The organism is Paraburkholderia haematera (assembly GCF_905220975.1).
Taxonomy (GTDB): Bacteria; Pseudomonadota; Gammaproteobacteria; order Burkholderiales; family Burkholderiaceae; genus Paraburkholderia; species Paraburkholderia haematera.
Genome location: NZ_CAJNBK010000040.1, coordinates 1 through 42,617, shown reverse-complemented (window position 1 = coordinate 42,617; position 42,617 = coordinate 1). Strand labels below are relative to the sequence as shown.

The following is a 42,617-nucleotide window of genomic DNA, read 5'->3' as shown; positions in this document are numbered from 1 at the left end:
AGCTCAGGATCGGGTTTCACTCGTTTGTTGCGTTTCGCTACGGTCATCGTCGCTCCTGTTACTGGCAGTCTCCTGCCAAATGACCGTTTACACAAAACTAATTACACCCTCCCCGCGCAGCCACGGTAGTGGTGCATCTGGAATCCGTGTTCTCGCACATTCGGCGCGAGTGACACAGCAGTCATACCTCCGGCGGCGCTGCGCGCGCCGTGGCGGTCTTCCCCAAAATCGATCTTGTTTGTCGCTCGAGCGCGACTCCGTCGCGCTCGATGCTCATGGTGTTACTCGCCCGTCTTTGCCGCGATGAAGTCCTTCACGCGCTGGACGTCCGCCGGCAGCACTTCAAATCGCTGCGGTAGCGACTCCAGTCCCGCAAACGCGGCTGGGCGCTCCGGTTCGCGCAGCAGCGCTTCTCGGATCGTCTCGCCGAACTTGATCGGCTGCGCCGTCTCCAGCACGATCATCGGGATGCCCGCCTGCAAATGCTCGCGCGCTACCTTCAGGCCGTCAGCCGTGTGCGTGTCGATCATCGTGTCGTAACGCTCGAAAACGTCGCGGATCGCGTCCACGCGGTCCTCGTGGCTGCTGCGCCCCGACACGAAACCGAATTCCGCCACGCGCGCAAAATCGCCGCTCGCGGCAAGGTCGAATCCGCCCTTCTCTTCAACGTCGCGGAATAGTTGCAGCACGCGCGCCGGGTCGCGGCCCAGCAGGTCGAACACGAACCGCTCGAAGTTCGAAGCCTTCGAAATGTCCATGCTCGGGCTGCTCGTGTGGTACGTCTCAGCCGCCTTGCGCACACGGTAAATGCCCGTGCGGAAGAACTCGTCGAGCACGTCGTTTTCGTTCGTGGCAACCACCAGCTTCTCGATCGGCAAACCCATCATGCGCGCGATGTGACCCGCGCACACATTGCCGAAATTGCCCGACGGCACCGTGAACGAGACGCGCTCGTCATTCGACTTTGTCGCGGCGAAGTAGCCCTTGAAGTAGTACACGACCTGGGCCACGACGCGCGCCCAATTGATCGAGTTGACCGTGCCGATCTTGTACTTCGCCTTGAACGCGTGGTCGTTCGAAACCGCCTTCACAATGTCCTGAGCATCGTCGAACACACCTTCGACCGCGATGTTGAAAATGTTCGGGTCCTGCAGGCTGTACATCTGCGCAGTCTGGAACGCGCTCATCTTCTTGTGCGGCGAGAGCATGAACACGCTAATGCCCTGCTTGCCACGCATCGCATATTCCGCAGCGCTACCCGTGTCGCCCGACGTCGCGCCGAGAATGTTCAGCGTCTCGCCATGCCGCGCCAGCGCGTATTCGAACAGGTTGCCGATCAACTGCATCGCCATGTCCTTGAACGCGAGCGTCGGTCCGTTCGACAGTTCCAGCAACGACAACGGCGCGCCATTCTCGACGCCCAGCGTCTTCAAGGGTGTGATCTGCGCAGCGCTTTCGTCGTCGCGCACGTTGCAATATGTCTCAGCCGTGTAGGTCTTACGCGTCAGTGCGCGCAGGTCCTCGGCGGGGATGTCGTCGCTGAATTTCGACAGGATCTCAAAGGCAAGGTCCGCGTACGGCAGCGTGCGCCAACGCGTCAGTTCGTCAGCCGTGACGCGCGGATATTGCGCCGGCAGGTACAGGCCGCCGTCTTTCGCCAGACCGCCCAGCAGAATCTCGGAAAAGGTATGGCGCTCGCCGGCTCCGGCGCCGCGCGTAGAGAGGTAGTTCATAGTTCGGCCTAGTTCAGCGCTTCCATGCGCAGCTTCGTGACTTGCGAGACAACGGTCTTCAACGCTTCAATCGTTTTGATCGCCGCGTTGACGTTCTTTTCAACCGTCTCGTGCGTAATCAGGATGATGTCGGTTTCGCCCTTGCCGTTCGCGTCGACCTGCTCCGACTCCTTCTGCAGCAACGCGTCGATCGAGATGCCGGTATCCGCCAGAATGCGCGTGATGTCGGCCAGCACGCCCGTCACGTCCGCCACGCGCAGACGCAGGTAGTAGCCGCTCGTCACCTCTTCGATCGGCAGGATCGGCGTGCTCGACAGGCTGTCCGGCTGGAATGCCAGATGCGGCACGCGATGCTCCGGGTCCGCGGTATGCAGACGCGTCACGTCGACGAGGTCGGCCACCACGGCGGATGCCGTCGGCTCCGCGCCCGCGCCCTTGCCGTAGTACAGCGTCGAGCCAACCGCGTCGCCGTGCACCACGACCGCGTTCATCGCGCCTTCAACGTTCGCCAGCAGGCGCTTTTCCGGAATCAGCGTGGGATGCACGCGCAGTTCGATGCCCTTGTCCGTACGGCGCGAAATGCCGAGCAACTTGATGCGATAGCCGAGCTCTTCGGCGTATTTGATGTCGATCGCCGCCAGCTTGCTGATGCCTTCGACGTACGCCTTATCGAACTGCACCGGCACGCCGAACGCAATCGCGCTCATGATCGTCGCCTTGTGGGCGGCGTCCACGCCTTCGATGTCGAAGGTCGGATCGGCTTCGGCGTAACCCAGTTCCTGCGCCGCTTTCAAGGCGGTCGCGAAGTCGAGCCCGCGGTCGCGCATCTCCGAGAGGATGTAGTTCGTCGTGCCGTTAATGATGCCGGCAATGTACTGGATGCGATTGGCCGTGAGCCCTTCGCGCAGCGCCTTGATGATCGGAATGCCGCCCGCCACCGCGGCCTCGAACGCCACCATCACGCCGTTGGCGCGCGCCGCTTCGAAAATCTCCGTACCGTGCACGGCGAGCAGCGCCTTGTTGGCGGTGACCACATGCTTGCGGTTTTTGATCGCGCGCAGGACGAGGTCGCGGGCCACGCCCGTGCCGCCGATCATTTCCGCGATGATATCGATCGACGGATCGTCGACCACCGCGTTGAAGTCATCGGTCAGCGCCACTGTGCCGGCTTCACTGCCGAGCGCGGCGGTCGCCTTGGCGGGATTGCGCACGGCAATGCGCACAATCTCGATGCCACGGCCCGCGCGGCGTTTGATTTCTTCCTGATTGCGGCGCAGTACCGTGAAGGTGCCGCTGCCTACCGTGCCGAAGCCCAGCAGTCCAACTTTGATCGGTTCCATGCAGCGTGTGTTTTCGAGTAAGTGATTAAAAGGAAACTGCGGAATCTGGGGCTGGCAGCGGCGCGCACCGGGCGCGCCGCCTATCTCAAGCCGTGTGGCGTTTGCGGTAGCCGTCGAGGAAGCGCGCGATCCGGTTGATCGAATCCGCGAGGTCGTCCACGTTCGGCAGGAACACGACGCGGAAGTGATCCGGCGTTTTCCAGTTGAAACCGGTGCCTTGAACCAGCAGCACGCGCTCTTCCAGCAGAAGATCAAGGATGAACTGCTGGTCGTCCTGAATCGGGTAAATCTTCGGATCGAGGCGCGGGAACATGTACAGCGCCGCCTCGGGCTTCACGCAGCTCACGCCGGGGATGGCCGTCAGCATGTCATACGCGAGTTCGCGCTGTTTGTACAGGCGCCCGCTCGGCACGATCAGGTCGTTAATGCTTTGGTAGCCGCCCAGCGCCGTCTGGATCGCGTACTGGCCGGGCACGTTCGGGCACAGGCGCATCGAGGCCAGAATGCCGAGCCCTTCGAAATAGTCTTTGCCATTACGGCGGTTCTCGCCGGTCAGGCCCGAGATGAACATCCAGCCGGCGCGGTAGCCGCACGAACGGTAGCTCTTCGAGAGGCTGTTGAACGTGACGGTGAGCACGTCTTCGGAGAGCGCGGCCATCGACGTGTGCTTCTTGCCGTCATAGACGATCTTGTCGTAGACCTCGTCGGCGAAGATCACGAGGCCGTGCTGGCGGGCGATCTCGATCAGGCCGAGCAGCAGTTCGTCCGAGTACAGCGCGCCGGTCGGATTGTTCGGGTTGATGACGACGAGCGCACGCGTATTCGGCGTGATTTTCGCGCGAATGTCGTCCAGATCGGGCATCCAGCTGTTCGATTCGTCGCAGATGTAATGCACGGGCGTGCCGCCCGACAGGCTGACGCCGGCGGTCCACAGCGGGTAGTCCGGCGCGGGCAGCAAGACTTCGTCGCCGTCGTTCAGGAGGCCTTGCAGCGCCATCACGATCAGCTCGGAGGCGCCATTGCCGATGTAGATGTCGTCCAGTTCGACGCCATGCACGCCCTTTTGCTGCGTGTAATGCATGATCGCCTTGCGCGCGGCGAACACGCCCTTGGAATCCGAGTAGCCGGACGAGCCCGGCAGATTCAGGATCATGTCCTGGATGATTTCATCCGGCGCGTCGAAGCCGAACGGCGCGAGATTGCCGATGTTCAGCTTGATGATGCGGTGGCCCTCTTCTTCGAGCCGCTTCGCATGTTCGAGGACAGGCCCGCGAATGTCGTAGCAGACATTCAACAACTTGTTGGATTTGAGAATCGGTTTCACGGCGGGCACTTCATCCTGTTGATGGGCTTGGCAAACAAGCGGGAGCGAATATACCGGGACCCAAGCAAGTCCGCCGATACGGGGAATTATGACGTGGCACGCCCGCCAGACACGGAGCGGGCTGCCAGGCGCGAATTGGGCCAGCTTGCCGGGCTGCTCAGGCGCGCGTCCGGCGGATTGCGCCGGCGCAGCAGCCAAACAGATCCAAAACAGACCCAAAACGGACAAAAAGCAGACCCAAAGCAGGTAAAAACAGTCGAAAAACCGACAAAACGCGGGCAGAACCAAGGCAGGTAGCCGGGGACCGCGCCAGTGCCCTCAGCGCGGCTTATGACAGCACATGAGGCGACACTTGAGCGAGGGGCGCCGCAAGGCGGCTAAAAAGTTATAATTTAGCGGATTTTGGCCGACTTCCGCAATGCACCAACTGCAACGGCAGGCCTTTTCGGCCGCTTCTGTGCCATTCGCGTGTCCCACTCGCGTCAAACCGCCCTGCTTCCGTTCTGCCCGGTCAGGCCGCCAACACGCATGATGTCTCGCGACGACTTCGGAAAACGAATTTGAAATTACATCAGGATTCCAGCGGCGCCCTCAACACCGTCACCGGCTACGGCGCCGGCTATGTCGAAATCAATCTGGTGCGCCACGCCGGCAGTATTCTCCTGCTGCCGGATGCGCCCGTCATCGCCTGGCCCGTCTCCGCTTTCGACCAGTTGAGCGCCGAACACTTCGCCATGCTGGTGGACGCCGCGCCCGAAGTGGTCGTGTTCGGCGGTGGCGAACGGTTGCGCTTCCCCCATCCGAGCCTGACCGCCGCACTTACCGCCAAACGCATCGGCGTCGAAACGATGGACTTCAAGGCCGCCTGCCGCACCTACAACATTCTGATGGCCGAGGGCCGCAAGGTCGCAGCCGCGTTGCTGATCGAAGCATAGTGGCGCCGCGTCGGCGCCACGAAGTTGTCGTGTGACCGGCGTGCAGGCGCAGGAGGCCATGCACGGCATGCACGGCATGCGCGGCCTCCGGAGCGGCTCCGCCTCTCGCCGCATCACGGCTGATAACGTACACTGCGCGCCATTGGCGCCACGCCGGCGATCGTCCTTCCCAAATAACACCGCCCCGCCGCCTACGCGGCGTCGCTAAAAAGGTTGAAACCATGAACGATACGCCGACGAGGCTACCGCTCAATCGCACCACGATCCTGCTGCTGGTGCTGGCCCTCGCCGTGATCTGGTTCGTGCCGCTCGGCTGGCGCCATCTGCTGCCGAGCGACGAAGGCCGCTACGCCGAAATGGCGCGCGAAATGTTCGTCACCGGCGACTGGATCACGCCGCGCTATAACGGCTACAAGTATTTCGAAAAGCCACCGCTGCAGACCTGGGCGAACGCGCTGACGTTCGCGTGGTTCGGTGTCGGCGAATGGCAGGCGCGGCTCTACACCGCGCTGACGGGCTTTGCCGGCGTGCTGCTGATCGGCTTCACCGGCGCGCGCGTGTTCAATGCGGCGACCGGCGTATTCACGGCGATCGTGCTGGCCACATCCCCGTACTGGAACCTGATGGGCCACTTCAACACACTCGACATGGGCCTGTCGTTCTGGATGGAGTTGACGCTCTGCGCGCTGCTGCTGGCGCAGCGCCCCAACCTGCCGACCGCCAGCGTGCGGGCGTGGATGTGGGTGTGCTGGGGAGCGATGGCGCTGGCGGTACTGTCCAAGGGTCTCGTCGGCCTGATTCTGCCGGGTGCGGTGCTGGTGCTGTACACCCTGGCCGCACGCGACTGGGCCGTGTGGAAGCGTCTGCATCTGATCGGCGGCCTGATCGTGTTTTTCGCGATCGTCACGCCGTGGTTTGTACTGGTGCAGCAGCGCAACCCGGAATTCCTGAACTTTTTCTTCATCGTTCAACAGTTCAAGCGCTATCTGACGCCGGAACAGAACCGTCCGGGGCCGTTCTATTACTTCGTGCCGGTGCTGCTGGTCGGCTTCCTGCCGTGGTTGTCCGTGACCTTCCAGAGCGTGCGGCACGCGTGGCGCCTGCCGCGCCAGCCGAACGGCTTTGCGCCGATCACGCTGATGCTGGTGTGGACCGCGTTCATCTTCCTGTTCTTCAGCGCGTCCCACTCGAAGCTCCTGTCCTACACGCTGCCGATCGCCCCGCCGATCGCCCTGATCATCGGCATGTACCTGCCGCTCGTCACGCGCGACCAGCTGCGCCGCCATCTGGCGGGCTATGCGCTGTTTCTCGTCGTGGCCGCGTTTGCCGCGCTGTTCATGTCGCGCTTCGGCAACGCGCGCAACCCGACCGAGCTCTATGTGGAATACCGCACCTGGGTGCTGGCGGCACTCGGCGTCGCCTTCGTGTTCACACTCGTCGCGCTGTGGCTGAACCGCCGCAGCCGCGCCGGCGTGCTCGCCGCCGTCGCGAGCTTTGGCGCGGCGTGGCTGCTGCTCGGCACGATTGCCGGCACGGGTCACGACGTGTTCGGCCGCCTGAGCTCCGGCGCGCCGCTCGCGCCCGCGATCAAGGCCGAGATCGCGAAGTTGCCGGCCGATACGCCGTTCTACTCGGTCGGCGTGCTCGACCACACGTTGCCGTTCTATGTCGACCATACGATGATCATGGTCGAACATCCCGACGAGCTGGCATTCGGCGTGTCCGTCGAGCCGCAGAAATGGGTGCCGTCGATCGACGCGTGGATCGAGCGCTGGAAGGCCGAGCGCTACGCGCTCGCGCTGATTCCGCCGCCGACTTACGACAGGCTGGTCAAAGAGGGGCTGCCGATGCAGGTGATCGCGCGCGACCCGCGCCGGGTGGTGGTCATGAAGCCCCTGGCGGCACCCGCGCCCGCATCCGACGCGGCAGCACCGGGCGCACCGGCGCAAGACGGACCCGCGCCGGCAGTAGAAAAACCACAGCAATGACCCCATATCAAGATCTGACCAGTCGATGAACCCGATTTCCCTCTTTTGTATCCTCGCCGGCGTTACGTTGAACGCCGGCGCGCAGTTGCTGCTCAAAGCCGGAACGAATGCCGTTGGACACTTCGAATTCACCCGTGCGAACATCCTGCCCATCGCCTTTCGCCTCGCGACGCAGCCGCCGATCATCGGCGGGCTGGCCTGTTACGTGATTAGCGTGGGCGTGTGGGTGGTCGGACTCTCGCGGGTGGACGTGTCGATCGCCTATCCGATGTTGTCGCTCGGATACGTCGTCAACGCGTTCGCGGCGTGGTATCTATTCGGCGAAGTGATGTCGGTGCAGAAGCTTGTGGGGATCGGCGTCATCCTGATCGGCGTCGTGGTCCTGGCGCGCAGCTAGGCTGTCATACTCCCGGCCGCGCTTTGCCGGGCACGATTTATTACCGTTTATTGCCAGCGCCGGTGCGAGCGCTGCGAAAATGCCGGCAGCAAAGATGCGGTAAAGGTGCGGTAAGCCGGACACCGCCGGTGGCTAAGTAAAACGTAAGGTTGGCCGCGGTAAGCTTGGCGGTTGCGCCCTTTTTTAGTCGTGGCCTTGGGTTTGCGGGTAGTTTGTGATCTACTTCGCGCCCTTCGGGTTGCACCCCTTTCAATCGAGCGAAGCATTCATGAGCCAGTCAACAGTCCCGTTTTTGCCGTTTGTCAAACCTGAGATCGATGAAGAAACGATTCAGGGTGTCGCCGACGTGCTCCGCTCCGGTTGGATCACCACCGGCCCGCAGAACCAGAAGTTCGAAGCGGCGTTGTCCGAGTTCTGCGGCGGCCGTCCGGTGCGCACGTTCAATTCCGGCACTGCAACGCTCGAAATCGGCCTGCGTATCGCCGGTGTGGGCGAAGGCGACGAAGTCATCACCACCCCCGCTTCATGGGTCGCGACCAGCAATGTGGTCTACGAAGTCGGCGCGACGCCGGTGTTCGCCGACATCGATCCGGTGACCCGCAACATTGACCTCGACCTGCTGGAAAAGGCCATCACGCCGCGCACCAAGGCCATCATTCCGGTGTACCTGTCGGGCCTGCCGGTCGACATGGACCGGTTGTACGCAATCGCCCGCGCCCACAAGCTGCGCGTGATCGAAGACGCCGCGCAGGCCTTCGGCTCGACGTGGAAAGGCGAGCGCATCGGCCGACTCGGCGACATGGTTTCGTTCAGCTTTCACGCGAACAAGAATCTGACTTCGATCGAAGGCGGCGCGCTGGTGCTGAACAACGAGGAAGAAGCGATCCTCGCGCAGAAGTACCGCCTGCAAGGCATTACCCGCACCGGCTTCGACGGCATGGACTGCGATGTGCTGGGCGGCAAGTACAACCTGACGGACGTCGCCGCGCGCGTCGGCCTCGGTCAACTGCCGCACCTGGAGCGTTTCCTCGCGCAGCGCAAAAAACTCGTGCGCGCCTATTTCGCAGGGCTCGAAGGCGGCGCGGCGGTCAAGCTGGGCATCGGCCTGCCGTTTGCGGACTTCGAAAACAGCAACTGGCACATGTTCCAGATCACGCTGCCGCTCGAAAAACTGTCGATCGACCGCGCCGGCTTCATGGGCGCGCTGAAAGAGCGTGGCATCGGCTCGGGCGTGCACTATCCTGCGATTCACCTGTTCTCGCTGTACCGTGCGCGCGGCTTCAAGGAAGGGATGTTTCCGCACGCGGAGCGCTTCGGCGCTACCAACGTCACGCTGCCGCTGTTCACGCTGATGAACGAGGGCGACGTGGAGCGGGTCTGCCGCGCGGTCAATGAAATTTGCGAACAATACGGAAAATAAGCGGAAATGAGTTATTCGGAACATCGCGCCGTCGCACCGGAAGTGTCGATCATCATTCCGGTGTACAACGAGGAAGCCGGGCTGGCCGAGCTGTTCACGCGCCTTTACCCGGCGCTTGACGCGCTCGGCACCGGTTATGAAGTGATCTTCATCAACGACGGCAGCCGCGACAAATCCGCCGCCCTGCTCGCCGAGCAGTTCCGCGCGCGGCCCGACACGACCCGCGTGATCCTGCTGAACGGCAACTACGGCCAGCACATGGCGATTCTGGCGGGCTTCGAGCAATCGCGCGGTGAGATCGTCATCACGCTCGACGCCGACCTGCAGAATCCGCCGGAAGAAATCGGCAAGCTGGTCAACAAGATGCGCGAAGGTTTCGACTACGTCGGCACGATCCGTCTGCAACGCCAGGACAGCTTGTGGCGCCGCAAGGCCTCGCGCGCGATGAACCGTCTGCGCGAGCGCATCACGCGCATCAAGATGACCGACCAGGGCTGCATGCTGCGCGCCTACAGCCGGCACATCATCGACACGATCAATCGCTGCGGCGAGATCAACACCTTCATTCCGGCGCTCGCATATACCTTCGCGCAGAATCCGGTCGAGATCGAAGTCGCGCACGAAGAGCGTTTTGCCGGCGAATCGAAGTACTCGCTGTATTCGCTGATCCGCTTGAATTTCGACCTGGTCACCGGCTTCTCGGTGGTGCCGCTGCAATGGCTGTCGTTCATCGGCGTGATCCTGTCGCTCGGGTCCGCGGCGCTGTTCGTGCTGCTGCTGATTCGCCGCTTCATCATCGGCGCGGAAGTGCAAGGTGTGTTCACGCTGTTCGCAATCACCTTCTTCCTGCTCGGCGTGATCATCTTCGCGCTGGGCCTGCTGGGTGAATACATCGGCCGGATTTACCAGCAGGTGCGCGCGCGTCCGCGTTATCTGGTGCAGACGATTCTCGAGCAGCGCGACGGCACCACCGTGAGCGAAGCGCCGCGTCAGACGGTCGTGCAGGCGGTGCAAGCGGCGCCGCTGGTCGATCAGGGCCCGAATCCATGAAGCCGCGCGCCGTCGTATTCGCGTATCACAACGTCGGCGTGCGCTGCCTGCAGGTGCTGCTCGCACGCGGTGTCGACGTGGCGCTGGTCGTCACGCACGAGGACAGCCCGAGCGAAAACATCTGGTTCGGCAGCGTCGCCTCGGTTGCGGCCGAGCACGGCATTCCGGTCGTCACGCCGGCCGATCCGAAAAGTCCGGAATTGCGCGCCGCGGTGAGCGCCGCGCGCCCGGACTTCATCTTCTCGTTCTATTACCGTCACATGTTGCCGGTCGACCTGCTGGCACTCGCCGCACGGGGCGCTTACAACATGCACGGCTCGCTCCTGCCGAAGTACCGAGGCCGCGTGCCGACCAACTGGGCGGTGATCCACGGCGAAACCGAAACCGGCGCGACGCTGCACGAAATGGCCGCCAAGCCCGACGCGGGTGCGATCATCGCGCAAACGCCGGTGCCGATCCTGCCCGACGACACCGCCGCGCAAGTGTTCGACAAGGTCACGGTGGCCGCCGAGCAAACCCTCTGGCGCGTGCTCCCGGCGCTGCTCGCGGGCGAAGCACCGCATCTGCCGAACGATCTGACGCACGGCAGCTACTACGGCGGGCGCAAGCCTGAAGACGGCCGGATCGACTGGACGCAACCCGCGCAGCAGGTCTACAACCTGATCCGCGCGGTCGCGCCACCCTATCCCGGCGCGTTTACGGATATCGAAGGCCACCGTTTCATCATCGCCCGTGCGCGGCTGGCTGCGCCCGGCGCGCTTCGCTCGGATTTGCCGCCAGGCCTGCACGTAAGCGATAATGCCGTTTTTGCGATATGCGGCGACGGTCGCTCGATCGCCATCCACGAATTGCGGCATCAGCATGACGGCAACGAAACCGTTGTCGCCCCGGCCGAATTCGCCCGGCTCATCCAAACTCCCCTCGAAACTCCCCGTTACTCATGAAAAAAGTCCTGATTCTGGGTGTGAACGGCTTCATCGGCCATCACCTGTCCAAACGCATTCTCGAAACGACCGATTGGGAAGTCTTCGGGATGGACATGCAGACCGAACGTCTGGGTGACCTGATCAACCATGAGCGGATGCACTTCTTCGAAGGCGACATCACGATCAACAAGGAGTGGGTCGAGTATCACATCAAGAAGTGCGATGTGATCCTGCCGCTGGTCGCGATCGCCACGCCCGCCACGTACGTGAAGCAGCCGTTGCGCGTGTTCGAGCTGGATTTCGAAGCGAACCTGCCGATCGTGCGTTCGGCCGTCAAGTACGGCAAGCACCTCGTGTTTCCGTCGACCTCCGAGGTCTACGGCATGTGCACGGACGAGCAGTTCGATCCGGAAGAGTCGCAACTGTCGTACGGCCCGATCAACAAGCCGCGCTGGATCTACGCGTGCTCCAAGCAACTGATGGACCGCGTGATCTGGGGTTACGGCATGGAAGGCCTGAACTTCACGCTGTTCCGTCCGTTCAACTGGATCGGCCCGGGTCTCGATTCGATCTACACGCCGAAGGAAGGCAGCTCGCGCGTGGTCACGCAGTTCCTCGGCCACATTGTGCGTGGCGAGAACATCTCCCTCGTGGACGGCGGCGCCCAAAAGCGCGCGTTCACGGATATCGACGACGGCATCGGCGCGCTGATGAAGATCATCGAGAACAAGGACGGCGTCGCCACGGGCAAGATCTACAACATCGGCAACCCGACCAACAACTTCTCGGTGCGCGAGCTCGCGCACAAAATGCTGACGCTGGCCGCCGAATTCCCGGAATACGCCGACCTCGCGAAGCAGGTGCAGCTGGTCGAAACGTCCTCGGGCGCGTATTACGGTGCGGGCTACCAGGACGTGCAGAACCGCGTGCCGAAGATCGACAACACGATGCAGGAACTCGGCTGGGCGCCGAAGTCGACCTTCGACGAAGCGCTGCGCAAGATTTTCGAAGCGTATCGTGGTCACGTCGCCGAAGCTCGCGCCCTCGTCGAACAACAATAATAAGGCCTGATCCTTGGCTCGTATCGTCCTGAAGATCGACGTCGACACGCTGCGCGGCACCCGCGAAGGCGTGCCGAATCTCGCTCGCATCTTCGACCGTTTCAAGGCGCGCGCCACTTTCCTCTTCAGCCTCGGACCCGACCATACTGGTTGGGCGATGCGCCGCGTGTTGCGGCCAGGCTTTCTGAAGAAGGTGTCGCGCACGTCGGTGGTCGAGCATTACGGCATCAAGCAATTGATGTATGGCGTGCTGCTGCCCGGACCGGACATCGGCGTGAAGACCGCCGCCGAAATGCGCGCGATTCATGAAGCCGGTTTCGAATGTGGCATCCACACATGGGACCACGTTTACTGGCAGGACAACGTGCGTTCGCAAGATCGCGAGTGGACCGGGAAGCAGATGCAGAAAAGCTTCAACCGCTTTGTCGCGATCTTCGGCGCGCCGCCTGTCACGCACGGTGCGGCGGGCTGGCAGATGAACGGCCATGCGTTCGAGCAGATCGACGCATGGGGCATGCACTACGCTTCCGACGGGCGCGGCCACTCGCCGTATCTGCCAGTGGTCGGCGGTAAGCAACTGTCGCACGTGCAGATGCCCACCACGCTGCCCACGCTCGACGAAGTGCTCGGCGTGGATGGCGTCGACGAGCACAACGTCGCCGCATGGATGTTGAAGCACACCGAGAACAATCCGCACGATCAGGTGTTCACGCTGCACGCGGAACTCGAAGGACAAAAGCTCGCGCCGATTTTCGAACAGCTGCTGGAAGGCTGGCGCGCGCAAGGCCATACCTTCGCGACCATGGGTGATTACTACGCCACGCTAGACCGCAGGACGCTGCCATCGTACCCTGTTACGTGGGGCGAAATTCCAGGCCGCTCCGGCGAGTTGATTGTCCAGCCCTGACTGGCCAAGCTGCAGCCGGCCCCGGCGACCCGAGCACCGCGCGAGCGATCACCACGCGCCATTCGCCCTCCCCAAAGCCTCGATGCCAGGCCGACGCCACAGTAGTTGCAAAAGCAAATGCAAATACTGCGGCGTCGGCCATCACAACCGGAGAACCTCGTGCCCATCGCAGTCGACCAACCCCTCCCCGACTTTACCGCTCCCGCTACCGGTGGCGATATCACGCTGTCCAAGCTGCGGGGCAAGAAGGTGGTGCTGTATTTCTACCCGAAGGACAACACGCCGGGCTGCACGACCGAAGGTCTGCAATTCCGCGACCTGTATCCGAAGTTCAGGAAAGCCGGTGCGGAAATTCTTGGCGTGTCGCGCGACAGCCTGCGCTCTCATGACAATTTCAAGGCAAAGCTCGAACTGCCGTTTCCGTTGATCTCGGATCCCGAGGAAACCTTGTGCGCGCTCTTCGGCGTCATGAAATTGAAGAAAATGTATGGCAAAGAAGTACGTGGGATCGAACGCTCCACGTTCCTGATCGACGCCGAAGGCGTGCTGCGCCAGGAGTGGCGTGGCGTGAAAGTGCCAGGGCACGTCGACGACATTCTGGAGGCTGTACAAGCGCTTTGAGGCGCGTTATATTGGGTTCCAATGAGTGCCTGTCCACCCCACACTTTTCGCAACTGCGCCAGACTTGACGGCCGTTTTGTCGGTGCCGTCGGAGTCGTGAGGCGCAACGCGATGACCGAAGGCGAGCCGCTTGTCCCGTACGCCGGGGCGGCGGCTTTTTTAATTGCGCGCAGCCGTTCGTTCACTCGGCTACGCGCTTCCGTTAAGGAGCCGATCGAAGACCAGGCGAACCGGCATCTCTAGACCGAATGCGCGCCTCCGGGCGCAAACTGCGTGCGCACTCACTGGCACCGGCAGAATGCGACAGGCGGCGCACGAAATGCGACCCGATTAATTCGAGGGAAACCATGCCTTTGCCTACCCCCCCCAGCAAGCTCGGCAATCTCCTGCCGCCTGACGAATACAAGGCCAAAGCCGCCACGCCGGCGCGCTCCGCCGCGAAGAAACAGGCAGTCGGAGGGGAATCAGCAGAGTCGGCCGATTACGGCCGCGCGAACGTCGCCACGCCGATGGCGCACGCCGCCAATGCCGCGACCACTTTGCGGCCCGTACCGGCATCGCCGGCTTCCTCCGTTGCGTCCGCATCCGCCGAGCAAGCCGCACCGGCGCGTGGACGCAAATCGAAGCAGACCGCCGCCTTGCTGCAACCGGTTCCCGCTACCCGTGCGCAAGCCGAGCCGGCTGCTGTTCCCACGCCCGCTGCCAGATCGCAGCCGGTCGTCGCGCGCGCGCCAAGCGCGAAAGACCCGGCCGCAAGCACGCCTGCAGCCGTAGCACCCAGCACGCGCGGCACCAGCAAGAAGCGCGGCGCGTCCACCGACCCGCTCGAAATGCAGAAGCTTTTCGTGCTCGACACGAACGTGCTGATGCACGATCCAAGCTGCCTGTTCCGTTTCGAGGAACACGACGTCTATCTGCCAATGATGACGTTGGAAGAACTGGACAACCACAAGAAGGGCATGTCCGAAGTCGCGCGTAACGCTCGCCAGGTGAGCCGCACGCTGGACGCGTTGGTGGCGAACGCCGGCAACATCTCGGACGGCATTTCGCTTGCGCGTCTCGGCAGTCGCGAGGCGTCCGGGCGCCTGTATTTCCAGACCAAGCTCAACGCCATCGAGCCGGTCGAAGGTCTGCCGGAAGGCAAGGCCGACAACCAGATTCTCGGCGTAGTGCGTGCACTGCAGCGCGACCGGATGGATCGCCAGGTCGTGCTGGTGTCGAAAGACATCAACATGCGTATCAAGGCGCATGCGCTCGGTCTGCCCGCGGAAGATTACTTCAACGACCAGGTGCTCGAAGACAGCGATCTGCTGTACTCGGGCATCCGTGCGCTGCCGCAGGATTTCTGGACCAAGCACGCGAAGGGCATGGAGAGCTGGCAGGACACCAAAACCGGCACCACGTATTACCGTGTGACGGGTCCGCTGTGCGCCTCGATGCTGGTGAACGAGTTTGTCTATCTGGAGCCGCAGAACGGCGAGCCGGTGTTTCATGCGCTGGTGCGCGAGCTGAACGGCAAGACGGCGTTGCTGCAAACCTTGCGTGACTACGGCCACCACAAGAACAACGTGTGGGGCATCACGGCGCGCAATCGCGAGCAGAACTTCGCGCTGAACCTGTTGATGAATCCGGAGATCGACTTTGTCACGCTGCTGGGTCAGGCCGGTACCGGCAAGACCCTGGTCGCGCTCGCGGCCGGCTTGGCTCAGGTGCTCGACGACAAGCGCTACAACGAGATCATCGTCACGCGCGCAACGGTGCCCGTCGGTGAAGACATCGGCTTCCTGCCGGGTACGGAAGAGGAAAAAATGCAACCGTGGATGGGTGCATTCGACGACAACCTCGAAGTCCTGCAGAAAACCGACGACGCTGCCGGAGAATGGGGCCGCGCCGCGACGCAGGAGCTGATCCGCTCGCGCCTGAAGGTCAAGAGCATGAACTTCATGCGCGGCCGCACGTTCGTCGACAAGTATCTGATCATCGACGAGGCGCAGAACCTGACGCCGAAGCAGATGAAGACGCTGGTCACGCGTGCCGGTCCGGGCACGAAGATCATCTGCCTCGGCAACATCGCGCAGATCGATACGCCTTACCTGACGGAAGGCAGCTCGGGTCTCACGTACGTGGTCGACCGCTTCAAGGGCTGGGCGCACAGCGGGCACGTGACGCTCGCGCGCGGCGAGCGCTCGCGCCTCGCGGATTACGCGTCGGAAATTCTTTAAGTTTCAACGCTTTAGCTTCAACCAGAAGCCGCGCCCGGGTCAACCCGGACGCGGCTTTTTTATTCGCCACACGTTCCAGACGGGCAACACTTAGCGCGCAAACTTCAAGTAATTTGTCAAGAATTCTTGCCTGAGCCATGTTCGACGGGCTACCATCCCGAAATCGTCCGCCATTAAACGAGCGTTTACCGCTCTCCCCGTCTTCATGCGCCGACTCGCCTTCTCGCTGCTGACCGTTTTGCTGCTCGCCGCTTGCGCCGGCGCGCCGCAAAAGACGTCGCGCGAATCGGGTTCGTCGGTCGTGGTCACGAACGGCGCTTATCGCGCGCCGCCTCCGGGCTTCCCGAATTTCGTCGACCACAGTGTCGGCCGCGAGGAAATCTCAATCCAGGCGATGAGTCTCGTCGGCATTCCATACCGTTGGGGTGGCAATACACCCGACAGCGGCTTCGATTGCAGCGGATTAGTTCGCTACGTGGTATCCCGCGCCGCTTCCGTGAGTCTGCCGCGCACGACTGCGGATATGAGCGGCCGCGGCGAATCGATCGAACCGGATGAAATTGCGCCGGGCGATCTGATTTTCTTCAACACCACCGGGCGGGCGCATTCGCACGTCGGTATTTATGTGGGCAAGCTGCGCTTCGTCAACGCGCCGTCGACGGGTGGCACGGTACGGCTCGACTATCTGACCAATCCGTATTGGGCCAAGCGCTTCGACGGCATTCGTCGCGTGGCGGCGCCGGCAGCGAAGCCGGCGCCGTTCGATACACCGAGCTATCAGGCTGCGGCGCCGCAACCGGAACGCACCGTACCGGTCGCTCAGACAGCATCGGCTTATACGGGCGCCGCGCTGGCGACGCAATCTTCGTCGGATTACGCGGCGAACCCTGTGACGACGCGGCCGGCGGGCTATACGGCAGCGCCTGTTGCGTCGCAAGCTTCGGGCTACGCCGCGAACCCGGCGGCTTCGCAGCAAACGGCTCGGGTCGCGGCGACCACTCGTGCGCCACTGACTGCCGCCGCACAGCCTTCGACAGCTACGGCTGCGGCGCCGGTGCCACAAGCTGATCCGTTCGAACCACCGCCGCCCGGCATGAGCGCCGCGCAGATACAGGCGCGCGCAGCAGGCGCAGTGTCTCCGGCGCCCGTTGCGGCCGCGCAAGCGAGTACGTTTGACGCCGCTGTGAGCTCGACAAGTCGGCAGACGGCACGCGCTGAATCGCCAACGGCTGTCGCCCGCACGCCGGATCCAATCGACGCCGCGGCGGACGCATTCGAGCCGCCTCCAGCCGCTTCAGTCGCCGCGCGCCAGGCACAGCAGGCCCAGCAAGCCGATGGAAACGCAGGCGTCCAGATCATGCGCGCCTCGACGGCATCGCGTGGCATCCCGGCCCCAACGCAAACGACCGACGACCCGATCGCACGCTTCGCCAACGGTAACGACTAATTGAGAGATGCGGGGTCGTGGCTCGTCGCTCATTCCTTGTGGCTGGTCGCTGATAGCTCATGACCCACGGCCGTGCCGCCTCGTCCTAGTTGAGCCCCGCCGCCCACACGCCGGGCCCCAAACCACGCCATCCCCGCTACGCTGCCGATCTGCTATCGTCACCGATATTCTTCCGACAGCGGGTGATGACGATGGATCTCGGTCTGAAAGACAAGGTGGTGCTGATCACGGGCGGCAGCAAAGGAATCGGGCTCGCGTGTGCCCGGGCGTTCGCCCTCGAGGGTGCGAAGGTCGCGATCGTTTCGCGCGACCCTGCCAATCTCGCGCGCGCTTACGAGCAGTTGAAGCAGGAAGGCCTGCATGTGCATCGGACCCGCGCTGACCTGCACGAACCGCACAGCGCAGCAGACGTCGTCGAGGAAGTCACCACCGCGGTCGGTCCCATCGACGTGCTGATCAACAGCGCCGGTGCGGCCCGTCGCTACGACCCGGAAACACTGGACGCCGATGCCTTCCGCGCGACCATGGAAGCAAAGTATTTCCCCTACATCTACCCGCAGCAGGAAGTGCTGCGGCGCATGGCCGAGCGCGTGAAGGCTGGCGACGACACCGCACCCGGCACGATCGTCAACATCATCGGTATGGGCGGCAAGATCGCGAGCGATATCCATATCGCCGGTGGCGCCGCCAATGCCGCGCTGATGCTTGCCACCGTCGGCCTCGCCCACTACTACGCGCGCTACGGCATCCGTATCAATGCGATCAACCCGGGTTCGACGCTGACCGAGCGCGTCGAGGAAGCGGTCAAACTGGAAGCGTCGCAGCAAGGCATTGAAAGCGCGGACGCGTTAGCGCGCGGGCAGGCTAAAGTGCCGCTCGGACGCTATGCAAAACCGGAGGAAATTGCCGACGTCGCGCTGTTTCTGGCGAGCCGCCGCGCGAGCTATGTGACGGGCGCGATCGTCCCGATGGATGGAGGCAACACGCCGCTGATCTGAGCGGCGCGCCTGATTTGACTGACAGCTTGAGTGGCTTGCCGTTTTACAGCGCGAACAGTCTGGCGGCTTGACAGCCCCCTCGCCGTTCGCGCGCGCTTACAGGAAGCGGTGGCCGAGCCACCAGGCTGCCGCGGAGAGCGCCGCCGAGGCAGGGATTGTCAGAATCCACGCCCAGACGATGTTGCCGGCTACGCCCCAGCGCACCGCGCTCAACTTCTGCGTCGCGCCGACCCCGACGATCGCGCCGGTGATCGTATGCGTAGTGGACACGGGAATACCCATCCACGACGCCGTAAATAGCGTGATCGCACCGCCCGCCTCCGCGCAGAAGCCACCTACTGGCTTCAGCTTGGTGATCTTCTGGCCCATCGTGCGGACGATCCGCCAGCCGCCGAACAGCGTGCCGATACCCATCGACAGATAGCAGCCGCCAATCACCCACAGCGGCGGTGCGTCCGCGATGGACGAAGCGTAGCCGGTCGCGATCAGCAACATCCAGATGATGCCGATGGTTTTCTGCGCGTCGTTGCCGCCGTGCCCGAGGCTGTACAAGCCTGCGGAGATCAGTTGCAGACGCCGGAAGCGCCGGTCGACTTTGCTGGGTGGCGTACGGAAGTAGATCCACGACACCGCCAGCATAAAGAACGAGCCGAGTACGAAACCGAGCAGCGGCGAGATGAAAATGAACGCAACCGTCTTCATCAGTCCGTCGAAATTGAGCGAACCCCAGCCCGACTTGGCGAGCGCCGCGCCCACCAACCCACCGATCAGCGCGTGCGACGAGCTGGACGGAATACCGTAGTGCCACGTGATGATGTTCCAGCCGATCGCCCCGACCAATGCGCCGAAAATGACGTAGTGGTCGACGATGTTCGGGTCGATCGTGCCCTTACCGACCGTCTGCGCCACTTTCAGGTGGAATACAAAATACGCGACGACGTTGAAAGCCGCCGCAAAGGCCACGGCCTGCTGCGGCTTCAACACGCCGGTCGACACGACCGTGGCGATCGAATTCGCCGCGTCGTGGAAGCCGTTCATGAAGTCGAAAATCAGCGCGACGGCAACCAGGCCGGCGACGACCCAGATAGCGAGTTGTATCGATTGCATTATGCGTTTTCCAGCACGATGCCTTCGATGATGTTCGCCACGTCCTCACACTTGTCGGTGATCGTTTCGAGCAGTTCGTAAATCGCCTTCAGCTTGATCAGCGTCTTGACGTTGTCTTCTTCGCGGAAAAGTTTCGACATGGCCGAGCGCAGCACGCGGTCGGCTTCCGATTCCAGACGGTCGATGTCCTCGCACGCCTTCAGGATCTGGCTCGCCTGCTTCATGTCGGACAGCAGGCTGACGGCGAATTGCACGCGCTCGGAGGTGGCTGTGCAGATGTGCGCCAACTGGCTCGCTTCAGAGGTCACCGCCTGCACGTCGTACAGCGAGATAGCGGTGGCGACGTCCTCCATCAGATCGAGGATGTCGTCCATTGTGGTGATCAGCTTGTGGATCTCGTCGCGGTCGAGCGGCGTGATGAAGGTCTTGTGCAGCAGGTCGATGGCTTCGTGCGTGAGCTTGTCAGCGGCCTTCTCGGACTTCTGCACATTCTGCTTATGGGTCTCGGCGTCCTGCAGGTTGTCGATCAGCAGCTCGAGTTCGTGGCTTGCCGAGACGATGCACGTTGCGTGCGCATTGAAAATTTCAAAGAACTTGCCCTCGGTGGGCATGAATCGACCGAACATTGGGATCCCGGAAATTGGTCACATTATGGCTGACATAAAACCGCCACATTGTACCGTTCCAGGATCGATGCCGCACTTTTGAAAGCGTCGTTACAACAGGCCCAACAGTTATTCCTTTACTCGCTGTAGAAATTCTGCGCGCCGGCAAAGTTGTCGAACTTCGTGAATTGACCATGGAATGTGAGCCGAACAGGGCCGATCGGGCCATTCCGCTGCTTACCGATGATAATTTCCGCCGTGCCCTTGTCCGGACTGTCCGGGTTGTACACCTCATCGCGATAGATGAACAGAATCACGTCCGCGTCCTGTTCGATTGCGCCGGATTCACGCAGGTCGGACATGATCGGCCGCTTGTTCGGGCGCTGTTCGAGACCCCGGTTGAGCTGCGACAAGGCGATCACCGGCACGTCGAGTTCTTTGGCGAGGCTCTTCAGCGAACGCGAGATTTCCGAGATTTCGGTCGCCCGGTTTTCACCCGACGACGAACCGCTCATCAGCTGCAAATAGTCGATGATGATGAGGCCGAGCTTGCCGCACTGGCGCGACAGCCTGCGCGCGCGCGAGCGCAATTCCATCGGGTTCAAGCCGCCGGTTTCGTCGATGAAAATCTGCGCCTCGCTCATTTTCTGCACCGCGTGCGTGAGCTTCGGCCAATCTTCGTCGGTCAGGCGCCCGGTTCGCATGCGGTGCTGGTCGAGCCGGCCGACCGAGCCCAGCATACGCATGGTGAGCTGCGAGCCCGGCATTTCCATGGAGAACACGGCGACCGGCAGGCCGTACTCGACCGCCACGTATTCGCCGACGTTCATCGAAAACGCCGTTTTACCCATCGACGGGCGGCCCGCCACGATAATCAGTTCGCCGCCGTGCATACCGGAGGTCATGCGATCCAGGTCGACGAAGCCGGTCGGCGTGCCGGTCACGTCGCTCGGATTGGCGGTGTGATATAGCGTGTCGATCCGCTCGACCACCTCGGTCAGCAAAGGCCCGATCTCCAGGAAGCCCTGCGTGCCACGCGCGCCGTCTTCAGCGATCGAAAACACCTTCGATTCGGCCTCGTCCAGCAACTGACGGACTTCCTTACCCTGCGGATTGAAAGCGTCGGCGGAAATTTCGTCGGCCACGGAGACAAGGCGGCGCAGGACCGCGCGATCGCGCACGATTTCCGCGTAGCGGCGAATATTGGCCGCGCTCGGTGTGTTTTGCGCGAGCGCGTTCAGGTACGCGAGACCGCCGACCTCCTCCGCCTTGCCCGAGGTGCCGAGCGCCTCGTACACGGTAATCACGTCGGCCGGACGCGTCGCCGCGATCAGCTTGCCGATGTGCTCGAAAATGATGCGATGGTCATATCGGTAAAAATCGCTCTGCGACAGGAAGTCGGCGATACGGTCCCATGCCGCGTTGTCGAGCAGCAGGCCGCCCAGCACCGACTGCTCGGCTTCGATCGAATGCGGCGGGACTTTCAGCGACTCGATTTGGGGATCTTTGGACGGTGCGTTCATGGAGAGGAATTATCGGGGTAAATGCGCGCGGAGGAAATCAAAAACCGATACTTCGATGCGTCGAAAGCAGGCAATAAAAAAGGCAGGGGCCGGTCACCCGGCCCCTGCCTTTTGCCAGCAACAACCTGGCGGATACAACTTAATGCTTAAACGTGTTCGCCGATCACAGCCACGTTGACATCGACGAGAACGTCGGTGTGCAGCGAGATCTGAACAGCGTGGTCGCCAACCATCTTCAGCGGGCCTTCCGGCAGACGCACTTGCGCCTTTTCCACTGCGAAGCCTTGCTTAACCAGTGCGTCAGCGATGTCGGCGTTCGTCACCGAACCAAACAGACGGCCGTCGACGCCAGCCTTCTGATTGATCTGAACCGTCGAGCCTGCCAGCTTTTCGCCTTGAGCTTGAGCGGCAGCCAGCTTTTCAGCGGCGATCTTTTCGAGTTCAGCGCGGCGAACTTCGAATTCAGCCAGGGCTTCCTTCGTTGCACGGCGAGCTTGCTTGTTCGGGATCAGGAAGTTACGTGCGTAACCGTCCTTGACCTTCACGATATCGCCCAGGTTGCCCAGATTGACGACTTTTTCCAGAAGAATAATTTGCATTCGGATACTCCTTATCGCGTCGTCGGGTTAGGCCTTGTGCTGGTCGGTGTACGGCACCAGCGCGAGGAAACGTGCGCGCTTGATTGCCGTATCCAGCTGGCGTTGATAGTGCGACTTCGTACCCGTGAGACGCGCCGGCGTGATCTTGCCGTTTTCGCCGATGAAGTCCTTCAGCGTTTCGAGGTCCTTGTAGTCGATGTGATCGACGTTAGCGGCCGTGAAACGGCAGAACTTCTTGCGCTTGAAGAGCGGATTTTGTTGCTGACGACGCTTGTCGAATTTCTTACCAGTCGGGCGGGGCATGTTCAGTCCTTTCCAATGTCCTGCAATTCTGTGATGTGAAATACCAGCGTTCTTGCGTTGCGGTGCTTTTTTGCCAGAAAGCCTGTGAAGAGCGTTTCTACGCCCATCCGACAGCCTTCCAGCTTACCGCTTGCCTCACCTGCGGCTACCGCCTGCATGGTCAGTTCGACTTGCCGGGTAATGCCGGCTTCGACGACTTCCGTGCGGTGGTGCAACGTGCAGCCTGCAATCGGAACGCCGGCGGGGGTATACCGCACCGGTTCGCGTTCGACGACGCTGGCCGTAAGTTGCAGCCGATTCATGTAGCCTTGGGCGAAAGCAACGCTTGATCTGGTAGCTTAAATAGTGTGTCTTAAGCCTGCGCTTCGGACGGTTGCGTAGCAGCCGACTTCTTGGCTTCTTCGCGCTGCACTTCCTTCATCATCGGCGACGGGCCGGTTTCGGCCTTCTTCATCTTGACGATCAGGTGACGCAGAACAGCGTCGTTGAACTTGAATGCGTGTTCCAGCTCGTCGAGCGTGGCTTGGTCGCATTCGATGTTCATGCAGACGTAGTGAGCCTTCGCGAGTTTCTCGATCATGTAGGCCAGTTGGCGACGGCCCCAGTCTTCGATACGGTGGATCTGGCCACCGTGCGAGGTGATCGTGCTCTTGTAACGCTCGATCATGGCGGGCACTTGCTCGCTCTGATCGGGGTGCACGATAAAGACGATTTCATAATGACGCATACACACTCCTTGGGACTTGTGGATTAAAGCCACCCGGGCGTCGGAACCGGTGTGGCAAGTGAGAAGCCAAAGAGTGTAACCCGATTAGGGCCGGGTTGCAAGATATCCCGTTAATCCGGCGCGCGAATCGGGTGTGTTTTCAAGGGTTTAGGGGCCGGCGGGCGGAAACGGCCGACGCTTCAGGCCACGATAACCAGAAAGGCGACCGGGGCCGGCGGGCAAATCCGCGAACGCGCCGAAGGCCGCCGCGCCCTCCTTTTCCGCGCGGTCTTGCGAATAAAACCGCTGATCACAGCTGCTCCTAGCCGCCTTCGGTGCGCCCGCTGCCGCCTTGCAGGCGAGCTTTCAGCGCCGTTTCCATCCCGCTCAACGCATCGGGCGCCGCGTCCGTGATCGCCCACCAGGTCATGCCTTCTGCATTCCAGTGCGAGATCGAATAGCCTTCGCGGGCGAGTGTCGCAGGAGCCGCGCCTTCCGTGGCGCGCCCGGTTCCGCCGGAGCCAGCCTCCGGAAACACATACACGTCGATCACATGCTTGCGGTAGCGGTACACCAGCACGGCCACTCGCTGATGCGCGAGGTAATCCAGCCGCCCGCCCTCCAGCGCGAAGCCGCTCGCCGCCAGATCTTCGACCGGCGGCGAATAATCGAGCCGGCCGTTGAACCACGGCTTGACCGTATGCTTGTCCGTCGAAATCACGTCGATATCGCGCCCCGACACTTGTGCTCGCACATGGCTCTCAACCAGTTCGTCGGCGAACGGCCCGAACTCCGCCGGGCGCCGCAGATTCAGCGTCACGCCCGCGGTCACGGCGCACAGCGCAACAACCAGCGCGGCCAGCCCGCCTTGCACCATCAGCCTGTTCGAGCCGACGGCGCCGCCCGGACCGCCAAAACCGCCCTGCTGACCACGCCAACCGTTCAACCAGTTATTAAAGCCATCGATCCACGCGAACCAGCGCCGCCGATGCGGCGGCGGCTGAACAGCCGCACCGGCCGCGCTGGCCGGAGCCTGCGCCGTGGCGACGGCATCGTCCGTACCAGGCAGTCCCGCAACAATACGGGCCTGCAGCGACGCCGGCGCGCGGTGATAGGGCGCGGCGCGCAGCGACTCGCTCAACGCATGCAGGTTTTCGCTTTCGCGCCGGCAGGCGTCGCAGCTCTCGATGTGCTGCTGAACGCGCTGAGCGTCCGGCGCGGGCAATTCGTGGTCGGCGTTCGCATCGAGGAGCGGCCGCGCTTCGTTACAGTCCATCTGGCGTCTCCTGAGCTAAGCCGGCGCCGCTTGCGCCGGGGTTGTTGGATGGACGGCCGTTGGAGGCCGCCCGCAGTGGCGTGACGGACGCCGTGGGTGTCGTGCATGCGCCGGGCGTCGCGGCGCGCGGCGGACCACTCCCTCCCGGAAGCCCGGACGCCGGTAGGCCGGCCCCCTGCTTCGCCGTCAGCAGCGCGGCCAGCTTGCGCCGGCCCCGCGCGAGCCGCGACATCACCGTGCCGATCGGCACATCGGCCACCATCGCGATCTCGCGATAACCCATTTCTTCAAGCTCCCGCAGGATCAGCACCTCGCGGTACTCGACCGGCAACTGCGCGAGCGCGTCGTGCACGAGCTTCGTATCCTCGTTGCGGATCAGGAGCGTCTGCGGATCCGTGCCACCCGTGCTCCAGCCGTCGAAAGTCGCGTCGTCCATGGTGTCGTCGAACTCGACCACCTCGTGCGACGACGCGCGCCGCCGCCACTCCGTGTACCAGGTGCGGCGCACGATCGCGAGCAGCCACGGGCGCGCCGAATCGCCACGAAAGGTATCGAAGAAACGGAACGCGCGCATGAACGCTTCCTGCACGACGTCGTCGGCATCGTTGGCGTTGCCGCACAACCAGCGCGCAAGGTTGTACGCGGCGTCGAGGTGCGGCAGCGCCATCTGCTGAAAACGGCGGCTCCTCGCTGCATCGGCATCGGCGTCGACGTGCGCGCGGGCGGCGTCTGAATCGGTCTGGACCACCTGGGCCCTCCAGGGCATTGCGGCTAGGCTGGGTAACGCGTTGTCACTCGCTCATCAGGCATAACCGCTCACCTGTCGAGTTTATTCCCGCCTCCAGCCGGAATCCGACTATTTAACCCGCTAATAAGTCGGGCGATTCCAGTAATCCGCGCTGGCGTACACCTCTTTCAGATAATCGATGAAGTAGCGCACCTTGGCCGGCACATAACGCTGCTGCGGATAGACCGCCAGAATGTCGTAATCGGGCAGCGCGAATTCATCCAGCACGGTTTCCAGCTCGCCGCGTGCCAGTTGCTGCTGGATTTCCCACGTGGATCGCCAGCCGAGCCCAAGCCCTTCGGATACCCAGCGATGCAGCAGCTCGCCGTCGTTGCAGTCGAGCGTGCCGCCTACCCGCACCGTCGCCAGCTTGCCATTACGGCGGAAGTACCAGCCGCGGTTCTGGCCGCCTTGCAGGTTGAACGCAAGGCAATTGTGCTGCGGCAGATCTTCGAGCGTTTTCGGCTTGCCGTATTTGCGGAAATAGTCCGGCGTGCCGCAGACCACGCGCCGGTTCGACGCCAGCTTCACCGCGACGAAATTCGGATCGACCGCGCCGCCGATCCGGATCGACAGGTCATAGCCCTCGCGCACCAGATCCACCACCCGGTCGGTCAGGTTGAACGACACCTGCAATTCGGGCTTGTCGGCTAGAAAGGCCGGCGCGAGCGGCGCGACGTGCTTGCGCCCGAACGCGGCCGGCGCCGACACGATCAGATGGCCGTTCACCGCGCGCCGTCCGGCGCTCAGTTCGTTTTCCGCCTGGTCCCACTCGGTCAGCAGGCCGCGGCAGCGCTCGAGAAACGCCGCGCCGTCTTCGCTGACCACGAGACGCCGCGTCGAGCGGTACATCAGCTTCACGCCGAGGCGCTTTTCCAGCGCGTCGATGCGGCGCCCGAGAATCACCGGCGACACGCCCTCTTCCAGCGCCGCCGCCGCGAGGCTGCCCGCGTCAGCCACGCGCACGAAAGTTTCGATTTGTTTGAAGCGGTCCATGTCTGTCTCCGGTCCCATGCAAAGCAGTCGACCATGCAAGATCGTTGCTACCCGTCTCGCGCTTTAAGGCTAAGGGCTCAGGGTTCATAGCTGGCGGCTTCCGGATCTCCCTTTGCCCGCCGCACCCCCGGCGCCGCGCTGCGCGCCCGCCCACCCACGCGTCATTCCATACTTTTTGTTTCGAAATAAGCGACCTGGACTGATCTTATCAAACCTTTAGGTGAGGCCTACAGTTCGATCAACACCTTTTGGTTTGCACATTCGTTAGCGAATTCGTCACCCCCACTTATTCGCCCACCCCAGACATTCAGGAGACATTCATGGCCAAAATGAGAGCCGTCGACGCAGCCGTGCTGGTGCTCGAAAAAGAAGGCATCAACACCGCATTCGGCGTTCCGGGCGCAGCAATCAACCCGTTCTACTCGGCCATGCGCAAGGCAGGCAGCATCAGCCACGTGCTGGCGCGTCACGTTGAAGGCGCGTCGCACATGGCCGAAGGCTATACGCGCGCCCAGCCGGGCAACATCGGCGTGTGTATCGGCACCTCGGGCCCTGCCGGCACCGACATGATCACCGGTTTGTACTCCGCTCAGGCCGACTCGATTCCTATTCTCGCTATCACGGGCCAGGCTCCGCGCGCGCGTCTGTACAAGGAAGACTTCCAGGCTGTCGATATCGAATCGATCGCCAAGCCGGTCACCAAGTGGGCCGTCACCGTGCGTGAGCCGGCGCTGGTGCCGCGCGTGTTCCAGCAGGCATTTCACCTGATGCGCTCGGGCCGTCCGGGTCCGGTGCTGGTCGACCTGCCGATCGACGTGCAGCTCGCCGAAATCGAATTCGACATCGACACGTACGAACCGCTGCCGGTCTACAAGCCGAAAGCGACACGCAAGCAGATCGAAGCTGCGTTGAAGATGCTCAACGACGCTGAAAAGCCGTTGATCGTTTCGGGTGGCGGCGTGCTGAACGCAGCCGCTGAAGACCTGCTCGTGACGTTCGCCGAAACCGTCGGCGTGCCGGTGGTCCCGACGCTGATGTCGTGGGGCGCGATTCCCGACGATCATCCGCTGATGGTCGGCATGGTCGGCCTGCAAACGTCGCACCGCTACGGCAACGCGACGATGCTCGCCTCCGACTTCGTGCTCGGAATCGGCAACCGCTGGGCGAACCGTCACACGGGTAGCGTCGAGGTTTACACCAAGGGCCGTAAGTTCGTGCATGTGGACATCGAGCCGACGCAGATCGGCCGCGTGTTCGGACCGGACCTTGGCATCGTGTCGGACGCGAAAGCCGCGCTCGAACTGTTCGTCGAAGTGGCGAAGGAATGGAAGGCCGCCGGCAAGCTGAAGGACCGCAGCGCATGGGTCGCCGATTGCCAGGAACGCAAGAAGACGATGCTGCGCAAGACGCACTTCGACAATGTGCCGATGAAGCCGCAGCGCGTGTACGAAGAGATGAACCAGGTGTTCGGCCGCGACACGTGCTACGTGAGCACGATCGGTTTGTCGCAGATCGCCGGCGCGCAATTCCTGCACGTCTACAAGGCGCGTAACTGGATCAACTGCGGCCAGGCAGGCCCGCTCGGCTGGACGATTCCGGCAGCGCTCGGTGTGCGTGCAGCAGACCCGCAACGTCCGATCGTCGCACTTTCGGGCGACTACGACTTCCAGTTCATGATCGAAGAACTGGCAGCCGGCGCGCAATTCAAGCTGCCGTACATTCACGTGGTGGTGAACAACTCGTACCTCGGTTTGATCCGTCAGGCACAGCGCGCGTTCGATATGGACTTCTGCGTGCAGCTCGGCTTCGAGAACATCAACGCACCGGAAATGAATGGCTACGGCGTGGACCACATCGCAGTTGCTGAAGGCCTGGGTTGCAAGGCGATCCGCGTGTTCAAGCCGGAAGAACTCAAGCCGGCTCTGCAGAAAGCGCAATCGATGCTCTCCGAGTTCAACGTGCCGGTGATCGTCGAAGTGATTCTCGAACGTGTGACCAACATTTCGATGGGCACCGAGATCGACGCGATCAACGAGTTCGAAGACCTGGCCGAGAAGCGCGAAGACGCGCCGACGGCAATCAGCATGCTCGACTGAGCGTCCTGACGCTTTGACCCGCGCATTCACCCGCGCGGCGACCCGATGAGCATCACATGAGCGCGACTCGGCATCACTGAGCCGCGCTCATGAAGTTATTCCACTGACCGACCAGCGAGACACCAGCACCATGCCGAAATTTGCAGCGAATCTCACCATGCTGTTCAACGAAGTCCCGTTCCTCGACCGCTTTGCGGCAGCAGCGGATGCGGGCTTCAACGCCGTCGAATTCCTGTTCCCGTATCCGTATCAGATCGCTGAATTGAGCGAGCGTCTGCAGCAGAACCGTTTGAAGCTCGTGTTGCACAACCTGCCCGCAGGCAACTGGGAAGCGGGTGAGCGCGGCATCGCGTGCCTGCCGGATCGCGTGGGCGAGTTTCAGGAAGGTGTCAGCCGCGCGATCGAATACGCGACGGCCCTGCAAGTGCCGCAATTGAACTGCCTCGTCGGCATTCCGACGGCGGGCGTCGATGCGGACAAAGCACGCTCGACGATCGTCGACAACCTGCGCTTCGCCGCGGGCGAACTGAAGAAAGCCGGCATCAAGCTGCTGGTCGAGCCGTGCAATTCGTACGACATCCCCGGCTTCGCGCTGAACCGTTCGGGCGAAGGCCTCGACGTGATTCGCGCGGTGGGCTCGGACAATCTGTTCCTGCAATACGACATCTATCACATGCAACGAATGGAAGGCGAACTCGCGGCGACGATCAAAAAGAATCTTCCCCAGATCGCGCACATCCAGCTCGCCGACAACCCGGGCCGCAACGAACCGGGCACCGGCGAAATCAACTACCCGTTCCTGTTCGACCTGCTCGATTCGCTCGGCTACGAAGGCTACGTCGGTTGCGAATACAAGCCGCGCACGACCACCGCCGCCGGCCTCGGCTGGGTGCAGAGCGTGGCCGGGCAATCGCGCGGCGCAGCCCACGCCGCTGCCTGATCGAGTCATTGATCGACTCATTGATCGGCTTAGGCATATCACCCCAAACAACACTGGAGATTTAGACACATGGCAAAGATCGGTTTCATCGGCCTCGGCATCATGGGCGCGCACATGGCGCGCAACCTCATCAAGGGCGGTCACACGCTGTTCGTGAATGGCGCGTACCCGGTGCCGGAAGATCTGAGCAAAACGACCACCGTTGTCGCCAATTCGACCGCTGTCGCACAAGCCGCCGACATCGTCATCATCATGGTGCCGGACACGCCTGACGTCGCCAACGTGCTGTTCGCCGACGACGGCGTCGCCGCCGGTCTCACGCAGGGCAAGCTCGTTATCGACATGAGCTCGATCTCGCCGCTCGACACGCAAGCCTTCGCGAAGAAGATCAACGCAGTCGGCGTCGACTACCTAGACGCGCCGGTGTCCGGCGGTGAAGTCGGCGCGCGTGAAGCGACGTTGACGATCATGGTCGGCGGCCCGGAAAAGGCCTTCGCATTGGCCAAGCCGCTGTTCGAACTGATGGGCAAGAACATCTCGCTGATCGGCGACAACGGCGCGGGTCAAACCTGCAAGGTCGCGAACCAGATCATCGTCGCGCTGAACATCGAAGCAGTAGCTGAAGCACTGCTGTTCGCTTCGCGCTCGGGTGCCGATCCGGAACGTGTGCGCAAGGCCTTGATGGGCGGCTTTGCTTCGTCGCGCATTCTCGAAGTGCACGGCGAGCGCATGACCAAGCGTACGTTCGATCCGGGCTTCCGCATCGAACTGCACCAGAAGGATCTGAACCTCGCACTGGACGGCGCACGCAAGCTCGGCATCGCCCTGCCGCATACGGCGAGCGCGCAACAACTGTTCAGCGTGTGCGCAGCCAACGGCGGCAAGGCATGGGATCACTCGGCAATGGTGCGCGCGCTGGAAATCATGGCGAACTACGAAGTCGCGCAAGCGCCGGGTAGCGCAGCCAAGGCGGCTTAAGCAACAACAAGGTTGCCGTGACGGTTGCGATTTCAACGTGATCGTCGTGGCAACCGCAGGTGGGGCGCCCGGTTCGTCGTGCGGCATGCATGGCGGATCGGGCAAATCGTGCCGCTCTGGGCTGAGAGCGGCAAGTGGGGTCCGCAGCGGCACCCGGCGGCGCCGGGGAAGCCTTGGTCGGTCAGACGTCGTCGTCGGGTGTCCGGCTGTCGGATTTCAAATTTATGCGTTTTCCGCCAATCTCTCGCAGCGGCTGCATCATGCACGCCGCCTGTCAGCACGTCTCTTTGCAGGTCTCCTCGCACGTGTGCTCGCAAGTCCGCTTGCATTTGCTTGCAACTCCGCTCTGGTAGCACGACCTTTTTTGACACATCCCTCCACGCTTTTCTCCTACACTCTTTGAGTCTGGTTGCGGGCGTATCGGCGATCACGTGCGGCTTGCCGTTCATCGCAGCACATGTGCTCTGTTTCATTCGCCCGATTCGCAACCAGAGTTCAACCCGTGAGCGGAATGTGCTTGCGCCTGTAACCCATCTGCAAAGGATTCAGAATGAGCATCTTTGGTGACATCGTAAACAAGCTCTTCGGCAAAGCGAAGCCCGACCAGCCTGCGCCTGCGGTTGAGCCGACCCCGGATCCGGCGGCGGCGCAAGCTGCCGCACCGGACGCTGCACCGGCGCCCGCGCCGCTGGCCGACGTCGACGTCGCTGCCGTCATGGACCAGTTCGTGAGTGAGAGCGGGCAAACGTTGAACTGGCGCACGTCGATCGTCGACACGCTGAAAGCGCTCGGCGTCGACAGCAGCCTCGAGCATCGCAAGCAACTCGCACAGGAATTGAAGTACAGCGGCGACACGAACGATTCGGCGAGCATGAACATCTGGCTGCACAAGCAGGTGATGCAAGCGCTGGCGGCAAACGGCGGGAAGCTGCCTGCGGATCTGGCGGGCTAACTGCTTGCCGGCATCGCCCGTTTCCGGCGATCGCGATAAACCTTAAGCTGAAACGACAACGCGGCGCTCGGGTCGATGACCTGGGCGCCGCGTTGTCATTCAAGCTTCATGTGCGGGACACGATTCTGACTTTGAACCGGGCCACCCGCGCTAAATCAATCAGTACGTATCGAAAGTCTTCTGCAACGCAACCGGCCCCGTGCCGCCCGCCGCCAGTGCCAGCATCAGCAGAACGCGCGCCTTGTACGGATTCAGCGAACCCGCGCTGATGAAACCGAGCGCATCGTCCGCGGCTGCGCCGTTGCGCATGACGTGGCCAGAACCCACGCGCGACGAACGCACCACCGCCACGCCTTGCGAGGCCGCATCGGCCAAAGCCTGTTGCATGGAAGCGTGAATCGAGCCATTGCCCGTGCCTGCCACCACGATGCCGCGCACGCCGGCTGCCACCAGTGCATCCACGGCGATCCGCGAGACGTCTGCGTAGCTCACGACAACCTCCACATGCGGCCATTTCGCGCCGATCACGAATTCGGTCGCGAGCGTATGCGGGCGCACCACGTTACGCTGAAATTCGACACGTCCGTCCTGCACCCAGCCTAGCGCACCGATCTCAGGAGACTGGAAAGCATCGACCGCATACGTGCTCGTCTTGACCACGTCGCGTGCGCTGTGAATCCGGTTGTTGAAGGCCACCAGCACGCCCTGCCCTCGCGAGCCCGCGTTCGCCGCAACCGTCACGGCATTCAGCAGATTCAACGGACCATCGGCGGACAGCGCCGACGCCGGGCGCATGGCCGCGGTCAGCACAACCGGCTTATCGGACTTGATCGTCAGATGCAGCAGGTAGGCGGTTTCTTCGAGCGTATCGGTGCCATGCGTGACCACCACGCCGTCGACGTCATCGCCGGCGAGCAGCGTATTGATGCGTTGCGCGAGCGTGGTCCAGAGCGGCATCGCCATGTCTTTACTGTCGACGCTGGCAATCTGTTCAGGTGCGATCCGCGCGACCGTGGACAAGGCCGGCACGACGGCCAGCAATTGATCGACACCGACCACACCCGCCTGGTAGCCTGACGTGTTGGTGGCGTCCGCGGCCGCCCCGGCAATCGTGCCGCCGGTTGCCAGCACGGCGATGCGCGGCAGTTGGGGCGTTGCGCCTTCGCTGGAAGGCGTCGCGGAAGAGGAAGTCAGAGTATTCATGGCGGCGATTGTAAGCGATGTGCCGCGCGCCGCCATGCGTGAAAAAACGGATGTCCGTTCGTTTTGGTTTCGGGCCCTCGCCTCAAACCGCCTCACGCAATTGCGCGGCGATTTCCGCCTCAGTCAACTGCGGTGCGAACATTTCGATCAGCCGGTACGCATACGCGCGCAGGAACGCGCCCTTGCGCAAACCGACCCGCGTCGTGCTCGCTTCGAACAGATGCTGCGTATCCAGCGCGACCAGTTCCGTGTCGCGCTTCGGATCGTAGGCCATGGCCGCGACCACGCCAATGCCCATGCCGAGTTCGACGTAAGTCTTGATCACGTCGGCATCGATTGCGGTCAACACGACGTCGGGCAACGCGCCCGCTTTCGCGAATGCCTGGTCGATGTGCGAGCGGCCCGTGAAGTCCTGGTCGTAGGTGACGATCGGGAATTCGGCGATCTCGTCGAGCGTCAGATTCTCGCGGCCTACCAACGGATGGCCCTTCGGCACCACCACGATGTGATGCCACGAATAGCACGGGAACGTGACGATATCCGGAAAGCGGTCGAGCGCCTCGGTCGAAATGCCGATGTCCGCTTCGCCGTTGATGATCATCTGCGCGATCTGTTGCGGGCTGCCCTGGCGCAAGGCCAGATGCACCTTCGGGAACACCTCGGTGAATTGACGAATCACCTTCGGCAGCGCATAGCGCGCCTGCGTGTGCGTCGTCGCCACGACGAGGTGGCCGCTGTCCTGATCCGCGTACTGGCGCGCGACGCGGCGCAGATTCTCCGCGTCGAGCAACATCCGCTCGATCAGCTGATGCACCGCCTTGCCCGGCTCGGTGAGGCCCGTGAGACGCTTGCCGCGTCGAATGAAAATATCGACACCGAGTTCATCTTCCAGATCCTTGATCTGTTTCGATACACCCGACTGCGACGTGTACAACACGTTCGCCACCTCAGTCAGATTCATGTTCTGACGCACGGCTTCGCGCACAAAGCGCAATTGCTGGAAGTTCATCTGTATGTCTCCGGTTGAGCCAGAGTTGAGTTATTAGAGTTTGATTGAAACGCCGAGTGGTGTTGCGTTGCTTGCGCTGTCGCTGTTTACGCCACCTAGTGCGCCGGAAATACGCGCAACGCGCGCGGCACGGCCGTCACGCCATCGCCGATCGCCAGTTGCAGATCGCGCCACGATTCGCGGTCGAGTTCCGCTTCGAGCACATTGCCTTCACGGCCCGCCAGTTCCACACGCACCGAACCGCCGAGCGTCACCACGCGCCGCACGTCGACCACAATGCCTTCGCGGTGGCCGGATGCTTGTGGATACAACTGCAGATCGTGCGGCCGCACATAGGCGAACGCCGGCCCGCTGAAATCGGCCTTGATCGCGACCGGCAACGCCGCGCCGTCGACCACAAAACCGCTCGCATTCACGTTGCCATGCAGACGGTTCGCCGCGCCGAGAAACTCGTAGACAAACGAAGTTTGCGGATGGTCGTACACGTCCTGCGGACTGCCCACCTGCTCCACGTGCCCGCGATTCAACACGACGATCCGGTCGGCCACCTCAAGCGCTTCTTCCTGATCGTGTGTAACAAAAATCGTCGAGATATGCAGATCGTCATGCAATCGGCGCAGCCAGCTGCGCAATTCCTTGCGCACCTTTGCGTCCAGCGCGCCGAACGGCTCGTCGAGCAGCAGGACCTTGGGTTCGACAGCCAGGGCGCGCGCCAACGCAATCCGCTGGCGCTGACCGCCCGACAATTCCGACGGATAGCGTTGCGCGAGCCAGTCGAGTTGCACCAGCTTCAGCAGTTCATGCACCTTCTCGCGAATCACCGCCTCCGAAGGCCGCTCCTTACGGGGCTTCACGCGCAAGCCGAACGCGACGTTCTCGAACACCGTCATATGCCGGAACAGTGCGTAATGCTGGAATACGAAACCGACTTCGCGCTCACGCGCGCCGACTGTCGCGACGTCCTGGCCTTGCAGCACGACCTGGCCGCCGTCCGCGTATTCGAGACCAGCGATCACACGAAGCAAGGTGGTCTTGCCACAACCCGACGGCCCAAGCAGCGCAACCAGTTCGCCCGGGGGAAAGTCGAGCGAAACGTTATCGAGCGCGACGAAATCGCCGAAGCGCTTTTGCAGGTTACGAACGGTGATACCCATTACAGCTCTCCTTGCTTGAGCGGAAGCGTGACTGCATGCTTCGACAGATGCGTTGCATTGACAGACTGCGAAGCGAACAACGAAGCGGACGTCGACGTCGCAGGCCCTGCATACGCCGGAACATCGCGTGCGGCAGACAGTTCCGCCGACATATGGCGCTCGGCGAGCAACTTAAGACCGAGTGTCACGAGCGCCAATAAGGCCAGCACCGACGCCACCGCGAACGCTGCCGAGAAGTTGTATTCGTTATAGAGAATTTCGACGTGCAGCGGCATCGTGTCGGTTTGGCCGCGAATATGACCGGACACCACCGACACCGCACCGAACTCGCCCATCGCCCGCGCATTACACAGAATCACGCCGTACAGCAGACCCCATTTGACGTTCGGCAGTGTGACGCGCCGAAAGATCTGCCAGCCCGAAGCGCCGAGCACGTGCGCGGCTTCTTCTTCGTCGTTGCCTTGCGCCTGCATCAGCGGAATCAGTTCACGCGCGACGAACGGGAACGTGACGAAGATCGTCGCCAGCACGATGCCCGGCACGGCGAAGATGATCTGCACGTCGTGGTCCTGCAGCCACGGCCCGAACCAACCCTGCGCACCGAACATCAGCACGTAGATCAAACCGGAAATCACCGGCGAGACCGAGAACGGCAGATCGATCAACGTGGTCAGCAGCGCCTTGCCGCGGAAGTCAAACTTGGCGATACACCATGACGCAGCGAGGCCGAACACGAGATTCAGCGGCACCGCGATCGCGGCGGTAATCACGGTGAGCTTGATTGCCGACAATGCATCCGGATCGGCAAGCGATTCCAGATAGAAACCGAAACCCTTGTTCAGAGCCTGATAGAACACAGCGACGAGCGGCACGACCAGGAACAGCGCGAGAAACAGCAACGCGACGCCGGTCAGGACCCAGCGCACGACGGGCGGCTCGGTAACCGGATCGGGCCGGCGCGCGACATTGAGCGGTGCACGCGGGGCCACGGCAACCGCAGCAGTACCGGCACGCTTCACGGAATCTCGACTCATTGCGCACCTCCGCCGACACCGATCGCCGCGACGCTCGCGGCAGCAGGCGCAGGACCCGCGCCGCCACGGCTAGTGCGACGCTGCAGATACCACTGCAGCGTATTGATCAACAACAGCATCAGGAACGACACCACCAGCATCACGACCGCGATGGCGGTCGCGCCGGCGTAGTCGTACTGTTCGAGCTTGGTAATAATCAGCAGCGATGTGATTTCCGATTTCATCGGCACGTTACCGGCGATAAAGATCACCGAACCGTACTCGCCGAGCGCCCGCGCGAACGCCAGCGCGAAACCGGTCAACAAGGCGGGGAACACTGCCGGCAGCACCACACGGCGAAACGTCAGCCAGCGCGAGGCGCCGAGGCACGCAGCGGCCTCTTCCTGCTCGCGCTCGAACTCTTCGAGCACCGGCTGAACGGTCCGCACGACAAACGGCAATCCGATAAAGGTCAGCGCGATCAGCACACCGGCCGGCGTGAATGCGATCTTGAGGCCGAGCGGTTCGAGGAATTGTCCGATCCAACCATTGCCCGCATACACCGCCGCGAGCGAAATACCGGCCACGGAGGTCGGCAAAGCAAACGGCAGATCGACCACCGCATCGACGATGCGCTTGAACGGGAATGTATAGCGCACCAGCACCCACGCGACCAGAAAGCCGAACACCGCGTTGATCAGCGCGCCGCCGAGGGCCGAGAAAAACGTCAGGCGATACGACGCGAGCACGCGCGGCGAGCTCACCGCGTGCACAAACTGACTCCAGTCGAGCGTCGCGGTCTTGAGAAAGGTTGCTGCAAGCGGAATCAGCACCACGAGGCTCAGATAAGCCACTGTGATGCCGAGTGTCAGGCCAAAACCGGGCAACGCACTCGGTTTTCGGAAGGTCAACGTCGTCATGCTGGGTACTCTTCAGGGTTGAGGCCGGCGGCTCTTTGTCCGGCCGCCTGGCTGGCCAAAAAGCGCGCCTTGGAGGCGCGCTTCGTGGCTGGGTGTGACTAACGCCTCCGACAGCGGCATCTAACTGCGGCGTCTAACCGTGCATCTCGTCCGACTGAATGCCCGTTACTGCGGCGAATAAATCGAATCGAACACGCCGCCGTCGGCAAAGTGCGTCTTCTGCGCGTTCGCCCAGCCGCCGAACGAATCGTCCACCGTGTACAGCTTCAGCTTCGGAAACTTCGAGGTCAGCTCGGCCGGCACCTTGCTCGAACGCGGACGGTAGAAGTTTTTCGCCGCGATTTCCTGACCCTGCTCGCTATAGAGGAAGTTCAGATACGCCTCGGCCAGTTTGCGCGTGCCGTGCTTGTCGACCACTTTGTCCACCACCGCAACCGGCGGCTCGGCCAGAATGCTCACCGACGGCACGACGATTTCAAACTTGTCCGGACCGAATTCCTTCAGCGAAAGAAATGCTTCGTTCTCCCACGCGATCAGCACGTCGCCGATCCCGCGTTGCACGAAGCTGGTGGTTGCACCTCGCGCGCCCGAATCCAGCACGCCGGCATTCTTATAGAGCTTGCCGACGAATTCCTTCGCCTTCTGGTCGTTGCCGCCCGGCTGATGCTCGGCATAGGCCCATGCGGCCAGGTAGTTCCAGCGTGCGCCGCCCGAGGTCTTCGGATTCGGCGTGACGATCGACACACCCGGTTTGGCCAGATCGTCCCAATCCTTGATGTGCTTCGGGTTGCCCTTGCGCACGAGAAACACGATCGTCGACGTGTACGGCGAGGCATTGTCCGGCAAGCGCTTTTGCCAGCCCTTGTCGAGCAAACCCTTGTTGGCCAGCGCGTCGATGTCGTAGGCAAGCGCCAGCGTCACGACGTCCGCCTGCAAACCGTCCAGCACCGAACGCGCCTGCGCACCCGAGCCGCCGTGCGACTGTTTGAAGGTGATCGTCTCGCCCGTTTTCGCCTTCCATTCCTTGCCGAATGCCTGGTTCACGTCCTGGTACAGCTCGCGTGTCGGGTCGTACGACACGTTCAGCAGCGTCGCGTCGGCAGCATGCGCCTGCGTCGTGATGCCGGTCGCGGCGATCGTGCCGAGCGCGCCGAACGCGAGCGCCGCAATGAGTTTTCCGGTCCTGCCCGCCAGCCCCGTGACTTGATGGTTCATGCCAACTTTCTCCGCGTCGTAGTCCGCTGAAACAGCGTGTGGTGTTGTTTTGCGTCGCGGTCACGTGCACATGAGCGGCAACTCGAAGGGCAGTCTATCGAAGAGCTTTCATCATTAAAAATAATGTTTCTTCATTTTTTAATACGCAAAAGTGGTAATGGCGGCCGGATAAGGCGTTGCGACGTGAAAACAGGTGTTAAGGCGTCGGTTCGCGGCGCTGGAACGCCACCCCAGGGCACGAACTTAAAGTAAAGCTTGAATTGCGCGGAATACTGTATAAAAATACAGGCACCTGTTCATACATACAGTGGCGCCATGACCAAACTCACCGCACGACAGCAGCAGGTTTTCGATCTGATCCGCCGGGCCATCGAACGCACCGGCTTTCCGCCCACCCGCGCGGAGATCGCCGCCGAGCTGGGCTTCAGCTCGGCCAACTCGGCAGAAGAACATTTGCGGGCCCTGGCGCGCAAGGGCGTGATCGAACTCGCGGCCGGCGCATCGCGCGGCATTCGTCTGCTGGCGGGTCCGGAAGATTCGCCGTATCAGTTCACGCTGCCGCACGCCAGCATCATGCAGCTGTCGCTGCCGCTGATCGGCCGCGTTGCAGCGGGTAGCCCGATCCTCGCGCAGGAACATATCTCGCAGCACTACGCGTGCGACCCGGCGCTGTTTTCGAGTAAGCCCGACTACCTGCTGAAGGTGCGCGGGCTGTCCATGCGCGACGCGGGCATCTTCGACGGCGACCTGCTTGCGGTGCAGAAGAAAAGCGAGGCCAAAGACGGCCAGATCATCATTGCCCGCCTCGGCGACGACGTAACGGTCAAGCGCCTGAAGCGCCGGCCGAACGGGATCGAGTTGATCGCCGAGAACCCCGATTACGACAACATCTTCGTTGAAACCGGCAGTGCGGAGTTCGCGCTCGAGGGTATCGCCGTCGGGCTGATCCGCCCGGGCGAGTTTTAACCGCCGCTCGTCCGTCAACCCGAAGCTGCCCCAACGTTGAATCGCCTGGAGAGACTCATGGAACGCCTTGCCCGCATGCTGCCTTTTCGCCAGTTCGGTCGTTTGCGCCATCTGCGCAAGCTGGTGCCCTGCTCATTGATCGAGACGTCCTCGGCCAGTACTCCATCGTTGTTCGACGCGCCTACGGGCGTATCGGGTTTGCCGTCCTCGTTGCCGGCTTTTGCTCGCGTGTCGTTGAATTCCGGCCTGAATACCGCTGAACCTGCGCGTCGTGCGCCGGTGCGCGTCTATCACGGGCCGTCACGGCTGATCATGGTCGGCACTGTAGATGCCGTGTGCCGCATGATCGATCGTTGCATCGCCGACGAGGCCAACGTGCATGGGGCGGTGTTCGAGTCATAAGCTGCACTGCGGTCCGCTGCGGCTATGCGGCGTGCGACCACGGCGTAAAACCTTTCAGTCGCTCCTGCGCCTACTCGGATATCGCATCACCTGGGATCGTTTTCGCGTGGCAGCGGTCCACGTTAGATCACACCTTATGGAGAGTCCCATTCGATGGCAGTTTCAACTCGCACGAAGCGCAGCGCGATACGGCCGCTGATCATCAGTTTGATTTTGATCGCGGTGATTGCGGCTTTGGGGTTCGGTTACGCGTCGCCTTACATGGCATTGAATAACCTCAAGCGCGCGGCGGATGCGCGTGACACGCAAACCGTCAATGAATACGTCGACTTTCCCGCGTTGCGCGAGAGCCTGAAGCAGCAGGTCACCGGCTTGTTAACACGTCGGATCGACGCGCATGGCAACGGCAATCCGTTCGCGGCGATCGGCGCAATGATCGGCGTGGCCTTGATCGGTCCGCTAGTGGACGCTTATGCGACACCGGACGGCGTTGCGGCAATACTGAACGGCATGCCGCCGCGCGGCAACCCGGGCGAACGGCCGCCGGTTCCGCCCGCCGCAGGTTCGCCCGCACCGGAACAGGCACCCCCTGCTCCCGGCAACACGGCCAATGGCGCCACGAGCAACACAACTAGCAACACAACGAGCAACGAGAACAGCGCGACGCCACCGCAGCCGCCGCAAACGACAGCGGGCTATCGCGGCCTCAACGAGTTCGTCATCACTTATCAGCATGGTGCTGGCGACGCACGTTACTCGGCGATCCTGCGGCGCGAAGGTTTGTTCACATGGAAGCTGGCCGCGGTCAATCTGAACGAGTAATCGTCTCGTCAAGCCGCCGCGGCTTGCTGCTGCTCCTGCGCGGACGAGCACGCCACCAGAATGCTGCACGAGACCCGATCGAGCAGCGGCGTATTCCCCGCGCCCATCCACCATCGCGACAGCCCGGTGCGGCAACGGTGGCCGACCACCACGAGGTCGACATGCAATTCGTTGGCGAGGTTCGCGATCTCGTCGATCGGGTGGCCAAACGCAAAATGCCCTTGCGCGGACACGCCGCGTTCGGTGAGCCAGTCCACTCCTTCCTGCAGGATGTCGCGGGCCGTTTTTTCGAAGCTGCCACAGGCCACATCGGTCAGCAGGCCCGCGCTTTGCGCAATGCTCGAGCGCATGTCAACCACCGACAACAAATGCGTTTCCGCCTTCAGATCCAACGCCAGGTCGGCGCCGCAACGCAACGCTTTGCGGCCTTCGCGCGAGCCGTCGTAGCACAACAGGATTTTTTGGTAGCTCGCCATGATTTTTCTCCCATCCGCGAGGAACGCGGTCTGAATGAATCATGGTGCGCCGCAATTCAGGTTGCAAGGGATGGAAAACGCTAAGTGCGCCCTAAACAGGTGCGTGCTGGATTCGGGCCTGGTTCAGGTCGTCCGTGAACCATGCGGCAGCGCAAGAAACACCCTACGGCGCATCGGGCGGCGATCAACATATCTCTGGCGATACCATAGAATGAGCGGCCTTACCTGCCATTTGCGTCTTTTCCCGGAGCCTCGATCGACCCATGTCTGAAGCTGCCATTGAATTCCATCAGGTCAAGAAAAGCTACGGCGAAAAGACGGTCGTCGACGGACTGTCGTTTCATGTCAACGCCGGTGAATGTTTCGGCCTGCTCGGCCCAAACGGCGCCGGGAAAACCACCACGTTGCGCATGCTGCTCGGCATTGCCGCACCGGACGCCGGCGTGATCCGCCTCTGCGGCGAACCCATTCCCGGCCGCGCGCGCGTAGCGCGAGCGCGTGTTGGCGTTGTGCCGCAGTTCGACAATCTGGATCCCGATTTCACGGTCCGCGAGAACCTGCTGGTATTCGGCCGCTACTTCGGTCTGAGCGCCGCACAATGCCGTGCGATGGTGCCCTCGCTGCTCGATTTCGCGCGCCTCGAGAGCAAGGCTGATGCACGCGTGAGCGAACTGTCGGGCGGCATGAAGCGGCGCCTCACGCTGGCTCGCGCGCTCGTCAACGATCCCGACGTGCTGATCATGGATGAGCCGACTACCGGTCTCGACCCTCAGGCGCGCCATCTGATCTGGGAGCGGCTGCGCTCGCTGCTCGTACGCGGCAAGACCATTCTGCTGACCACGCACTTCATGGAAGAAGCCGAACGGCTGTGCCACCGCCTGTGCGTGATCGAGGAAGGACGCAAGATCGCCGAAGGCGCGCCGCGCGCGTTGATCGCGTCCGAGATCGGCTGCGATGTGATCGAAATCTTCGGACCCGATCCGGTTGCATTGCGTGATGAATTGGCGCCGTTTGTCGAGCGTACCGAGATCAGTGGCGAGACGCTCTTCTGCTATGTGAACGACGCCCAGCCGGTGCATGCCCGGCTCAAGCAACGCGCCGATCTGCGCTATCTGCATCGCCCGGCGAATCTGGAAGATGTGTTCCTGCGTCTAACCGGGCGCGAGATGCAGGATTGAGGCGAATCGGCACCGGCTCAGCTACCCACCCTCTAAAGCTATAACGACACGGCAAGAGACACGCAATGGACGCACGCACTTACGAACCCCACGGCGACACACCGCCGAAGCAGGAAATCTTCGCCGCTTTCCCCGCCAACGCCGTCAACTGGATTGCGGTGTGGCGCCGCAACTATCTTGTCTGGAAGAAGCTCGCGGTTGCCTCGATGTTCGGCAATCTTGCTGATCCGATGATCTATCTGTTCGGCCTGGGCTTCGGGCTTGGGTTGATGGTCGGGCATGTCGACGGCGTCTCGTATATCGCGTTTCTTGCTGCGGGCACAGTGGCATCGAGCGTGATGATGTCGGCCAGTTTCGAGTCGATGTATTCGGGGTTTTCGCGCATGCACGTACAGCGCACGTGGGAGGCGATCATGCATACGCCGCTGACGCTAGGCGACATCGTGCTCGGCGAAGTGATGTGGGCGGGCAGCAAGTCGATGCTTTCGGGCGCGGCGATCATGCTGGTCGCGGGAGCTCTCGGCTATGCGAGTTTTCCTTCGATGTTGCTGGCGTTGCCGGTGATCGTGCTGACGGGGCTCGCATTCGCGAGTATCGCGATGGTGGTGACAGCGCTCGCGCCGTCGTATGACTTCTTTATGTTTTACCAGACGTTGGTATTGACACCGATGCTGTTGCTGTCCGGCGTGTTCTTTCCTGTTTCACAGTTGCCTGCCGCGGCGCGGGCCGTGACTGAACTTTTGCCTCTGGCGCACGCTGTCGATCTGATTCGGCCGGCTATGCTTGGGCGGCCTGTCGAAGGTGCTGTTTTGCACGTTTCCGTGCTGGTCGTCTATGCGGTGGGCGGGTTTGTTGTTTCGGCGGTTTTGTTTCGGCGCAGGATGATGAAATAAGTGCGGGGGCCTGCCTTACGAGGGTGTCCCGAATTTTGTGTAAACGGGTTTGTGTTTAACCCGGCACGAGCCGTTCTTCGAACTGGATGGTGAAGCGGTTCAGGGCTGCTTTCCAGTCCCGGATCGGCA

The 42,617-nt window shown here is 62.2% G+C and carries 41 protein-coding genes; 21 read left to right on the top strand and 20 right to left on the bottom strand.

The window, feature by feature from the left end; translation table 11 throughout:
- Positions 1–281: 281 nt before the first annotated feature.
- The 3 genes from thrC to KHO23_RS33170 all read right to left on the bottom strand — a co-directional run bounded on the left by thrC (position 282) and on the right by KHO23_RS33170 (position 4,406).
- Complete coding sequence (gene thrC / locus KHO23_RS33180; RefSeq protein ID WP_211617094.1) at positions 282–1,733, bottom strand: threonine synthase; 1,452 nt, start codon at positions 1,731–1,733, stop codon at positions 282–284.
- 8 nt (positions 1,734–1,741) lie between these two features.
- Positions 1,742–3,073, bottom strand: coding sequence for a homoserine dehydrogenase (locus KHO23_RS33175; RefSeq protein ID WP_211617092.1), 1,332 nt, complete (start codon positions 3,071–3,073; stop codon positions 1,742–1,744).
- Between the two features lie 85 nt (positions 3,074–3,158).
- Positions 3,159–4,406, bottom strand: coding sequence for a pyridoxal phosphate-dependent aminotransferase (locus KHO23_RS33170; RefSeq protein WP_280519153.1), 1,248 nt, complete (start codon positions 4,404–4,406; stop codon positions 3,159–3,161).
- A 551-nt stretch (positions 4,407–4,957) separates the two neighbouring features.
- Between KHO23_RS33170 and KHO23_RS33165 the strand changes: the two genes are divergently transcribed.
- The 12 genes from KHO23_RS33165 (at position 4,958) to KHO23_RS33110 (ending at position 18,369) form a co-directional block, all read left to right on the top strand.
- A complete protein-coding gene (locus KHO23_RS33165) occupies positions 4,958–5,332 on the top strand; it encodes an Mth938-like domain-containing protein (RefSeq protein ID WP_211617090.1) in 375 nt (124 codons plus the stop codon).
- A gap of 221 nt (positions 5,333–5,553) precedes the next feature.
- On the top strand, positions 5,554–7,320 hold the full coding sequence (locus tag KHO23_RS33160; protein WP_211617088.1) for a glycosyltransferase family 39 protein: 1,767 nt from the start codon (positions 5,554–5,556) through the stop codon (positions 7,318–7,320).
- Positions 7,321–7,345: 25 nt separating this feature from the next.
- Entirely contained in the window at positions 7,346–7,717 is a 372-nt protein-coding gene (locus tag KHO23_RS33155; RefSeq protein ID WP_120291601.1) for a DMT family transporter, read from the top strand.
- 268 nt (positions 7,718–7,985) lie between these two features.
- Positions 7,986–9,137 (top strand): DegT/DnrJ/EryC1/StrS family aminotransferase, encoded by a 1,152-nt coding sequence (locus KHO23_RS33150; RefSeq protein WP_211617086.1) that lies wholly within the window; start codon positions 7,986–7,988, stop codon positions 9,135–9,137.
- A 6-nt stretch (positions 9,138–9,143) separates the two neighbouring features.
- Entirely contained in the window at positions 9,144–10,187 is a 1,044-nt protein-coding gene (locus tag KHO23_RS33145) for a glycosyltransferase (RefSeq protein WP_211617084.1), read from the top strand.
- Positions 10,184–11,131, top strand: coding sequence for a formyltransferase (locus KHO23_RS33140; protein WP_211617082.1), 948 nt, complete (start codon positions 10,184–10,186; stop codon positions 11,129–11,131). Before KHO23_RS33145 ends, KHO23_RS33140 begins: the two co-directional genes overlap by 4 nt.
- Positions 11,128–12,174 (top strand): bifunctional UDP-4-keto-pentose/UDP-xylose synthase, encoded by a 1,047-nt coding sequence (locus KHO23_RS33135; protein ID WP_211617080.1) that lies wholly within the window; start codon positions 11,128–11,130, stop codon positions 12,172–12,174. Before KHO23_RS33140 ends, KHO23_RS33135 begins: the two co-directional genes overlap by 4 nt.
- Before the next feature lie 13 nt (positions 12,175–12,187).
- Positions 12,188–13,081, top strand: coding sequence for a polysaccharide deacetylase family protein (locus KHO23_RS33130; RefSeq protein ID WP_211617078.1), 894 nt, complete (start codon positions 12,188–12,190; stop codon positions 13,079–13,081).
- A 117-nt stretch (positions 13,082–13,198) separates the two neighbouring features.
- Entirely contained in the window at positions 13,199–13,702 is a 504-nt protein-coding gene (locus KHO23_RS33125) for a peroxiredoxin (protein WP_407946091.1), read from the top strand.
- 347 nt (positions 13,703–14,049) lie between these two features.
- Entirely contained in the window at positions 14,050–15,924 is a 1,875-nt protein-coding gene (locus KHO23_RS33120; RefSeq protein WP_211617074.1) for a PhoH family protein, read from the top strand.
- Positions 15,925–16,129: 205 nt separating this feature from the next.
- The gene (locus KHO23_RS33115) at positions 16,130–17,371 is read left to right on the top strand and encodes a C40 family peptidase (protein WP_211617072.1); all 1,242 of its coding nucleotides are present in this window, start codon (positions 16,130–16,132) and stop codon (positions 17,369–17,371) included.
- 191 nt (positions 17,372–17,562) lie between these two features.
- Entirely contained in the window at positions 17,563–18,369 is an 807-nt protein-coding gene (locus KHO23_RS33110) for an SDR family oxidoreductase (RefSeq protein ID WP_211617070.1), read from the top strand.
- A gap of 96 nt (positions 18,370–18,465) precedes the next feature.
- Here KHO23_RS33110 and KHO23_RS33105 read toward each other — a convergent pair whose 3' ends face one another.
- The 10 genes from KHO23_RS33105 to KHO23_RS33060 all read right to left on the bottom strand — a co-directional run bounded on the left by KHO23_RS33105 (position 18,466) and on the right by KHO23_RS33060 (position 26,271).
- Entirely contained in the window at positions 18,466–19,476 is a 1,011-nt protein-coding gene (locus tag KHO23_RS33105) for an inorganic phosphate transporter (RefSeq protein ID WP_211617068.1), read from the bottom strand.
- Positions 19,476–20,102, bottom strand: a complete 627-nt coding sequence (locus KHO23_RS33100; protein WP_211617066.1) for a DUF47 domain-containing protein — start codon at positions 20,100–20,102, stop codon at positions 19,476–19,478. Before KHO23_RS33100 ends, KHO23_RS33105 begins: the two co-directional genes overlap by 1 nt.
- A 116-nt stretch (positions 20,103–20,218) precedes the next feature.
- A complete protein-coding gene (locus KHO23_RS33095; protein WP_063495982.1) occupies positions 20,219–21,604 on the bottom strand; it encodes a replicative DNA helicase in 1,386 nt (461 codons plus the stop codon).
- Between the two features lie 146 nt (positions 21,605–21,750).
- The gene (gene rplI, locus KHO23_RS33090) at positions 21,751–22,203 is read right to left on the bottom strand and encodes a 50S ribosomal protein L9 (protein WP_211617064.1); all 453 of its coding nucleotides are present in this window, start codon (positions 22,201–22,203) and stop codon (positions 21,751–21,753) included.
- 27 nt (positions 22,204–22,230) lie between these two features.
- A complete protein-coding gene (gene rpsR, locus KHO23_RS33085) occupies positions 22,231–22,506 on the bottom strand; it encodes a 30S ribosomal protein S18 (RefSeq protein ID WP_012432802.1) in 276 nt (91 codons plus the stop codon).
- A 2-nt stretch (positions 22,507–22,508) separates the two neighbouring features.
- A complete protein-coding gene (priB, locus tag KHO23_RS33080; RefSeq protein ID WP_211617062.1) occupies positions 22,509–22,808 on the bottom strand; it encodes a primosomal replication protein N in 300 nt (99 codons plus the stop codon).
- A 50-nt stretch (positions 22,809–22,858) separates the two neighbouring features.
- Positions 22,859–23,233 (bottom strand): 30S ribosomal protein S6, encoded by a 375-nt coding sequence (gene rpsF / locus KHO23_RS33075; protein ID WP_097392318.1) that lies wholly within the window; start codon positions 23,231–23,233, stop codon positions 22,859–22,861.
- A 301-nt stretch (positions 23,234–23,534) separates the two neighbouring features.
- Entirely contained in the window at positions 23,535–24,488 is a 954-nt protein-coding gene (locus KHO23_RS33070; RefSeq protein WP_211617060.1) for an anti-sigma factor family protein, read from the bottom strand.
- A complete protein-coding gene (locus KHO23_RS33065) occupies positions 24,478–25,236 on the bottom strand; it encodes an RNA polymerase sigma factor (protein WP_211617058.1) in 759 nt (252 codons plus the stop codon). The genes KHO23_RS33070 and KHO23_RS33065 overlap by 11 nt, the downstream gene beginning before the upstream one ends.
- Before the next feature lie 120 nt (positions 25,237–25,356).
- The gene (locus tag KHO23_RS33060; RefSeq protein ID WP_211617056.1) at positions 25,357–26,271 is read right to left on the bottom strand and encodes a LysR family transcriptional regulator; all 915 of its coding nucleotides are present in this window, start codon (positions 26,269–26,271) and stop codon (positions 25,357–25,359) included.
- Between the two features lie 320 nt (positions 26,272–26,591).
- Here KHO23_RS33060 and gcl point away from each other — a divergent pair, with 320 nt between their 5' ends.
- From gcl to KHO23_RS33040, 4 genes are all read left to right on the top strand, one after another.
- Positions 26,592–28,367 (top strand): glyoxylate carboligase, encoded by a 1,776-nt coding sequence (gene gcl, locus KHO23_RS33055; protein ID WP_211617054.1) that lies wholly within the window; start codon positions 26,592–26,594, stop codon positions 28,365–28,367.
- Between the two features lie 130 nt (positions 28,368–28,497).
- Positions 28,498–29,307, top strand: coding sequence for a hydroxypyruvate isomerase (hyi, locus tag KHO23_RS33050; protein WP_211617052.1), 810 nt, complete (start codon positions 28,498–28,500; stop codon positions 29,305–29,307).
- Between the two features lie 69 nt (positions 29,308–29,376).
- Positions 29,377–30,285 (top strand): 2-hydroxy-3-oxopropionate reductase, encoded by a 909-nt coding sequence (locus tag KHO23_RS33045; RefSeq protein ID WP_211617050.1) that lies wholly within the window; start codon positions 29,377–29,379, stop codon positions 30,283–30,285.
- A 550-nt stretch (positions 30,286–30,835) separates the two neighbouring features.
- Complete coding sequence (locus KHO23_RS33040; protein ID WP_201076176.1) at positions 30,836–31,237, top strand: DUF3597 domain-containing protein; 402 nt, start codon at positions 30,836–30,838, stop codon at positions 31,235–31,237.
- A gap of 159 nt (positions 31,238–31,396) precedes the next feature.
- Here the strand turns inward: KHO23_RS33040 and KHO23_RS33035 are convergent, their stop codons facing one another.
- From KHO23_RS33035 to KHO23_RS33010, 6 genes are all read right to left on the bottom strand, one after another.
- Positions 31,397–32,440: an asparaginase gene (locus KHO23_RS33035; RefSeq protein ID WP_211617048.1), complete on the bottom strand. Its 1,044-nt coding sequence runs from the start codon at positions 32,438–32,440 to the stop codon at positions 31,397–31,399.
- An 82-nt stretch (positions 32,441–32,522) separates the two neighbouring features.
- Positions 32,523–33,449, bottom strand: a complete 927-nt coding sequence (locus KHO23_RS33030) for a CysB family HTH-type transcriptional regulator (protein WP_211617046.1) — start codon at positions 33,447–33,449, stop codon at positions 32,523–32,525.
- A 95-nt stretch (positions 33,450–33,544) separates the two neighbouring features.
- The gene (locus KHO23_RS33025; protein ID WP_211617044.1) at positions 33,545–34,603 is read right to left on the bottom strand and encodes a sulfate/molybdate ABC transporter ATP-binding protein; all 1,059 of its coding nucleotides are present in this window, start codon (positions 34,601–34,603) and stop codon (positions 33,545–33,547) included.
- Positions 34,603–35,637 (bottom strand): sulfate ABC transporter permease subunit CysW, encoded by a 1,035-nt coding sequence (cysW, locus tag KHO23_RS33020; protein ID WP_211617042.1) that lies wholly within the window; start codon positions 35,635–35,637, stop codon positions 34,603–34,605. The genes KHO23_RS33025 and cysW overlap by 1 nt, the downstream gene beginning before the upstream one ends.
- Positions 35,634–36,536, bottom strand: a complete 903-nt coding sequence (gene cysT, locus KHO23_RS33015) for a sulfate ABC transporter permease subunit CysT (protein ID WP_211617040.1) — start codon at positions 36,534–36,536, stop codon at positions 35,634–35,636. Before cysT ends, cysW begins: the two co-directional genes overlap by 4 nt.
- A gap of 165 nt (positions 36,537–36,701) precedes the next feature.
- A complete protein-coding gene (locus tag KHO23_RS33010) occupies positions 36,702–37,751 on the bottom strand; it encodes a sulfate ABC transporter substrate-binding protein (RefSeq protein ID WP_211617038.1) in 1,050 nt (349 codons plus the stop codon).
- Between the two features lie 315 nt (positions 37,752–38,066).
- Here KHO23_RS33010 and lexA point away from each other — a divergent pair, with 315 nt between their 5' ends.
- From lexA to KHO23_RS32995, 3 genes are all read left to right on the top strand, one after another.
- Positions 38,067–38,717, top strand: coding sequence for a transcriptional repressor LexA (gene lexA / locus KHO23_RS33005; protein ID WP_201085698.1), 651 nt, complete (start codon positions 38,067–38,069; stop codon positions 38,715–38,717).
- Between the two features lie 57 nt (positions 38,718–38,774).
- Positions 38,775–39,119, top strand: coding sequence for a hypothetical protein (locus KHO23_RS33000; RefSeq protein ID WP_211617036.1), 345 nt, complete (start codon positions 38,775–38,777; stop codon positions 39,117–39,119).
- Positions 39,120–39,272: 153 nt separating this feature from the next.
- Positions 39,273–39,941: a DUF2939 domain-containing protein gene (locus KHO23_RS32995; RefSeq protein ID WP_211617034.1), complete on the top strand. Its 669-nt coding sequence runs from the start codon at positions 39,273–39,275 to the stop codon at positions 39,939–39,941.
- Positions 39,942–39,949: 8 nt separating this feature from the next.
- Here the strand turns inward: KHO23_RS32995 and KHO23_RS32990 are convergent, their stop codons facing one another.
- The gene (locus tag KHO23_RS32990) at positions 39,950–40,417 is read right to left on the bottom strand and encodes a universal stress protein (RefSeq protein ID WP_211617032.1); all 468 of its coding nucleotides are present in this window, start codon (positions 40,415–40,417) and stop codon (positions 39,950–39,952) included.
- A 263-nt stretch (positions 40,418–40,680) separates the two neighbouring features.
- Between KHO23_RS32990 and nodI the strand changes: the two genes are divergently transcribed.
- Together nodI and KHO23_RS32980 are read left to right on the top strand one after the other, a co-directional pair.
- A complete protein-coding gene (gene nodI, locus KHO23_RS32985; RefSeq protein WP_211617030.1) occupies positions 40,681–41,595 on the top strand; it encodes a nodulation factor ABC transporter ATP-binding protein NodI in 915 nt (304 codons plus the stop codon).
- Positions 41,596–41,660: 65 nt separating this feature from the next.
- Positions 41,661–42,488: an ABC transporter permease gene (locus tag KHO23_RS32980; protein WP_211617028.1), complete on the top strand. Its 828-nt coding sequence runs from the start codon at positions 41,661–41,663 to the stop codon at positions 42,486–42,488.
- Positions 42,489–42,617: the final 129 nt, after the last annotated feature.

Excerpts from the sequence above, each read along its gene's own strand:
- KHO23_RS33115 (WP_211617072.1), top strand. The coding sequence starts at position 16,130 with ATGCGCCGACTCGCCTTCTCGCTGCTGACCGTTTTGCTGCTCGCCGCT.
- KHO23_RS33155 (WP_120291601.1), top strand. The coding sequence starts at position 7,346 with ATGAACCCGATTTCCCTCTTTTGTATCCTCGCCGGCGTTACGTTGAAC.
- KHO23_RS33100 (WP_211617066.1), bottom strand. The coding sequence starts at position 20,102 with ATGTTCGGTCGATTCATGCCCACCGAGGGCAAGTTCTTTGAAATTTTC.
- lexA (WP_201085698.1), top strand. The coding sequence starts at position 38,067 with ATGACCAAACTCACCGCACGACAGCAGCAGGTTTTCGATCTGATCCGC.
- KHO23_RS32995 (WP_211617034.1), top strand. The coding sequence starts at position 39,273 with ATGGCAGTTTCAACTCGCACGAAGCGCAGCGCGATACGGCCGCTGATC.
- KHO23_RS33035 (WP_211617048.1), bottom strand. The coding sequence starts at position 32,440 with ATGAATACTCTGACTTCCTCTTCCGCGACGCCTTCCAGCGAAGGCGCA.
- rplI (WP_211617064.1), bottom strand. The coding sequence starts at position 22,203 with ATGCAAATTATTCTTCTGGAAAAAGTCGTCAATCTGGGCAACCTGGGC.
- hyi (WP_211617052.1), top strand. The coding sequence starts at position 28,498 with ATGCCGAAATTTGCAGCGAATCTCACCATGCTGTTCAACGAAGTCCCG.
- KHO23_RS33140 (WP_211617082.1), top strand. The coding sequence starts at position 10,184 with ATGAAGCCGCGCGCCGTCGTATTCGCGTATCACAACGTCGGCGTGCGC.
- KHO23_RS33105 (WP_211617068.1), bottom strand. The coding sequence starts at position 19,476 with ATGCAATCGATACAACTCGCTATCTGGGTCGTCGCCGGCCTGGTTGCC.
- cysW (WP_211617042.1), bottom strand. The coding sequence starts at position 35,637 with ATGAGTCGAGATTCCGTGAAGCGTGCCGGTACTGCTGCGGTTGCCGTG.
- KHO23_RS33045 (WP_211617050.1), top strand. The coding sequence starts at position 29,377 with ATGGCAAAGATCGGTTTCATCGGCCTCGGCATCATGGGCGCGCACATG.
- priB (WP_211617062.1), bottom strand. The coding sequence starts at position 22,808 with ATGAATCGGCTGCAACTTACGGCCAGCGTCGTCGAACGCGAACCGGTG.
- KHO23_RS33010 (WP_211617038.1), bottom strand. The coding sequence starts at position 37,751 with ATGAACCATCAAGTCACGGGGCTGGCGGGCAGGACCGGAAAACTCATT.
- rpsR (WP_012432802.1), bottom strand. The coding sequence starts at position 22,506 with ATGCCCCGCCCGACTGGTAAGAAATTCGACAAGCGTCGTCAGCAACAA.
- KHO23_RS33070 (WP_211617060.1), bottom strand. The coding sequence starts at position 24,488 with ATGGACTGTAACGAAGCGCGGCCGCTCCTCGATGCGAACGCCGACCAC.
- KHO23_RS32980 (WP_211617028.1), top strand. The coding sequence starts at position 41,661 with ATGGACGCACGCACTTACGAACCCCACGGCGACACACCGCCGAAGCAG.
- KHO23_RS33060 (WP_211617056.1), bottom strand. The coding sequence starts at position 26,271 with ATGGACCGCTTCAAACAAATCGAAACTTTCGTGCGCGTGGCTGACGCG.
- cysT (WP_211617040.1), bottom strand. The coding sequence starts at position 36,536 with ATGACGACGTTGACCTTCCGAAAACCGAGTGCGTTGCCCGGTTTTGGC.
- KHO23_RS32990 (WP_211617032.1), bottom strand. The coding sequence starts at position 40,417 with ATGGCGAGCTACCAAAAAATCCTGTTGTGCTACGACGGCTCGCGCGAA.
- rpsF (WP_097392318.1), bottom strand. The coding sequence starts at position 23,233 with ATGCGTCATTATGAAATCGTCTTTATCGTGCACCCCGATCAGAGCGAG.
- KHO23_RS33135 (WP_211617080.1), top strand. The coding sequence starts at position 11,128 with ATGAAAAAAGTCCTGATTCTGGGTGTGAACGGCTTCATCGGCCATCAC.
- KHO23_RS33145 (WP_211617084.1), top strand. The coding sequence starts at position 9,144 with ATGAGTTATTCGGAACATCGCGCCGTCGCACCGGAAGTGTCGATCATC.
- gcl (WP_211617054.1), top strand. The coding sequence starts at position 26,592 with ATGGCCAAAATGAGAGCCGTCGACGCAGCCGTGCTGGTGCTCGAAAAA.
- KHO23_RS33000 (WP_211617036.1), top strand. The coding sequence starts at position 38,775 with ATGGAACGCCTTGCCCGCATGCTGCCTTTTCGCCAGTTCGGTCGTTTG.
- KHO23_RS33150 (WP_211617086.1), top strand. The coding sequence starts at position 7,986 with ATGAGCCAGTCAACAGTCCCGTTTTTGCCGTTTGTCAAACCTGAGATC.
- nodI (WP_211617030.1), top strand. The coding sequence starts at position 40,681 with ATGTCTGAAGCTGCCATTGAATTCCATCAGGTCAAGAAAAGCTACGGC.
- KHO23_RS33175 (WP_211617092.1), bottom strand. The coding sequence starts at position 3,073 with ATGGAACCGATCAAAGTTGGACTGCTGGGCTTCGGCACGGTAGGCAGC.
- KHO23_RS33030 (WP_211617046.1), bottom strand. The coding sequence starts at position 33,449 with ATGAACTTCCAGCAATTGCGCTTTGTGCGCGAAGCCGTGCGTCAGAAC.
- thrC (WP_211617094.1), bottom strand. The coding sequence starts at position 1,733 with ATGAACTACCTCTCTACGCGCGGCGCCGGAGCCGGCGAGCGCCATACC.
- KHO23_RS33125 (WP_407946091.1), top strand. The coding sequence starts at position 13,199 with ATGCAAATACTGCGGCGTCGGCCATCACAACCGGAGAACCTCGTGCCC.
- KHO23_RS33040 (WP_201076176.1), top strand. The coding sequence starts at position 30,836 with ATGAGCATCTTTGGTGACATCGTAAACAAGCTCTTCGGCAAAGCGAAG.
- KHO23_RS33120 (WP_211617074.1), top strand. The coding sequence starts at position 14,050 with ATGCCTTTGCCTACCCCCCCCAGCAAGCTCGGCAATCTCCTGCCGCCT.
- KHO23_RS33110 (WP_211617070.1), top strand. The coding sequence starts at position 17,563 with ATGGATCTCGGTCTGAAAGACAAGGTGGTGCTGATCACGGGCGGCAGC.
- KHO23_RS33095 (WP_063495982.1), bottom strand. The coding sequence starts at position 21,604 with ATGAACGCACCGTCCAAAGATCCCCAAATCGAGTCGCTGAAAGTCCCG.
- KHO23_RS33025 (WP_211617044.1), bottom strand. The coding sequence starts at position 34,603 with ATGGGTATCACCGTTCGTAACCTGCAAAAGCGCTTCGGCGATTTCGTC.
- KHO23_RS33160 (WP_211617088.1), top strand. The coding sequence starts at position 5,554 with ATGAACGATACGCCGACGAGGCTACCGCTCAATCGCACCACGATCCTG.